A 57,124-nucleotide genomic window follows, 5' to 3' on the forward strand; every position below is an offset into this window, starting at 1 on the left:
CTGGCAAGCTCCTGCTGGTCGGATCCGAGGATGTTGACCCCGAACACCCTGTGACGCTCGATCGGGGCAAATGACGAGGCCTGCCGGTTGACGCTGACGAGCACGCGCGGCGGACTCGCACTGAGCGACGTCAGGGACGTCACGGTCATCCCCGTGATGTCGTTGTCACGGCCGGCCGTGATGATGCTGACGCCGCCGGCGAGGCGGCGCATGACGGCGCGGAACTGATGCTCGATCTCGTTGCTATCAGTGACGAGATGGATATCCGATCTTCCCATGTCCTGACCTCCCTGTGTCGGACGCGAAGGCGTTCTCCAGCCTAGAAGAAGCCCTTCGCCGGCAGCGGGGTGCCGCTGATTTCGTATTGGCCGATCGAGCGCGCCTTGTAGGTGGTGGGGTTGTGCGAGGATAGCGTCCGAGCGTTGCGCCAGTGCCGGTCGAAATTGGTGACCTTCTTGGTCGCGGATGCGCCGCCGACGTCGAACAGCAGACTGCCGCCGCGGATGGCGAAGTCGTCGGCGACGATCTTGGCCTTGGCCGAGAGCAGGGCGGCGGTGTGGGCCGCCTCCGCTGCATTGGCGGCGCCGGCGTCGAACGCGTCGGTTGCGATGTCGAGCGCCTCGGCCGCCGCCAGCACCACGGCCTCGGCCGCGAAGGCTCCGCTGGCGATCTGGCCGACGGTCTGCTGAAGCAGGGGATCGTCGGTCGGGATCTCGGTCGGCGCGTAGTAGAAGGTGCGCTTGCGCGAGTGGATCAGGGCGGTGGCGTCGCGCAGGGTCGCGCGCGCGATGCCGGCTACGATCGCGGTCAGGAACAGCTGGGCGAACGTGTTGGAGTAGGGCACGCCATAGCCGGATTCGGGCTCATCGAAGACTACCTCTTGGCGCCTGACCTTCACATTGCGGAAGTGCGTCGTGCCGGTCGCCGTGAGCCGTTGCCCGAGACCGTCCCAATCGTCGACCAGCTCGATGCCCTCGCGCTTGATCGGAACGATCGTTGCTCCGGTCGCCCCGGACGGATCGGCGGCGCGGATCAGGACATAGTCCGAGTACAGCGTGCCGGTGCTGTAATATTTGGTGCCGTTCAGCAGGTAGTCACCTTTTCCGTCGGGCGTGAAAGTGGTCCCCGGCGTGACATTGCCGACGCGCGGGCTTTCGAGCTCGGTGGTGGCGAGCCCGATGATCGCGCCTCCCGCGACGGCCTTCTGCCAATCGCGGCTCTGCTCGTCCTTGGGCGTGCGCACCAGCCGTTCCACCACGCTGAAATGATTGCGCAGGATATGCGCCACATTGGCATCGGCCTCGCCGAGACGGATGACGAAGGCGAAGAGATCGCGGATCGTGCTGCCCGCGCCGCCGGCGCTCACCGGCAGCCGCAAGGCGCCGAGACGGGCGCGGCGGATGAGATCGATGACCTCGAAGGGGAGCACGCGATCGCGTTCCCGCGCGCTCGCGCCTTCCGCGATCTGGTTGAGGAGCGCTTCCAGTTCCGGTGAGCCGGTTTTGAGCGGCTCGGATGAGTTCAGGGAGGGAGCGGATACGGTCTTGTTCATTGTCTTGGCCTGTTGAGATGGTCTCAGAGTTGCGCGAGATGGTCGGTCACCTTGACCGGCTCGGGCAAAACCTTGCGGGCGACGAGCCAGTCGGCGGCCTTTTGCAGCTCGCTGATGAAGCGCTCATCGTTGACCGCGAAGTAGCGGTACTGACGCTTCAACGCGATGAACTGATCGCGGACCTCGTCGCTGTACTTGCCAGCCTTCTGGGCGATGTACTCGGCATCCTTGCCGTTCTCCGAGATCCATTTTCCCTCCGCTCGGAATGCCTCGTTCACGGCGCGCACCAGCGCGGGATTCTCGGTCGCGAATTTGCGGGTGGTGAGGTAGGAGGTGTAGTCGATCTGGAAGTCGAGGTCGCGGCCCTCCAGGAAGATGTCGTGCGCCTTGTAGTCGAGCCGTGCGATGTCGACCCCGGGACTCCACATTGACCAGGCATCGACCTTGCCGGAGGCGAGTGCGGGTGCCGCATCGGGCGGATTGAGATAGACGAACTTGACCTTCGACCGGTCGACGTTGTGCTTCTCGAGCGCGGCCACCAGCAGGAATTCGCCGAGGCCGGAGCGGTTGACCGCGACCGACTTGCCGACGAGATCCTCGACCTTGTCGATGCCCGAGCCGTCCTTGGCGATGATCGCCGTGGTGCGGGGCTCGTAGACCACGAACTGGGTGAACACCAGCGGCGAGCCGGCGATGATCGCGGCCAGCGCGGGCGTCGTGCTGCCGCCAAAGCTGAAATCGGCGCTGCCGCCAGTGACCGCCTGCAACGTCGGCGCGTGGTTCGGGAAGGGCCCGAGCCATTCGACCTTGACGCCGTCCTTGGCCAGCACCTTCTCGAACTCGCCCCGCTCCTTGGCGATCAGATTGAGGCCGCTCAGGCCCCAGGTCAGGCGAACGGTATCCGTGGTGCGACCGGTCGCGGCCTCGGCGAAATCGCCGATGTTCATGCCAGCAAGCGCACCAATTCCGAAGGCTGCGGAGCCGAGGAAGCCGCGCCGCGATGGTTTGGCGATCCGGGAGTGAGACATGGGGACTTTCCGGTCAACTGGTTGGAGAATGGGACACCACGCCAAGCTCGCGGAGCAGGTCGGCGCGCGAAATAGTTGCCGAGCCGCCGCGGACGGCGCGGTGCTCGAAGGCAATGGCGCCGTTCCGCATCACCAGGATACGGTCGGCGAGCGCAATCGCCTCGTCGACGTCATGGGTGACGAGAAGAACGCCCGGCTGATGATTGGCGACGAGCTCGCGGACGAGCTCATGCATGCGAATGCGGGTGAGCGCATCCAATGCTGCAAACGGCTCGTCGAGGAGCAGAAGCTCGGGCTGCTGGACCAGTGCGCGGGCGAGCGCGACGCGCTGGGACTGTCCACCGGAAAGATTGCGCGGCCAGTCGTCGAGACGGTCGCCGAGGCCGACCTCGGTCAGCGCTTCGGCCGCGCGCTCCCGCGCGTCCGGCACCTGCAGGCCAAGCGAGACGTTGCGCCAGAGGTTGTCCCAGGGCAGGAGCCTGTGCTCCTGGAACACCACGGCCGGGCGACGAGGCGCGACGATGCGTCCGCCTTGAATGGCATCCAGACTCGCGAGTGCCCGCAGCAGTGTCGTCTTGCCGCAACCGCTCTCGCCGAGCAACGCGACGAACTCGCCCCGCTCGATGCGGAGGTTCAGCTTCTCGATGACCACCCGACTGCCGTAGCTGCGAAGGAGATTGCTGACCACGACAGCCGGTCCGGCTTCGAATGAGGCCGCCGGCAGCGCAGCGACATGCGCGTTCATCGTGCTGCTCCATAGTTTGGATGCCAGGCGAGCAGACGCCGTTCGAGGAAGCGCGCAATGCCGTCAGCCGCAACGCCGATCAGCGCATAGATCACGATCGTCAGCACGATCACGTCGGTGCGCAGGAATTCACGTGCGTCCATGGCCAAAAAGCCGATCCCCGATTGTGCACCGATGGTCTCAGCCACGACCAATGCGAGCCAGGCCGTTGCCAGCGCGTAGCGCACCCCTGTCAGGATCGACGGCAATGCGCCAGGAAGGATAATCCGGCGGATCAGCTGAAGGGAGCTTAGGCCCTGCACGCGGCCAAGCTCGAGCAGCTTCGGATCGACCTGGCGGATGCCGAGCACGGTGTTGATGTAGATCGGAAAGGTCACGCCAAGCGCGACAAGGAAGATCTTTTGGGTCTCGCCGACGCCGAGCCACACGATGACGAGTGGCAGGACCGCGAGGAACGGAATGGCCCGGATCATCTGTACGCTGCGATCGATCGCCGCTTCCGCAATCCTGGAGAACCCGACGAGAATGCCGAGCGTGGCGCCGACCGCGGTGCCGATCACGAAGCCAGACACCGCTCGCAGCAGGCTGACGCCGAGATCGTTCAGCAGTGTTCCGGTGGTCGCAAGCTTGAACGCGGTCCGGATCACCTTGCTCGGTGCGGGCAGCACGTGTGGCGACAGCCACCCGGCCTGGGCCAGCCATTCCCAAATGATGACCACCGCGACCGGTGCGAGCCATGACAGGAGCTGAAGCCCGCGAGCACCAAGCTTGGCTTTCGATACGGCCCGAGCGCCTGCCGTGTCGCTGCCCTGCGACGATCGCCCGCTGTTCGCGGCGATCGCGGTCCGGCCGATGCCGCTCAGTTCCATATTGCTCAAGACAACAGACCTCGTTTCTCGCGCTGCATGTGAGGCAGGCGATATGACGACAACGACTTGCCATCGTTGCAAAATGTCCCACGAAATTGGACCGACAGAAATAGAGGGGAATTTCAATTGTCATCGGGTACGGAGTGATCTGCTGTCGTCGCAGCGTCGCTGAGCGACAAAGAAAATCTTTTGATGCGCGTCTGCTTGATCTTGCGCCTGGCATTGGCGAGAACGCGCTGGGTTCAGGGAGTTACGGGAGATCAAGATGACGGTTGCACCGCTTCGCTTCGGCATCTGGGCGCTGGTGCACGGGCCACGTGCCGCGCATCAGGATCCGGAAGAGCCCTATGACGCCTCCTGGGAACGCAATCGTGATCTGATTCTTGCTGCCGAGGAACTTGGCTACGACTCCACGCTGATCGCGCAGCACACGATCAATCCGCATCAGGAGGATCTCGATCAGCTCGAAGCATGGAGTGCGGCAGCAGCGATCGCGGCGCAGACCAAGCGCATCGAGATCATCGCTGCAATCAAGCCGTATCTCTATCATCCCGTCGTGCTCGCCAAGCTGGCGCTAGGGATCGAGAATATCAGCCGTGGCCGCTTTGCGATCAATCTGGTCAATGCGTGGAACCGGCCCGAGCTGGAGAAGGCGGGGATCGGATTTCCTGAGCACGATGCGCGCTATGCTTACGGCAAGGAATGGATCTCCGTAGTATCCCGCTTGATGGAGGGTGAACGCCTCAATTTTAGTGGCGATCACTTCAACATCTCAGACTACGCGTTGCGTCCGACCAGCCTCTATCGCAAGCGGCCGGCCATCTATGTTGGCGGGGAATCCGAGCCGGCGCGCGATCTCGTCGCCGGCCATGGCGACGTCTGGTTCATAAATGGCCAGCCGCTTGACGACGTTGCCGGTCTCATTGCCGATGTCGCGTCCCGTCCGCGCGGTTCGGCGCCGCCATTGCGCTTCGGTCTCTCCGCCTTCGTCGTGGCGCGCGAAACCCGGGACGAGGCGCAAGCCGCGCATGAGCGGCTGCTCAGCCTTGCGGCCAAGGATGCGCCGATGAAGGCGATCCAGAAGCAGAACACCGATCCGAAGGTCGTGATGATGCAGACCATGCAGAAGACGCCGCGGGTCGGCAGCAATGGCGGCACGGCCGCGGGGCTGGTCGGCAGTTACGACGAGGTGGCGGCACGCATCGAGGCGTTCCATGCCGCTGGCATCGAGCTCTTCATGCTGCAATTCCAGCCTTTCGAGGCCGAGATGCGACGCTTCGCGGAAGAGATCATCCCCCGGGTTCGGGCGAGACAATCAACCGGGCCTTCCCAGAGGAACGCCCGGTCGCTGGGGTAAGTCAGGCCGACGCGACCTCCGGGGCTCGCTTTGCGAAGCGGCTGACGGGCCGCGCCAGACCGAAATGGTCGCGTAACGTCGTGCCCGTGTATTCGGTCCGGAACAGTCCCCGCTTCTGCAGGATCGGCACCACGGTATCGACGAAGGTCTCCAGCCCCGTGGGCAGAACGTCCGGCATCAGGTTGAAGCCATCTGCGGCGCCGGCCTTGAACCAGGCCTCGATATCGTCCGCGATTTGCTCTGGTGTGCCCACGATGATGCGATGACCAACGCCGCCCCCGAGCGCGCGGATCAATTGGCGGACGGTGAGATTGCCGCGGCGGGCGATGTTCACGGTGCCCTGGAACATGGTGTGATTGGCATTCGCCGGAAGCGGCAAGGGATCGGGAAGCGGTTTGTCGAGATCGAGCAAAGCAGGGTCGATCTGAAGCGTGCCGGCGAGGCGCGCCAGGCTGTATTCGATCGGGACCAGTTCCCAGAGCTCGTCCTGCCGACGCTTTGCTTCGGCTTCCGTGCTGCCGATGATGGTGGCAAGGCCCGGCAGAATGACGATGGAATCGCCGGAACGTCCGTAGGCCGCAGCCCGCGTGCGCAGATCGCGCGCATAGGCAACGCCTTCCTCGATCGACTGTGCCAGCGTGAACACCGCTTCCGCATAGGCCGCGGCGAAGTCGCGTCCGTCATTGGAGCCGCCGGCCTGCACCGTCACCGGCCGTCCCTGCGGCGAACGCGGGACGTTCAGCGGTCCGGCCACCGTATAATGCGGGCCGCGATGCGCGATCGGGTGCACCTTCGATGTGTCGACAAATCGCGCGCTCGCCTTGTCGCCGACGAAGGCGTCGTCCTCCCAGCTGTCGAACAGGGCATGGACGACGTCCGTGAACTCCTTGGCGCGCTCGTAGCGGGCCTTGTGCTCCAGAGCACCTGTGAGGCCGAAGTTGCGGCTTGAAGCGGCATCTGCGGTCGTGACTGCGTTCCATCCTGAACGTCCACCGCTGGCGTGGTCGAGCGTCACGAAGCGGCGCGCGATATTGTAGGGCTCGTTGTAGGTTGTGGACACCGTTCCGATCAGGCCGACATGCTTCGTTGCGGCGGCCACCGTCGCCAGCACGATGGTCGGCTCCAGCGACGTGAACGACCGGTAGTCGATGCGATCGTTCACCGCCGGTGAATCCGCCAGGAAGATTGCGTCAAACTTCCCGCGCTCCGCAGTTTGCGCAACACGCACATAGTGGCCGAGATCGAAGAAGGCGCGTGGATCGCTGTCCGGCAGTCTCCAGGCCGACGGATAGACGCCGGAGTGAAGCAGGTTGACGTTCAGGTGCAATTGGCGTGGCGGCATGGGGATTCCGAAAGTCAGCGGCCTAAGCCGCAAGTAGAGCGGAGATCAGGACCCCTTCGGGGACCAGATCTTGATGGCCGTGGTGTCGATCTTCACGGGGATCAGACCCTCGGCGTGGAACGCATCTGCAATGCGCTGCTGCTCGGACAGGCCAGGGCCGGTGACCGCGCCCACCTGATAGGAGCGGTGGCTATTGGCCTCTTCGACCGTCGCCGCATCGATCCCCCAGAGGCCCGCAAGCAATGTGGCGGCGTCCTTCGGCTGAGCCTTCACCCATTTTCCGGTCGCGGAGAGTTTTGCGAAGATCACGTTGAGCGCTTCGGCGTGCTTGTCCGCATAGGCGGCCGAGGCGAGATAGTAACGCTTGTAGCTGGCGAGCCCGTTACTGCCGTCGGACAGGATGTGGCCCTTGGTCTGGTGCAAGGCGCTGGTCAGGAACGGATCCCAGGCGACCCAGGCATCGACATTGTTGCTGACGAAAGCCGCGCGACCGTCGGCCGGCGTCAAATAGGCAGGCGTGATGTCCTTGAAGCTGAGCCCCGATTTCGCCAGCGCCGCGAGCAGCAGATAATGGCTGCCGGCTCCCTTGGTCACCGCGATCTTCTTGCCCTTGAGCTCGGCAATGGTCTTGATGGTCGAGGATTGCGGGACGACGATCGCCTGCGCCGCCGGCGAGGCGGCTTCCTCCGCGACATAGGCGAGCTTGGCGCCGGCGGCCTGCGCGAAGATCGGCACCGTGTCGGCGACGTCGGCGCCGAAATCGATGCTGCCGATGTTGATGGCTTCGAGCAGCGGCAGACCGCTGGTGAATTCGTGCCAGGAGATGGTGATGCCGAGTGGCGCCAGTGCCTTTTCCAACTCGCCGTTCGTCTTCAGGATCGCCGTCAGCGTCGAGGATTTTTGATAGCCGATGCGGATCTCTTCGGACGTCGCGGGCTGAATCGACGCCATGGCGAAGATGCTGAGTGCGGCCACGGCGAGGGCCCGCAGGCGGGAGGTGAAACCAGACATGAACAATGATCCTGAAGCTGAGCCGCTTTGGCGACGCGTTCGACAAACTGCAGGCCGCAATGTGCAGGCAAGCTAGGCCGTGTTGCAATTTCAGAATGCGGTGCAGTTGGAGAAGGAAGCGTCTCTGATCGGACACAATCCGAGAACGGAATTTTCCACGCGGTGCAGCTTGTTATCTGAAATCGGCCCGCCCGCTATTCGGCGGCATCGGATCGCAGCGTGTCGGCTGAGCGCCGAAAGCCCGCGCCGGGATGTGTCGTGTGCAGCCGCGGGCTGCGTCCCGGGAATAGCTTTTCGCGCAGCGTGCCATCGCGATAGGCGGTCTTGTAGACCCCGCGCGATTGCAGCTCCGGCACCACGAGATCGACGAAAGCGTTCAGCGATTCCGGAACGACGAGCCGGAACAGGTTGAAGCCGTCGACGTCGGTGTCTTCCGCCCAGGCGATCAGTTCGTCCGCGACGTCTTGGGGCGAGCCGACCACAAAGGGTGACCGGGCGCCGGCACGGCTCAATCTGGCGAGGTCACTGACGTTGACCGGCCGGTCGCTCCGGACCGTGAAATTCTCGACCATCGACTGGATCGCATTGCTCTCGACATATTCGATCGGCTGGTCGGGCCGATACGTCGAGAAGTCGATGCCGGTCCACCCCGACAGCAGGGCGAGCTGGCCGGTCTGGTCGACATGCCGCGCATAGTCCTCCAGCAGATCGTTCGCCTCGGCCCGTGTCGGCGCCACGATTACGGTCGCGCCGGCAAACAGCCGGATGTCGTAGGGGTCGCGGCCATAGGCCTTGGCGGCTTCCCGTATCTCGCGTACGGCGCGTGCAAGGATCGGCTTGGTCTGGCCGTTGAGAAAGACCGCTTCCGCGTGCCGAGCCGCGAAGGCGCGGCCGCGCTTCGAGGTGCCGGCCTGATACAGCAGCGGCGTCCGCTGTGGAGAGGGCTCGGCGAGATGGATGCCGTCGACCTTGAAGTAGGGGCCTTCATGCAGAACGCGGTGGAGCTTTGCCGGGTCCGTGAAGATGCGGCTGCCGCGGTCGCGGCGAACCGCGTCATCCTCCCAGCTTCCCTCCCATAGCTTGTAGGCCGCGGTGAGAAGGTCCTCGGCCGCGTCATAGCGGTCGTCGTGGGCGCGCCCGGCCGGAAGACCCATGCCGCGCGCGCCGCTGTCGAGATAGCCGGTGACGATGTTCCAGCCGATCCGGCCTTTGGTGAGGTGGTCGAGCGTCGAAAACGTGCGTGCGAGTTGATAGGGGTGCTCGAAGGTCAGATTCGAAGTGATGCCGAAGCCGAGATGGCGGGTGACGAGCGCCATGGCGGACACGAGCAGCGTCGGATCTGCGTTGGGCAGCTGAACAGCATGCAGGGCGGCGGCATCGGCATTGCCGCTATAGACGTCGTACACGCCGAATACGTCGGCCAGGAAGATGCCGTCGAGCAGTCCACGCTCTGCGGTCTTGGCGTAGTCGACCCAATAATCAAGCGTGTTGTAGTCGATGGATGCATCGCGCGGATGAGACCATAGGCCGGCCCAATTGTGGCTTGGTGCCGTCATGTTGAAAGCGTTGAAGCGCAGCTCGCGCGGTCCCGTCATGATCTGGCTCATCGTCTATTTGCGAAGCACATTCGCTGCGCGTGACCGTTATTAACATTTTGCGCGAGCGAGTTTGTTTCCAATTCGGCAAAGGCACGGAAACAAACGCGTTGCGAGGCGGCGATGATGCAGCACGTGCATCGCTATTTCTCTGACACGCTCGACAGAGGCGGAATCCGGCCGCATCATTTTCATCGACAAGCACGGCTTGCCGCGCTCGGCGCGTTATCGAGATTGAAAGGGAAGAGCAGATGGCCTTGGAAACTCGGAATTTCGAGACGCTGGCGTTGCACGGCGGATCGTACCGCACCGACCCCGCCACCGGCGCAGTGGCGGTTCCGATCTACCAGACCACGTCGTTCCAGTTCGAGAACACCGATCACGCCTCGCGCCTGTTCGCGCTCGAGCAGCTCGGCCCGATCTATACCCGCATCGGCAACCCGACCCAGGAAGCGTTCGAGACGCGGCTCGCGGCATTGGAGGGCGGGGCGGCCGCCCTTGCCGTTGCCTCGGGACAAACTGCTTCCGCCTTCGCGATCTTCAACATCGCGCAAGCCGGCGACAACATCGTGTCCTCGACCGATCTCTACGGCGGAACCTGGACGCTGCTCTCGCAGACCCTGAAGCAGTTCGGCATCGAGGTGCGGTTCGTCGATCCCGCCGATCCCGAAAACTTCCGCCGCGCGACCGACGCAAAGACGCGGGCGTATTTCGGCGAGACGCTCCCGAACCCCAAGCTGAACGTGTTCCCGATCAAGGAAGTCGCGGATATCGGCCGTTCGCTGGGCGTGCCGCTCATTCTCGACAACACGGCCTCGCCACTGATCGCGCGTCCTTTCGAGCACGGCGCAGCGGTGGTGGTCTATTCCACGACCAAATATATCGGCGGCCACGGCACAGCGATCGGCGGCGCCATCGTGGACGGCGGAAATTTCGACTGGGCGGCGCATGCGGACCGCTTTCCGCTGCTGAACAAGCCCGACGAGGCCTATCACGGCGCCATCTGGACCGAGGCAGCCAAGCCGCTCGGTCCGATCGCCTACATTCTGCGAGCCCGCGTCAAGCTGCTCCGTGACCTTGGCGCGTCGATCGCGCCGCAAAACGCCTTTCAGTTCATTCAGGGTCTCGAAACCTTGCCGCTGCGCATCCGCCAGCACAACGAGAATGCGGTGAAGGTCGCGAACTTCCTCGCCAAGCATCCTTCGGTGTCGAACGTGATCTTCCCAGGCCTGCAGAGCGGAGAGAACAAGCGCCGGGCCGACGCGTATCTGAAGGGTGGCTACGGCGCCCTCGTCGGCTTCGAGCTGAAGGGCGGGGTCGAAGCCGGCCGGCGCTTCATCGACGCGCTCAAACTGTTCTATCACGTCGCTAATATCGGCGACGCCCGTTCGCTCGCCATTCATCCGGCATCGACGACGCACCAGCAGCTCACCCCAGCCGAGCAGCTCGCCGCCGGCGTTACGCCCGGCTACGTCCGCCTGTCAGTGGGAATCGAGCATCCCGACGACATTTTGGCGGATCTCGGCCAGGCGCTGGCGCAGGCTGATGCCGGCGCGCGCAAGGCCGCGTGAGAGACCGCACCTGATTGCAACGGGAATTTGAGACAATGAAGATCCTTCGTCGCACCGCCCAGGCCGCAGGTCTCTGGCTCGCGTTCACCGCGGTCGCCTTCGCTGGCGAACCGCTGAAGATCGCGACCAGCGCCGGTCCCGTCGGACAGTTGGCGGCCTTTGCCGCCAAGCTCGCCAAGGACAAGGGGCAGGACGTCAAGATCGTCGAGCTGTCGGACTGGGTCGCATTGAACGAGGTCGTGAACAGCGGCGAGGTCGACGCCAACCTGTTCCAGCATGCGACTTATCTCGCGCTTCAGAACAAGCAGCGCGGATTCAATCTGGTGCAGGCCGACAAGGTCGGCGTGATCGCGCCGGTCGGGCTGTTCTCGAAGAAGATCAAGACGCTCGACGAGATCAAGTCCGGCGACAGCGTCGCCATTCCGAACGAGCCGCTCAACGGCGCCCGGGGCCTGATTCTGCTGGAGCGCGCCGGACTGATCAAGCTGACACCGGGCAAAGGCTTCTCGGTCAGCAAGTTCGACATCATCGAGAACCCCAAGAACCTCAAGATCGTCGAGCTCGATCCTGCCCAGACCTATCGATCGCTCGATGACGTCACGCTGGCACTGGTCAACATCACCTACCTCATTCCGGCCGGCGGCGATCCGAAGTCTGCCCTGATCATCGATCGCACCGTCGACGACGGGCTCGTACTGCGCTTCACGGCCCGGCCGGACAAGAAGGACGATCCGCGTCTGAAGGCTTTCATCCAGGTGTTCAACTCGCCGGAGGTGAAGCAGTTCATCGAGGAGAAGATCCCGGCGTTCATTCCGGCGGGGTTCGGAAGCTAGGAGAGCGAGCGACGCAAGGACATCGCGCCATGATCTATGTCGTCGACGTGAACCTGATGAGCTTTGCCTTCGTGGCGGGAAGTGAGAGGCACGCATCGGAGATTGCAGGCTCACCGGGATTTGTGCAGGCCCTGGACCGGTTTTTCCTGAATCGACAAGGCTTCAGGGGTTCGAACCATCGTCCGCGTGCTGCGACGGTTCAGGAGCTTGCTCTCTTCAGCGACATGTCCTCCGAATTCGCGGATGCCACGGCGGACGTTCTGGTGGCCCGCGTTGGGTAGCTTTGCAGCAGATTGCGCGTGATGGCCGAAGGGCCGCGGAAATGAGGCCGGAGACGAGTGATGACAAACCTACCTGGTCGTGCCGAAAAGCTGTCGAGTTCGGCAGGATCCGTCGTGTTCGACGCCGATGTGCTGGTGCTCGGTGGCGGCCCCGCGGGCACATGGGCCGCGATCAGCGCCGCCGAGCACGGGGCGCGCGTCGTGCTGGCGGACAAGGGATTTTGCGGCACCTCGGGTGCGACTGCGGCTGCCGGCACCGGCGTCTGGTATGTCGACCCCGCTCCGGAACGCCGCGAGGCCGCCATGGCCAGCCGCGAGAAGCTCGGCGGCCATCTCCAGGACCGTCGCTGGATGGCGCGCGTGCTGGACCGGACCTACGCCCAGAGCAACCAGCTTGCCGATTGGGGCTATCCTTATCCCGCCGACGACGACGGCAGGCCGCAGCGGAATTCGCTTCAGGGCCCGGAATATATGCGGCTGATGCGGAAGCGGACCAAGCAGGCCGGCGTGACCATCCTCGATCATTCGCCGGCGCTCGAGCTGCTGGTCGATGGCAACGGCGTGGTTGCGGGAGCTGCTGGCTTGCGCCGCCAGAAGGGGGATCGCTGGGCCGTGAACGCCAAAGCCGTGGTGATCGCCACTGGCGGATGCGCCTTTCTCAGCAAGACGCTCGGTTCGAACGTGCTGACGGGCGACGGCTATCTTCTCGCTGCGGAAGCGGGTGCGGAATTCACCAGCATGGAGTTCTCCAACGCCTACGCGATTTCGCCGGCCTTCGGATCGGTGACCAAGACCTTGTTCTACAGCTGGGCGAGTTTCACCGATGAGCAGGGTAGCGTCATTCCCGGAGCGTCCTCGAAAGGCGGACGCTCGGTGATTGCGCGCGCGCTCGGTAAAGGCCCTGTGTACGCGCAGCTTGATCAGGCCGATGCCGAGACCCAGCGGCACATGCGCGTGTCACAGCCGAACTTCTTTCTCCCATTCGACCGCACCGGTATAGATCCCTTCACACAACGTTTTCCCGTCACGTTGCGCCTCGAGGGGACCGTTCGCGGGACGGGTGGCCTGCGGATCATCGACGACAGTTGCGCGACCACCGTGCCGGGTCTCTACGCGGCAGGCGATGCCGCGACGCGCGAATTGATCTGCGGCGGCTTCACCGGCGGCGGCAGCCATAATGCGGCCTGGGCGATGTCGTCGGGCTATTGGGCTGGCCATGGCGCCGCCGAGTTTGCGCGCCAGCTAGGCACCACGGTCGGGCGAGAGGCTTTCCGGCGCGGCACCGTCGGTCTGCGCTCCAGCAATGGGCGGGCGTTGCAGGGCGGTGCGCTCGTCCGAAGCGTTCAGGACGAAGTGTTTCCTTATGAGCTGAACTATTTCCGCGAGGCCGGGCGATTGGGCGGGTCGCTCGGTCGGCTCGATGCATTGTGGACGGATGCGTCGAATGCGGATGTTCCTGACGAGCAGGAGTTGCTCCGTGGACGCGAAGCGGCCGCCATGCTCGCGACCGCGCGCTGGATGTATCGCAGCGCGCTGGCGCGCCAGGAAAGCCGGGGAATGCATCGCCGTGACGATTACCCCGAGCAGGACGACCGCCACCTCCATTTGGTGACGAGCGGCGGGCTCGACGACGTCTGGACATCGGCGCGTCCGCTGGCGTCTGCACAATATTCGGAGGCTGCGGAATGATCGAGGTCATCGATGCCGAGCGTTGCACGGCCTGCGACATCTGCGTGAGCGTGTGCCCGACCAACGTCTTCGACAAGACCGACGGCATCCCCATTATCGCCCGTCAAGGCGACTGCCAGACCTGCTTCCTGTGCGAACTCTATTGTCCGGAGGATGCGCTGTTCGTCTCGCCGTTCGCCGATGCGCCGCAAGCGGTCGATGTGGCAGCGTTGAAGGAAGCAACCCTGCTGGGCAGCTATCGGCGAGCGGTGGGCTGGGTCGAGGAGAGCCGGCACCTGCGGGCGGCTGATCGGAGCTACCGGCTGTTCGGTCACTAGAAGATCATGTCGGCTCCGGAGAACGACCATGAGTGGAGATCGCCTGTTCCTGCTCAGGCCGGGATTTGAAGATCCGGAGCAGCCGGGCCGCTTCTTCGTCTGCCCGCACTGCAATGCGATCGAGGGATTGCTGGCGTCGTTTCCCGGGCTGGCAACGCAGATCGAAGTGCACCGCCTGCCATTCGCGCGGCCGCGAACGGCGCTGGTCGACATCCTGGGCGAGCAGCATCAATCGCTTCCGGTTCTGGTCTTCGATGAAAGCCGGCCGGTGCCTGAGGACGCAGGCGTTGCCAACGGCCGGCGCTTCATCGATTCCTCGGAACGAATACTCCGCTATCTGGCCGACCGCTACGCATTCCCGCATGTTCACCAATAGGCTGATCGGGATCGCCGGCATTCCTCCTAGGTTTGCACCTGCCCCCAGCGCTGGACCGTAATGCGCGTCAAGCTCCGGAAGATCACGCCCTCCACGAGGAGCCCGATCAGAATCACGGTGAGCAGTCCCGCAAAGACGCTCGCCGTCTCCAGCTGTGCGCGGCTGGTGTAAATGAACCAGCCGATCCCGCCGGACCGTGCGCTGACGCCGAACACAAGCTCTGCCGCGATCAGCGTACGCCAGGCGAACGCCCAGCCGATCCGTAAGCCCGACAGGATCTGGGGAAAGGCCGCGGGCACCAGGATCTCCGCAACGAACCGGCCGCCCGAGAGGCCGAGGTTGCGGCCGGCCATTCGCAGGGTCGGAGGCACCGCGAGGAAGCCGCCATAGCAGGCGAGCGCCACCGGCCACAGAACGGAGTGCACGATGACGAAGATGAGGCTCGGCGTTCCCACACCGAACCACAGCAATGCGATGGGCAGCAGCGCGATGGCCGGAAGCGGGTTGAACATCGACGTCAACAGACCAAGAGCCTCATTGCCCCAGCGCGACAGGGCGGCGAGGGTGGTCAGTACCGCCGCGACGGCAACGCCCAGCGCATAGCCGGTGATGAGAACCCGCAACGAGGTCAACGCGCGGTTCGGCAGCTCGCCCGACAGGACGGCCGACCATAGCGCCGACAGCGTCGCGCCCAGGGTCGGCAGCAGGAGCGCGTTGTCGAGCCAGCGTGCATAGAGCTCCCAGGCGAGAGCAAAGCCGCCGAGGATGACGAAGCGCCGCCATGGTGTGCCCTCGAGCGCACGCCGCAGCGCTGGTGCACGAACGAGTTTCGGAGCCGCGACGTCAGACATGGTCGATTTCCGGAGCAGAGAACACGGTCTCCTGGATGCGCCGCTCCAGCTCGCCGAAACCCGAGCTGCCGCGGGCGCGGGTGTCCGGCGGGACATCGAAGGTGGCGGCCAGCCGTCCCGGGTGCGGCGTCAGCGCCAGGATGCGGGTTCCGACCCGGATCGCCTCGTCGATGCCATGGGTCACGAACAGGGCGGTATTTCCGGTCTCCTCGCACAGCTTGAGCAGTTCGTCCTGCATCTGCCGCCGCGTCAGCGCGTCAAGCGCTGCGAAAGGTTCGTCCATCAGCAGCAGCGCCGGCTCCAGCGCAAAGGCCCGCGCGATTGCGACGCGCTGTTTCATACCGCCGGACAAGGTGTGCGGAAAGGCGTCGACGAAGTTCTTCAATCCGACGCGCTCGAGCCAGCGCCGTGCAATGGCCTCTGCATCTCGGCGCGGCATTGATTTTCCCCGCTCCAGGGCGTAGCGGACGTTGCCGAGCACAGTGCGCCACGGCAGCAGCTGATCGAACTCCTGAAACACGGTCATGCGGTCTGGTCCCGGCGCCCCGATCCGCCGGCCGTTCATGCGGATCTCGCCGGCGCTTGGCTTGAGGAAACCGCCGACGGCGCGCAGCAGCGTGGACTTGCCGCAGCCTGACGGGCCGAGCAGGACCAGCCGTTCGCCGGCCGCGATGCTGAAGCTGACGTCTTCGACCGCAGTGAGGATGCCGTCCGGCGTCGGATAGCTGATGCTGACGTGATCGAGCTCTAGTAGCGACGGCAACGCCGTATCGCCGACGAGTCCAGTCAGTCGCGGAGCGACGTTCATGTCAGCTTCCCGGTTTCTCTCCGAGGCCGGACCAGAACAGGTCCCGCCATGACGCCGGCGCCTGCTTGATCAGGCCGACCTTGGCCTCGAAATCCGCGAACTTCTGGGCGCCCTCGGGAGCCGTCGTGAAGTTGACGTCCTTGTCGCGAATGATGCTCTCGACGAAGTCGGGCGCAAGCTTCGATCCCTCCGCCTTGATGTAAAGCGCGGCGGCTTCCGTCGGATTGGCCTTGATCCATTCGTTGGCGCGGTCGAGACCGCGGACGAACGCCAAAATCGTCTTCGGATTGTCGTTGACGAACTTCGTCGTGGAATAGACCACGTTGAAGGTGTGTGGGCCGCCGAGCACGTCGTAGCTGTTGAGGACCTGGTGCACCTTGCCGCTCGCCAGCTGTTGCTGCGAGAACGGCGGCGAGGTGAAATGCGCCGTGATTTCCGAATGGCCCGACAGAATCTGGGCCGTCGCGTCCGGATGCGGCATGCTGACGGTGAGCTCGTCGAGCTTGTCGTATTTGCCGAACGCCTTGTCCGCCGCCATCTGGAGGACGATCGGCTGGAAGCCGACCTTGACCGACGGAAGCGCGATCCGGTCTTTCTCAGTAAAATCGGCCAGCGTCTTGATGTTGGGATTGTTGGTGGTCAGGATATTGGCCATCGAGCCCAGTGCGGCGACGCCGATGATCTTGGCGGTGGTCCGCGTCTTGTCCCAGGTCAGGATCATGGGAGTGATGCCGGCCGTTGCGAAATCGAGGCCGCCCGAAATCAGCGCCTCGTTCATGGCCGCCGCGCCGGACAGCCGGAGCCATTCGACCTTTGGCGACGCAAGGCCGAGTGCCTTGGCTTCTTCCTCGATCAGCCCTTTCTCGCTGGCGACGATGAGCGGAAGATAGGCGATGCCGAATTGTTGGGCGATACGAAGCTGCGTTGTTTCGGCGCCCACGCCATTCGCGCCACCCAGCGTAATGATCAGCGCGAGCGCAGCCTGTAAAAGCCTCGGTCCATTCATGTTGACGTCTCTTGAATTCCAATTCGTCCGACGGCTCACCACGAGCCATTGCGGCACACTTCAGGAAATCAATCAGCCGGTCCAGTGAACTGATGTCGCTGCGCCATTTTCGAAAGAAACGCACCTGCTCGCCGCGTTTGACGAGAAATCCGTTCTCCCATGGTGCTTCGATGAAGGAAGTCTGTTCTTGTGCCTTGAGGAGCTTCGATCCGCTTTTCGGGCGTCCGACGTGACCTGACAATAGAAGAACGTTACGTTTCAGTCGCCGTCCTCTCCGGAGAAGTCTGTTCTACGGTGAAATAGACGTCTTCCCGACATCGAAGACGGCAGGGCGTCTCGTTCGCCGCAAGCCGCCAAAAGAGTTTCGCCTTTCATTGACGCGGCCGTGGTCCGGCTCAAACATCGCGTCGATGGGCATGGCCTGGCATCTTCCGGTTCCGGCCAGCCGCCGTTTTGTCAGAGACAGAGATCATGGTGCTGTCCACGCTCGAAGAGCTGTCGCTGGCGACCGACGTGCTGGTCGTCGGCGGCGGGATGGCGGGCGCATGGGCCGCGACGTCTGCCGCCGAGGCGGGGGCGAAAGTCGTTCTGGTCGACAAGGGCTATTGCGGCACCAGCGGCGTGACGGCCGCGGCAGGACCGGGGCATTGGTGGGTCCCGCCGGATCCTCCGTCGGCCCGCGATACGGCTGTCGCCAATCGTATCGCGAGCGGCCTTGGTCTTGGTGAAGCGGACTGGATGTATCGCATCCTCGACCAGACCTGGCGCACGCTGCCGACGTTGGCGCGCCACTACACGTTCGGCGTCGATGACGAGGGGCGGGTAAACTATCGCGCGGTGCGCGGGCCCGAATATATGCGCGCGTTGCGGCAACAGGTGCTGAGCCGCGGCGTTACCATCCTTGATCATTCGCCCGTCCTCGAACTTCTGGCGCGATCCGACGGCTCGATCGGCGGTGCTCGCGGCCGGCGCCGGCAGGACGGCGGGAGAGCGTATCAGATCGAAGCGGGGGCGGTGATCCTTGCTGCCGGGGGGACCAGCTTCCTGTCCCATCTGCTGGGATCGCGCACCAATACGGGCGACGGATATCTCATGGCGGCCGAGGCCGGCGCGGAGATGTCGGGCATGGAGTTCACCGCGGCCTACACCATTGCACCCGCGCATTCGACGATGACGCGAAGCATGGCCTATTCGTTCGCGACCTATTACGATGCCGACGGGCACGAGCTCGATATTCCTTTCGGCCCCGACCAGACCATTCGCCTGGCGCGCGCGCTCCAGCGTGGTCCGGTCTACTGCTCGCTGCGCCGTCTGCCCGACGACATCAAGGCGCGGATGCACACGATTTCGCCGAACGTTCCATTGGTGTTCGATCGCTGGGGCATCGATCCCTATCGCGACCGCTTCGAGGTGACGTTGCACAACGACGGCACCATTAGGGGCATCGGCGGGGTGCGGGTGCGCGATGTGGATGGCACGACTTCGGTACCGGGACTGTTCGTGGCCGGCGACAACGCCTCGCGCGAGAAGGTTGCGGGCGCGATCTCTGGCGGCGGCAATGTCAACTCAGCCTGGGCTCTGTCGTCTGGTGTGTTCGCCGGACGTGCCGCTGCGGGTCTGGCGCGAGGCGCGAAGAGGAGTGCGGGTCGATTGCGGCCACTTGGCCGCGCCGGGCGCGAGCCCCGCAGGGGCGCCAGGGCCGTCGATCTTGCCGCGCTTCGTAACGGCGTGCGCGCCGAAATGCACCCGTTCGACAAGAATCTATTCCGCACCGGGCAAGGACTTGCAGCATCTGCACACGTGCTCGAGGGCTTGTGGTCCGAGTTGGCCGATCACGCAGACACAGGCACAATCGCCTCGCGCGAGACGGCGGCTCTATTGGCAACAGCGCGCTGGTCCGTCGCCACGGCGGCAACACGTAAGGAGAGCAGGGGCCTTCATCGCCGCGAGGATTTCCCTTCACGGGATTCCGGGCTTGCAGTCCGTCTGCTGAGTGGCGGCCTGGACCGGGTCTGGGTCGCCGTCGATGGTGCTCCTGCGGACGCCAAGACCGGTCAACTCGAGGCGGCATCATGATCGAGCTCATCGTCGCGGACCGCTGTACGGATTGCGGGACATGCATCGAGGTTTGTCCAGCTAATGTGCTCGACGTCGGGCAAAGCGGCCTGCCGATCCTCGCGCGTGTCGAGGATTGCCAGACCTGCTTCATGTGCGAGCTCTATTGTCAGGCCGACGCCATCTACGTCGCACCCGATTGCGACCGCCGTGTCACCGTGGACGAGACCGAGGTGGTGGCCTCCGGTCGCCTAGGTCAATACCGCAAGCATTCCGGCTGGGACGAATGGTCCGATCGCTTTCCTAACGAGCAATGGCTGATGGAAACCGTATTCCGTCGCGCCGGCGAGGCCGCGCCGAAGGCGACGTCGACTGACGTTGTCCGCACGAAGTGAGTCCAGAGAGACAAACTATTATGTCGTGTCGAGATGCGTCGTCCTGTTGTTGCATGATAGCGGCGATCTTTGAAAAGACTATCTTGGGCTGAGCGCCTAGCATGTCCTCGTTATCGTCATCGTAAAGCTGCAGGACATGAACACCCCCCGAATTGAAGGCCAGCGCGCATCCGCCAGCGTGCGATCGCCGATCATCGTCAATCAGCTTGGCCCGGAGGTTCGGGCCGCGCTTGCCGATCACTGGTCGCGTCCGCTGATCATTGATCATCCCGCCGATCGCGCGCTATGGGAGATCGCTCCGGAGGCGGACGTGCTGCTGACGCGGCCGCTCGCCGGGTGGCACGGTGCGCCCGCGGAGAAGCCGGCCGGCTGGCCGTTCGGCCTGCGCTGGATCCAGACCGCATCGACGGGCGTCGATTTCTTTCCGGCGTGGTTGCTCGATGGCCCCGTGGTCACGGTCGGCCGCGGTATCTCGGCCGATCCGATCGCGGAATATGTGCTTGCGGCGATCCTCGGCTTCGAAAAGCGTATCCATGACATCCGGCCGCGCAATCGTGAGCAATGGAGGATCACCCCGCTGGGCTCGCTCAGCGGCAAGACGATCGGCATTGCGGGCTTCGGCGCCATCGGCCGCGCCGTCGTCGAACGGGTCAAACCGTTCGGCGTCAGCATCAGGGTTCTGCGACGCTCGGCCTGGCCATATGTCCTTCCGGGCATCCAGCCTGTCGACAGTATCGAGCAGCTGGTCGAGGTCTCCGATCATCTCGTTCTCGCTTTGCCGGCAACGACGAAGACGGCGCGTCTGATCAACGCCGACGTGCTGGCACGCGCCAAGCCATCGCTTCACCTGATCAATGTCGCGCGTGGAAGGATCGTCGATCAGGGCGCCCTGTTGCAGGCGCTCGACGAGGGACGGATTGCCGGCGCGACGCTCGATGTCACCGACCCCGAGCCGCCGCCGGAAGGCGATCCAATCTATGACCATCCCAAGGTCGTCCTGACCCCGCACGTGTCATGGACGGGTGGCGAGGATGCGAAGCGGCTGGCCGACAAGACGCTGGTCAACCTCGACGCCTACGCGCATGGCGCGGCGCTGGCCGACGTCTTCGACAGGAATCTCGAATACTAAAAAGGAGCCGCAACAATGAACAAGGTCGTCGAGAAGCCCAAAAAGTATTCCCTGGTCGAGCGCACACCGGCCGCGACGTTCGAGGAGGAGCGGCTGCACCGCAAGCAGCGGCTTGCTGCGACGTTCCGGCTGTTTTCGCGCTACGGCTTCGATCAGGGTCTCGCGGGCCATGTCACCGTGCGCGACCCGGAGTTTTCCGAACGGTTCTGGATCAACCCGCTGTCGAAGCATTTCAGCCAGATCAAGGTCTCAGATCTTCAGCTCGTCGATCACGACGGCAACATCCTCATTGGCGACAAGCCGATCAACCAGGCCGGCTTCGTCATTCACTCGGCGATCCACGCGGCGCATCCGGAGGTGATTGCGGCCGCACATACCCATTCGACTTATGGCAAGGCCTGGTCCGCGCTGGGACGCCTGCTCGATCCGCTGACGCAGGATTCCTGCGCTTTCTACGAGGATCACGTGCTGTTCGATCCCTTCTCCGGTGTCGTGCTGGAGGCGGAGGAGGGCCGCAAGATCGCGCAGGCGCTGGGATCGAAGAAGGCCGCCATCTTGCAGAACCACGGCCTGCTCACGGTCGGACCGACCATCGAGGCGGCGGCGTGGTGGTACATCGCGATGGACAATGCCGCGCGCGCCCAGTTGCTTGCTGAAGCCGCCGGTACGCCAAAGCCGATTCCGCATGAGGTCGCCAGCCTGACTTCGCGGCAAGTCGGCACGCACAAGGGCGGCTATTTCAGCTTCCAGCCGCTGTGGGACTGGATCACCGCAGCCGAGCCGGATTTGTTTAACTAGGAATCACGGCCCCGGAGGCGCGTAGCCAGCTCCGCACATTGCTGCCGGATGTCCGGAACGGCGATGATCTCCCAGAACGCCGCCCGCGTGAGCGGTCCGACCGCGTACAGGCGGCGAGAGGGAGATCCATTGCGATTGACGATCGCGCAGTCGGGCGTGACGTCGATGCCGATCCGCAGCGGATCGATGCGGGCACGGCCCTCGTCGAGCAGGCTGCGCACGGCCGGGTTGGTGCTGGCGCCGGGATCGCGGACGATACCGGTGCAGTCGATGATGGCTCCGACCTGCAGTTCGGACGTCTCGGCTTGGCCGCGCCGCCGATAGCGAACGAGAGCACCGCCAGCGTCCGGCGTGACGGTGGCGAGCTTGCCGGCGATGACCGTCAGCCGCCCCACCGCAAGGGCCTCTCCGATGCGGGCCTCGACCTCCGGCGCGGTGCGGTGGCGATGGACATCCCACCAGGCGCGGGCGTGTTCCAGGAAACGGCGCCTGGAGCTCAACGGCAGCTCCTGCCAGAGCCGCTGGGTGAAAGGCCTGATCGCATCGATGGCGCCGCGCCAATCGCCGCCCGCGGCGACGTGCAACTCGATGCGGCGGCGAAACCAGCGCAGCAGGGGCCCGATCTCGGCGCCGAACGGAATCTCGCTCTCGGCAAAGCGCATCGGATCGACGCGCCGATGCGCTCTCGGCAGCAGGCCGCGCCGCGACATCGCGACGATCCGCCCCTGATGTCCGTAGCGGAGCAGCGACAGCACATAGTCCACCATCGAGAGACCGGTGCCGAGGATGAGCACGGTGGCGTTCGTGTCGATACCGGCATCGGCCGGTGAGGCCCAGGGCTCGGCATGGCCAGCCAGCAGCGGGGCCGCGGCGTCATGGCCGGTCGCGAGAATGGCCGTGCTCCCGGTGATGCATGTTCCGTCTGCAAGGGTGACTGCGACGTCGGACGGATTTTCGCGGATGGCCGCGCATTCGCCGCGCACGACGGTCAGGCCTTGTGTCCCATCGCGCGATCTCAGCGGCGCGATCAGATCGGCGAGATAGTCCCCGTAGGCATGCCGTGGAACGAAGCAATAGGGATCCGGACACAACGGTCCGGCGGGCTGCGCGCACAGCCAGTTCCAGAAATGCTCGGGATCGTCGGGCAGCGCGCTCATATTCGTCACGCGCACATTGAGGAGATGTTCGGGATTGCCTGCATGATAGGCAAGTCCGCGTCCGATCTCGGGCCTCTTCTCGATCAAGGTCACGCGGAGATCGGATGGATTGGTCTTCAGCAGCTGAAAGGCGAGAAGAACGCCGCTAGCGCCTCCGCCGATGACGATCGCGTGCCGCCCCTCCGGACCCATCGTGCCGCCCCCGTTCTGATCGCTCAGCCAACGTCGCAGGATAGGGGAAGTTCTAGCGCTCAAATGCGTTGATAGTCAGACAAGTGCAATATTCTATTCTTCATCAGATCAAGAGTGATGACGCTCCGTCGAATCGACATCTGCTGGAACGATCTTGTCAAAATTCCTTGCAAATACGACTGACCAATTCGATGAACCAGCGCAGCGCCGGATCGGCCATGGCGCGGCGGGTATGGAGCAGGTCGATATTGAACGCTTCGACATCGTAGGGAACCGGAATGACGGATACGCCGGCGGCGGTCGCGAAGCGGCGCGCGATGCGCTCCGCCATGGTCGCAATCAGATCGGTTCCAGCGACTGCAAACGGCACCGCGACGACATGGGCGAGCGTGATCGCGGTTCTGCGTTTGCGTCCATGCCGGCTCAGCATCGTGTCGATTGCGCCGGGCAGCCCGTCACCGCCGGCGGATGAGAACAGCACATGCGGAAGACGCGCGTAGTCGTCCTTCGTGAGCTGTTTCCCTTTGGCGCGCCTGGCGTCGCGAATGCAGACGAACTTCTCCGAAAACAGCGTGTATCGGGTGATGCGCTGGGAAGCGGGAAGGTGGCCGCCGATCAATACGTCGACATCGCCGCGCTCGAGGCTCACGACACTCGCGGTCGGATCAATGATGGGACGCACCAGGAGATCGATCCCCGGAGCCTCCCGTCGTAGCGCCTCGACCAGTAGCGGCACCACGACGAGGTCGCCATAATCGGTCGCGGCAATCGACAGGCGGCGGCTGACTGTCGCCGGATTGAATGCTGATGTGGGCGCGAGCACACCCCTGATCTGTGCCAGTGCGTCGCTGATCGGCTGGGCCAGCGCCAGCGCCTTGGCCGTCGGTTGCATGCCGGAGGCCGAGCGCACGAAAAGCTCATCGCCAAACAGCGCGCGCAGCCGCGTCAACACGCTGCTCATCGATGGTTGCGCCAGGCCGATGCGCTCTCCGGCGCGGGTCACATGGCGTTCCTCCATCAGGGCCTCGAAGGCCACCAGGAGGTTGAGGTCGATGGAAGCTAAATTCATTTGAGCAATGATAGATATGATAATAATCGATTTCAAGAATGGTGCCAGGTGTGGTCCTTTGGCGAGGACGACATGACTGGATCGGGCGTATGCGACCCTCACTTCTGCGCCTCATCCCGCGCGGACCGACATTGTTGGCGCTCGGAGTCCTGATGGGGCTCGCGTTTCCCGTTCTCGCGGATCTGGCGCGACCTCTGATGCCGGCCACGATCTTCTTGATCGTTCTCGGAACGCTGTTGCGGATCGATAGCCAGGCTATCATTGCCACGCTGCGGCGGCCGTCGCTGTCCGTGCTGCTTCCCGCGATCGTCATGGTGGCCTGTCCGCTGCTGATCGGTGTTGCCGGACGCGCCTTGAACCTCGGTCCGGAGATTGCACTTGCGGCTGTGCTTGCCGTCTCGGCGCCGCCGTCGAGCGGAACGGCGGCGGTGGCACGCATGCTCGGGCTCGACGGCGCGGTGCCGCTCGTGGTGACGGTGTTGTCGATGGTGCTGGCGCCGGTCACCGTGCCGCTGCTTGCGGGCTGGTTCGGAGGACTGGAGATCAGCGCGCTCGAGCTTGCGCTGCGTCTGACGCTGCTGATCGGCAGCGCCGAGGGCGTGGCGTTCCTGGTCCGGCGGCATGCGGCCTCGATGCTGGCGGCCCATGGCGAGGTGGTCGACGGGATCGTTGTCACGGCGCTCCTCGTCTTTGCCGTTGCGACCATGGCCGGTATCCGCGCGCAGATCGCCGCCGATCTGCAAGCCGCTACGCTGTGCCTCGGGCTCGCCTTTGCCTGCAATATCGCCCTTCAAGCGGCGGGTGCCGCGCTGCTGCCGGGCAATTTGGGCCAGCGCCTGACCGTCGGCCTTATCCTCGGCAATCGCAATGTGGGCCTGGTCTGGTCGGCGCTGGGCGCTGCCGCCTCGCCGCGCATGGCCCTATACTTCGCCGCGACGCAATTTCCGATCTACCTCTGCCGCGCCTGATCGAGACCTTGATCAGCCGTAACACTAAAGAGGCCAAGCCGTGACCACTTCCCATCTCACCCTCGACTATGCCCAGCATTTCGCACGCATCGCGCTCGGCCATGTCGGGCGTGAATATCCCAACAACGTGGACCACGCGCTGGCTCAGCCGGCGGATGCCCGCACGCCGAGCGAGCTGCACCCGATTTTCTACGGCAGCTATGATTGGCACTCCTGCGTCCACAGCTACTGGATGCTGGCGCGACTGCTGCGCCGCTATCCGAATTTTGCGGCGGCCTCCGACATCCGCACGCTGTTCGACACGCAGTTCGTTGCCGACAAGGTCGATGCCGAACGTGCTTATTTCGCTCATCCGACTGCACGTGGCTTCAAACGGCCCTATGGCTGGGCCTGGCTGTTGAAGCTCGCGACCGAGTTGGCGTTGCAATCCGACGACCGTTGGGGCCGCAATCTCACGCCGCTGACTGAGGTCATCGTGCAACGCTTTCGCGACTTCCTGCCGCGTGCGACATATCCCGTACGCGTCGGCACGCATTTCAATACGGCATTCGGTTTGCGAATGGCGGCGGACTACGCCGGCCTCACAGGGGATGAAGAGCTTGGCAGGCTGCTTCGCGAGACTGGTCAGCGTTGGTATGGCGAGGACAGCGACTGCCCGGCCTGGGGTGAGCCCAGCGGCGATGATTTCCAGTCGTCGGCCCTGATCGAGGCCGAGTGCATGCGGCGGCTGTTGCCTCAGGACGCGTTCCTGCCCTGGTTCGATCGGTTCCTGCCGCGGCTCGTCGAAGAGCAGCCGGCAACGCTGTTCAAGCCCGCGACGGTCACGGATCGCACGGACGGCAAGATCGCCCATCTCGACGGGCTTAATCTCAGCCGGGCCTGGTGCTGGCGCTCGCTCGGTGACGCCTTGCCGGCGAACGACGAACGGCGCGCCATTGCTCACGAAGCCGCGCGCGAGCACCTGGCCGCGGGCCTTCCGCATATCGCCGAGCATTATATGGGCGAGCACTGGCTTGCGAGTTTTGCCGTGCTTGCCCTTGATAACGACAACTGAGCAGGCGAGCGCCGTTTGCGGTTATTCCGCAGCGGCCATCAGCCGGGGACGCGCGTGCGGCGGGTTTGCAGGGTCGGCGACTCCTGATGGGATCGAGGCCAGCAGCGACTTCGTATAGGGCTGCTGCGGATTGTCGAAGATGTCGGCGGCGGTCCCATGCTCGACGATGCGTCCACGGTGCATCACCGAGACGGTGTGGGCGAGCTGGCGCACCAGCGCGAGGTCGTGCGAGACGAACACATAGGTCAGGCCCAGACTGGCCTGTAGCGTGAGCAATACTTCGACGATGCCGGCCTGGACGCTGACGTCTAGTGCGGAGGTGGGCTCGTCGAGCACGATCACATCAGGCTTGAGGACCAACGACCGTGCGATGGCGACGCGTTGGCGCTGGCCGCCTGACAAGGCCGCCGGCTTGCGGGAGAGCAGGTGCTCGCCGAGCCCGACATCGGCTAGAGCCTCGCGAACCCGCGCGTCGCGCTCCCTACGTGTTCCGATCTTGAACCGGTCGAGCGGCTCGCGCACCAGCTGCTCGACTGTCCAGGTCGGATCGAGCGAGGTGAACGGGTTCTGGTAGACCAGCTGAAGATGACGCCACGCCGAGCGCAGTGCCTCGGGCGAGCGCCCGGTGATCTGCTCGCCTGCGACCGAGATGGTCCCGATGTCGGGTTGCTCGAGCCCAAGCAGCAGCCGGACCGCCGTCGTCTTGCCCGAGCCGGACTCGCCGACCAGCGCGTGCGTGGTGCCGGCAGGAACGGTGAACGACAAATCGCTGGTAGCCGTCAGCGTCGTGCCGTCGACGGTGAAGGTCTTCGTGACGGCGCTGACCTCGATCTTTGGTGTCGCAGCGTCGCCGGTCTTGAGGGTTCGGAAGCCCACGTCGCGCAGCGCGGCGTAGCGGTCAGGATTGAGGGCCGGAACGTCGGCGCGCAGCTTTCTCGCGTAGGCCGACGCCGGCGAGGAGAAGACGGCAGCGGTTCGGCCGGCCTCCTGGATGACGCCGTCCTTGAGCACCACGAGCGAGTTCGCGCGTTCGGCCGCGATCGCAAGATCGTGCGTAATGAGCAGCAGACTGATCTTGAGATCGTGCTGCAGCCGCGTGAGCAGGTCGAGGATGCGTTTCTGAATCGTGACGTCGAGCGCGGAGGTCGGCTCGTCGGCAACCAGCAGTGCCGGCCGCGGCAGGATCGCGAGGCCGATCAGCACACGTTGGAGCATGCCCCCAGACAGCTGGTGCGGATAGGAGTCGTAGACTCTCTGAGGATTGTCGAGCCCGACCTCGGCGAACGTCTCCAGGATGAGCCGCTTGCGGATCGCCCTGCCGGGCTCGTCGAGCAGTGCGGCCGCCTCCTGTGCCTGTGCTCCGATCGTTCGGACCGGGTTGAGGGAGTTGGCGGGATCCTGCGGGACGAAGCCAATGGCTCGCCCCCGCAGCGGACGGAAGCCGCGCTCGGACATCCCCAGCACGTCCTGACCCTCGAAGGCAACACGGCCGGTGGCGCGCCCGCCGCTGGGGAGCAGCCGCAGAACTGCGCGAGCGATCGTCGACTTGCCCGAGCCGGACTCCCCGATGAGGGCGAGGCTCTCTCCGCGGCCGAGTTCAAACCCGACATTGGTCACGACCTCGTGCGGCCCGTAGGAGACCGACAGACCGTCGACCCGGAGCAGCGGAAGCGGGCGCAGCGGAGTCGGGGCGTTGATCTCGGCGTGGGTGAGAGTGGCGGTCAATCTGTCTTGCGCAGCCATCGGCTGATCCTGTTCACGGAGAGGACGGTCGCGATCGTGACGAACGCGGGCGCGTATACCAGCCACGGCCATTTGAGGTAGTCCTTGCCGATCGAGATCAGCAGGCCCCAGTCGGAAGCGGGCGGCGGATCGCCATAGCCGAGAAAGGCGAGGCTCGCGATCACCAGGATCGACAGGCCGAACTGCAGCACGGCGAGCGGGAGCACCGAGCGCGATGCATTCGGCAGCACGTGCCGCAGCAGGATGTGCCAGCGCGAGCCGCCCATCAGGAATGCCGCCTCGACGAAGATTGCCTGCCGGGTCTTGATCACTTCCGAACGCATCACCCGCGCAAACACGGCCACCGCCGAGACGCCGGTCGCGATGGCGGCGTTCGTCGTGTCGAAACCGATCGCGGTGACGACGATGACTGCCAGCAGGAAGTTCGGGATCGCCAGCAGCACGTCGACCAGGCGAGCGAGCACGATATCGACCCAGCCGCCGAGGAAACCTGCGAGCAGGCCGATCAGGCCGCCGGCAACAGTGGCGATGACGACGGCGATGAGCGCGCTCGCCACCGAGGACGCGGTGCCGTAGACGACGCGGGTATAGAGGTCTCGGCCGAGGTGATCGGTGCCGAACCAGTGTGCGGCGCTGGGACTGAGCAGTTTCTCGGCGGGAACACCGGCGATCGGGCTATGATTCGTGAACAGGCCCGGCGCCAGCGACCAGGCAATCACGATCGCGATGACCGCGAAGGAAAGCGCGACGGTCGGCGGCACGCGAAAAGCTGTCAGTCGGCCGATCGCGGTGACGCGCGAGGCAGAGGAGAAGGAGGCGAGAGTCATGATGTCACCGCCGCGGTTGTTGCAGTGGCGCTATCGTCCGTGGTGGTCGGGCGGCGCCCGCGGCCGCCGATCAGCTTCACGCGCGGGTCGAGCAGCGGGTAGATGAGGTCGGCGATCAAATTGACGAGCACGAACACGACGGCCGCAAGCGAGACGACTGCTTGCAGCACCGGCAAATCCTGCGTGCTCACCGAGCGCTGCACCAGGCTGCCGATGCCGGTGCGGCCGAACACCGTCTCGGTGATCAGCGAGCCGCCGAGCAACTCGCCGATGGCGAGCGCAATGACGGTGACGACGGGAAGCGAAGACGGCTTGAGAAGATGTTTTGAAAACAGGCGCGTTTGCGTCAGTCCACGGCCGCGCGCGACCGCCGCGTATTCCTGCTCGGCCTCCTTGTCGAGGTTCGCGATCAGCACCTCGGCGATCCGGGCGGAGACGGGGATGCTCAGCGCGACCGCGGCGAAGAAGGTGGCCCAGAAGCTGTCGGGCGCGATCACGCGGAACAGGCCAAGCTGGAAGCCGAACACGTGGATCAGCACCAGGCCGATAACGAAATTGGGCACCGACAGGAACAACGACGGGAAGCCGCGCAGCAAACCCTGGCCAAATCGTTTCGGAAGAAATTGCGTACCATAGGCGATCGTTAGCGCCAGCAGCAGCGCGATGGCGAAAGCCGCGGAGGCGAGGATCAGCGTCGAGGGCAGAACCTCTGCGATCAGGGTTGTTACCGGTCGGTTGGACCGCATGGACAGGCCGAGGTCGCCTGTGACGAAGTGGGACAGCGACGTCCAGAGCTGAACCGGGATCGGCTGGTCCAGGCCCTGGGCGGCGATGATTTGCTTGATCTGGTCCTCGGTAAATCCATTCTGCGGGTCACGCAGCACGTTGGTGATAGGATCACCCGGCAGGATGCTGACGACGACAAAAGTGAAGACGTAGGCTAGCAGGATCACGATGAAGGCCTGCGCCAGGCGCTTTGCGGCATAGGCGAGGTAAGCGTTGCTCATGCCGGCTCCCTCGTCGCGCTATTCGCTCGCATGGCGCCTCACTCGCCCTTCGTGGCCGTGTAGTAGCTGGCATAAGCAATGCCGTTGTAGATCTCGCCCCTGAGCCGTGGGGACTGCACGTAGATCCGTTGGACGATCTGCGTGCGCGGGATGAAGTAACCCTGTTCGAGCACGTAGGTCTGCAACTCGTCGAGCAGCGGATTGCGAACGTCGAGAGAGGCAGCGCCGGCGATTTTGTCTCGCAGATCGTTGAGCTTCTTGTCGCTGTCGCCGAGATTGAACCAGTTCTCGCCATTGTTGGCATCGGTGAGGATGCTGGCGACCGTTCCGGCATCGATGAAGCTACGGGTCACCTCGTAGGCCGGCACAGCAGGGCCGCCGAACCTGACCTTCTCGCCGAACGTCACGACATCATAGGTGCGGATAGTGACCTTCCAGCCGATCTTGGCGAGTTGCTGGGCGATGAGTTCGTCGATCGACTTCGCCGTCGCGAGGTAGGGGTTGGAGTGAAGCGTGAGCGACAGCTGCTTGCCGTCCTTGGTGCGGATGCCATTGGCTCCCTTGACCCAGCCCGCTTCGTCGAGAAGCTTTCCGGCTTTGCCTGGGTTGTAGGTCAGGAGGTCGCTGTGGTCGGTCGCACCGGGCACGTTGCTCTGGATGAAGGACGTCGCCAGCTTCCAGTCCGGCGTATAGACGGTGTCGATGATCTCCTTCCGGTCAATCGCGGCCTGGAGCGCCTGGCGCACCCTGACATCGTTATACGGCTCCAGCTTGGTGTTGACCGCAAGCCCGTTGACGAAGCCGAGATAGCGCGGGGTTGCAGTGGTGAACCCCGCCTCCTTGAGCGATTTCAATTCCTGCGGTGAGGGGCTGTAGGCGACATCGGCCTGGCCGGACTGGACGGCGGCGACCCGCAACGATGGTTCGGACACGATCTTGTAGGTGATCGAATCGAGATAGGCCGGGCCTGTGTGCCCGACGGCGGCAGGGCCCCAATTGTAGTCCTTGCGCTTGACCAGCTTGACGAAGTCGCCCTCCTTCCAGGAGGCGACCACATACGGCCCGCTGCCTGATGTCTTGGCCAGATCAGCCTGCTGGGCGGCGGGCTGCGCGATCGTTTTCGGGGAGATGAGGATCGAGCCGTGATAGCCGAGAGTCGGGATAAACCCGAGCGTCGGCGCCTTGAAGACAACCTTCACCGTGGTTGCGTCGACCGCCTCGGCGCGATCGTAAGTTTTCGGGAAGAGGCCAATCGGATTGATGCCCTCGTTACGCCGGCCGGCGTACCAGATGTCGAGATTGGCGACCACGGCCGATGCGTCAAGCGGCGTGCCGTCGGAGAAGGTCACACCCTTCCTGAGGTGCAGGGTGAACTGTGTGGCGTCGTTGCTCTGTTCCCAGCTCTCGGCGATCCAGGGGCTGACCTTGCCGTCAGCATCGACATAGACGAGCTTGTCGGTCACATGGCCCCAGATGTGGCCCTGGAAGCTGGAGATCGCGCTGTTGTTCGGAATCCAGGTGCCGCCAAGCGAGTCGATGAGGAAGATGATGTCGCCGCCGTTCGGGGGAGCGCCTGCGCTTTGAGCGGCAGTAATGTCTGCCAAGGCCAGCAGCGCGGCGGCTCGCAGCGCAAACGTTGTGATCAACAGGCGGCGTCGGGACAGCGAGGGCAAAGAAAAGCGTTCGGCCACGAATAGCTCCTGTCGGTTCTGGACGTGCCAGTCATTTTCCATCGGCAGGAGAAGCGAAATGGAAGGGCTTTGCCATTCCAAATTTTGTTTGAGACGGGCAACAAATGCGCTGGGAAGGGCAGATGAGCGCGACTGCTATTCGCTTTCAAAGCGAGGCGTTCGGTAAGATGCTTACCCTTGCGGCCGACCGCGACCGCGATCCGAGGTGCTTGCTCCACAGAGAACCTGGAGACCAGTGGTCGATGAAGAGGCGCGGCGCCCGGTGATGCGTAAGGCGGTCTCCGTGCGGGTTTTTGTTTGGACACGGCCGGCAAGCTATGAGTTTGCTAGACGGCATTTCGGTCATTTTTTCCAAATGCCCATTGAATTCATTGAACAATCAAGCGGATTTTGATTCCGCCATTCGGAGGTTCGATCCCTCCCGCCCCAGCCAGCGCCGGCCGTCGCTATCCGTCGCATTGGCCGATTTCATCTGATCAGCAGATTCATGGAAGAGGTTGACGACAACTACCTAAGGTCGCACAATCCAGTCTTATTTCCCCTCGGAATGCATGCAGCGAGATTTCGAATGCGCCGAGTTCATATTATTTCCGATCTGCATTTGGGAGGCACGTATCCGGTTCCGCCCGACCCAGGGAAGCGCGGCTTTCGCTTGTGCACCCGTGCCGACCAGATCGTTCGCTTCGTCGAGGACTTGGCACGGGAGATTGCCGCGAAGGGCCCAAGCGAACTCGTTCTGAACGGCGATACGGTCGACTTTCTCGCTGAGCTCGATGGAGAGCAGGCCGACAGCTGGGCGCCCTTCACTGCCGATCCCGGCCAGGCGGTCAGCAAGTTCAAAGCCATTGTCGAGAGGGATCCGGGCGTCTTCGCGGCGCTCAACCGCTTTCTGGATGTGGGAGGTCGACTGACCATTCTCCTCGGCAACCACGACATCGAGCTGAGCCTTCCTCCTGTGCGCGCCGAACTGCGCAAAGCGCTGGGCGTCAAGTCCGGGCACGATTTCGAATTCATCCATGACGGCGAAGCCTATGTGATTGGCGACGCACTGATCGAACATGGCAATCGATACGATGCCTGGAATCAGGTCGACCTCGACGCCTTGCGCCGGGTCCGATCCCTGATGTCCCGCCGGCAGGAAGTGCCCAAGCAGTATCAGTTCGTTCCGCCGCCCGGCAGCCAGATGGTCACGTCGGTCATCAACAAGATCAAGCGTGACTACGCGTTCGTGGACCTGCTCAAGCCGGAAGATTCCGCCGTGGTGCCGATCCTGCTTGCCCTCGAGCCAGGCTATCGAAAGCGGTTTGGCGAGTTGGCGCGCTTTTGGTACTGGACCCGGAGTCATGGGCTCGAGGGTCCCCTTCTTCCGAAGTTCGGCGGCGACATTAAAGCGGACGTCGTCGCGAACAAGAAACCGTTCGGCCAGGACATCAGAGCCACGGTGGCTCCCGGCTCGGGCTCGGCGCAGTCGATGCTTGCGGGCGCGGACAACGACGCCGCGCTGAAGACTGCGATCGGCGAGTCGCTGGACGGCGCGGGAGCGGACTTTCTCCGCCAGCTCGATGGCGATTCCCGGGGCGCGCGGCCGGGAATGGGAACGGATGTCAGCGCCAGTGAAACTTTCGACACTGCGCTGGGATTTTTCAATCTGACCTTCGGCTCGAGTGCCGCCGATAAACGCATGCGGGCGCTGCTGACCGCGATTCGAGGACTGCAGAAGGAAGACAGCTTCGACGAAACCAGGGAGACGGCAAAGGAATATCTGGATGGTGCAAGCGAGCTCGTGAAGGGTGGCTTTCGCTATGTGGTGTTCGGCCATACCCACCAGGCGAAGCGCGTCAGCCTTGACGATGGGCGCTGGTATTTCAATTCGGGCACATGGGCCGACGTGCTGCGCTTTCCGAATGAGATCCTGACGCTGCCGGAGCCCGACGCGCTCAAGCAGCTGGATCGCTTCGTTCAGAAGTTGAAGGCTGGCGACTTCTCGGAATGGACGCTGTTCCGGCCGACCTATGTCCAACTCGACATCGACGATAACGGCAAGGTTGCCGAAGCAAAATTGTGCGCGGCGCCGACGTCATAGACGATCGGGACAGCGAGTTTTTTCAACGTGCGGGCATGTTGTGACACGTATTGCGGGAAGGCGGAATGGATGAAAGCACGCGCGCGGTGATCGCCCAAGTGACCGCGAGGAGTCCAGCGGGCCTGGTGCGTGGAACGGCTTTTCTCGTCGCGCATGACCTTGTGGCGACGGCTCTGCACAACGTCGCCGATCGCAACCAGGAAGAGGCTGTTTTCTTCCAGGACATCAAATTGACGTTTCCCGACCACGAGACCGCGGCCACGCCAGTGAAGGGGGATCGGATTGCCGACTGCATGCTGCTCCGCTGCGAGGTCGCGCCGCCCTCCGAGACACATACGCCGCTGGCGCTACGCGAGCTGCACCGTTCGGGCGGCGAGTGGGAGACCTACGGCTACGCAAACATGCAGCCGGCGGATGGACTGACGGTCAGTGGTGATGTGACCAATCATGCCGGCGAATTGTTCGGCGGGCCGGCGATTCAACTTTACAGCAAACAACTGGCTGGCGGGATCGGCGGCGACGCCCGGGGGCTGTCCGGTGGTCCGGTGCTGATGCGGGACGTCGTGGTTGGTCTGATGCGGTTCGCGTTGGGTGACGAAGATCACACCATTGGCGGTGTCGTCTATGCCTGTCCCGTGAAGTTCTTCGCAGTTCTCGATCCTGTGCTGTCGGTTCAGCAGATGCCGACGGTGCAGACGGTTCTCGACGACGATCGGGTCAAAGAGCTCATACCCATCTACGTAAAGGAGTTCTCCGCCGCGGATAACGCGCTCGGAACGATCGTAAAATACTCACTGGGTCTCGAGCTGGACCAGGTGACCAATCCGGGCCAGCCGTTCGAGACCATCGTCACATATCTTCTGACTTGGGCCAATCAGCAGGGGAGCGGTCCGATGGAAGCGCTCCTGAATGCGACCCTGAGAGCGCGCCCGGCGAATAACGACCTGCGGGAGCTGTGCAAGAGGTACGCGCCGGGCGTGCTGAATCCTCCCGATATTGGCGGAATGATCTACAAGGCCGCGCGAGCGCTTGAGGTGTTGTCGGCCTTGGTCAAGACGAACGCGCCGGCAAACGCGATCGCCTGCAGCTATCGTGGCGACGTGCTGATCATCCTGCAACAGGTTCATGTCGTCGAACAATACAAGGCGCTTCACAACATTCTGCACAATCTCCAGTTCAAGCTGGAGGCGATCGAGCTGGCGCTCAGTTCGCCCGCGACCGATCTCAGGGCCAACTCGGCGCTGGAGCGTTTCGCGGAAGAGATTCACGATTATGCCCAGGATGCCGAGGAGAAGATCCGCGGACTCGATACCGATCAGGTGGAGATGGGCTGGATCAACGCGCTCAAGGCGCGCAGCGATGAAATGCGCGAAGTCGCGGACCCCGCTGCAAGCATGAACGATCGCGGTCAAGTTTACACCACGCTGCGATCGGCGGTTACGACGGCGGCCCCGCAGATCAACCGTTCCTTGGCGGAATCGGCCGGAAAGCTCGGACTTCTCGCCCTGATGACTATGATCGACGAGGTGGTTAGCGTGTCGGACCCGGCCCCGTCGGAAGCGAAAGACCTGGCGAGCGGTGCCGCCGCGGTGGGTACGATTCGCGTTTCCGTTGCGGGCCTGATCAAGGAGCACTTCGCCTGGCAAGCTGTCAGTACCGAAGTCGATGGCGCGATGAATTCGATCCGGCATCAGCCGCAGGGGAAGATCTTTCAGTGGCCTCTTTTCGAGAAACGGCTGCGCGCGCTGTGCGCGATGTATCCGGAAGAGCTCTGGTCGAAACGGTTGCTGGAGCGCCTCGACAAGTGGATCGTGGCAACGCCAAACGCGCGGCCGGATGCGATCGAACGGGAGCAAGGTAAGATCGCGCTGCTCGCCTTTTCCGGCTCTTGCGACGATCGGTTCTATCGTCTCGATGAATCGGTCAAGCTGATGTCGGAGAAGATCGTGCAATTGGCGCCGTCGCTCAATCGCCTGCTTGGAGCATTGACGTCATGATGGCCGCCAATCAGCATCACGAACCATATCTTTCGATGGACGCGCTGCGGCATGCGCACGAGTACCTGTTCGACAATCTGCCGATCAACGAACGCACCGGATCGCTGACTGAATCGGGGGCGAAGCAGATCGAGGAGTTCATCTCTCGCGCGATCGCGACTGGCGCCGTGCTCGATACGCTGGTCGACCGGAGGGAGGCCCAGGGACTGATCGACTATTGGGTCGCCAGCGCATTCACGAAACCCCATCCAGGCAGTTTTGCGCAAGCTGAATCCAATGGTGCCGATTCAGGGGTGGTCACCTCGCAGCGGGATCCGACATACAAGGATCGGCCCGACAATCAGCTCGAACCGTTCGATCCGGCCGTGGTCGACGAGGCCGCCAAACGGGGGGATGATTTCGTTCAGCGGCTATCCACCAAGGAGACTGACCTCGTACGGCGCGTCTTGCTGGGCCTCCTCAATTTTCCGGAACACGATGAGGAGATCAGTTCGAAGCCGACGCGCCGCGAAGAGCTCAATAAGTTCGGCAAGGGAGTCCACGAGCTGCTTGATGGATTGAAGAATGCCGGCATTCTCGTCGAAAGACCTGCGGGGGAGGGCGAGGAGCTCTCGCTCGCCTATCTCGCTTTGACGCGCCGATGGCATTGGCTCGCCAAGGAAATCGACAAGCGCCAGAACCTGAGCGATCTGGCCTTGAGCTGGATCGGCAGCAACCGTTCAAGCGGAGCCCTGCTCGACTGGCGTCTGATCCGTCGGTTCCGCGAATACGGCAATCTCAAGCAATGGGAAACCGATTTCATCAATGCGAGCAGCCGGTGGAATTTCATAAAGCTGGGCGTGGCGGTCACCGCTGCCCTCGTCATCGGTGTAATTGCCCTGGCCAGCTCGTCTGCCTACGAGAAGCTATACGTCCCAATAAAATCCCAGTCGGTCGTGCAGGAAATCGACGACAAGGGAACACCGGATGCAACGAAGGCAGAAGACATACGATGGCTGACGACGTATCACCAGAAACTGGAAGTACAAGGCCTAAGGCTTGTGGAGAAGGCAAGTAAAGATCTGCACGGAATCGCGGCCGCAGGTGCTCAATTCAAGGAGTCGAAACTGAGAAATGTGGTTTTCGACGAAGCCACGCTTGCTTCTGCCTCATTCAGTGGCGCCGTCCTTGACAACATCAGTTTCAAGAAAACAAGACTTTATCAGGCGAACTTCGATGGCGTCTACCTGTGTGGACAAGCGGATTTTTCCGGCGCCGACATCACGGGCGCATCATTCAAGCGTATGAAGTTTCGCGACGACAATGTTCCAATTTTTGCCGATGCGCCATGGTGGCAAGCCAAGGGATGGGGCTTTGATCAAATCATGGCTCTTGAGAAGAAGTATCCTCGGAACGAGATCAGTCAAAACGATAGGCTCAAATCCCTTTTGGCCAAGAACGTTTTCGCCAGGGACGTCTATGAGAAGTCGGGTCTCAATAAGAGTGACAAATCGGAGCGGATGGCTTTTCTCGACAACGAGAAGGCATGGACTCTGGCGACTTACGGACAGATCGCCGATGGACAAGCCGAAGCTGCGGCCCTTGCCGCGATGAATTATTACGAGGAGACCAAAGACAGGGCTGGTCTGGCGAGGTCGGCGGCCGGCACAGCGGATACGCTGGCGTACATCCTCATGCAGAAGCCTGCAAAGGACGACGAGGAAGAGAAGGGCAACTTCACGAAAGCGGCCGCCTTGCTGGAGCGGGCGCTCGCAACTCTCGACGATGCGGAGCTGAACTTCCGTTATGCTGTTGCTTTACACGTCCTGGGGCAGGACGAAAGGGCAAAGGAACAATTGCGAATGGCCATTCCGGAGAAGCTGTACGAGCCCACACATGAGTTGCTTCTTCTCCACAAACATTTCACTGGGCCTTTCAAAGTTGAGGTCATGAATTTGACGGGAAAAACGGACCGCACGACCGAGGGGCTGGATAAACTCTGTAAGACGCTCGACTCCCGCCCCTGAATGAGATGTCGCTTGTCGATCAACCGATGGCGAAGGATATGTTCCTAGAATCGTGTAGGTCGTGGTCGATCAGCGATGCTGCGACGATCTGACCGGACGACATAAAAAATCCAGCAAACAGAGCCTCTTATGGGGAGATCTATGATCTGGGAGTCGAACGGAGGACTGACCTAAGTTTGCGGGTGCGGCGTACTTGTTGTACTGTGCTACTTTAAGACGTAGTTGGTAAGGAGCTTAAAATGACGAGAATTTTAGTCCTGCGTATCATATTGGTTGTGGTGCTTGGATTAGGCGTCGGAACAGCCTTTGTGGCCATGCCAGCCGCTGCCAATTGCGGTTCTTGCCGTTGATGGTTGGCCGTCTCTCTCGCCAGTGATGCTGGCGATTGCCTGGGCCCTTGGCGTGACCAGTCGTTGCGGGGTTGCCGGACGCGAGCGCTCTGTAAATTTGCCTATTAAGTCGGTGCCGAGCGCGGCGCCAGGCTTCGCTACCCTCGTGTTGTTCAAGTCCCATCGCCCATGACGTCTGATCGTGGCCGTACGCATAGTTGCGGTTGTCCACCGCCGGGTTGTGGTTGACCATCGGGCGCATGAACATCGGATGGATCGCCGAGCGCACCTCGTGCTCGACGGTGAAGAGAGACTTGCCGCTGTCGAGATCGACGATGTCGCAGAAGCGGTGCAGCTTGCGACCGCGCTGTCTTTCACAAACGCGACACTGATCGAGCAGGCGGTCATCAACGTCAATCGCGTGCCATCCGGCAATCTCGGCCAGACCGCCGTGCCCGCCGACATCTACCGCACGAGGGGCGACAGGGTGCTGTGCCAGGTCACGGGCCATCCGCTGTTCAAGCGCTGGTGGGATCATCTAGCGGACATGGCCGGCCGTTGATCTGACGTCGGCGCGCAGCTGAGATACGCGCGGTCCTGCGCGCGGAAATTTCCGTTGAGGACTCCGACTGTCGTCAATACCATGGCAAGGCACTGATCAAATCGTATTCAACAATGGCCGGGATGGTAGCTGGTTCAAAGAGAGCGCGCGGAGGAAGCGGCCGCGTCAAGCTCGAGGAGGTCGCCCGCAAGGCCAATGTCTCGACAGCGACCGTCTCGCGCGCGTTCAACGAGCCCGACAAGGTCTCCGAAGAGGTCAGGCAGCGGGTCAAGGACGCCGCCCGCGCGCTGAACTGGATTCCGAATGCGGCCGGTCGTGCGCTGGCCTCAAGCAGGACACATATCGCCGGCGCCATCATTCCGACCCTGGACGACGAAATCTTTGCCCACCAGATCAGCGGCATGCAGACCGTCTTCAGCGAGCGCGGCTTCACGCTGTTCCTGGGCTGCTCGAATTATGATCCGGATGAAGGCTTGAGGCAGGCCGAAGCCATGCTTGCGCGCGGTGTGGAAGCGCTTGCCGTGGTTGGTGAAAATCATCCCCCCGCGCTGTTCGACGCCCTCAACGCGCGCGGCATTCCCTACGTCGTGACCTACTCCTACAACAAGCTGTCACCGCACCCCTGCATCGGCTTTGACAATCGCGCCGCCTTCAGCCGCATCACCGAGCACCTGCTGTCGCTTCGCCATCGCCGGTTTGCGGCGATCTTTCAGCCGGACACCAACAACGATCGCGTCAAGGAAAGGCTTCGCGGCATCAGCGAAGCACTCGCAGCCGCGGGTCTGGAAATTGCGGCGCGGGATCTGATGATGGGGCCCTCGACGCTCGAATTCGGCGCGACAAGTTTTGCAAGATTGATGACGCAGCCGGTTGATGTCCGGCCGACTGCGATTGTTTGCGGCAATGACAATCTGGCCCTCGGTGCGTTGATGGCTGCACGGGAGAGTGGCCTGGATGCGCCGGGTGATTTTTCGATCACCGGCTTCGATGACCTTGCGATTTCGTCGCGCTTGTCTCCTGGGCTCACGACGATGAAGGTCGACAATCAGGAGATCGGCGTGTTGGCCGCCAACGAGCTTCTCGCCGTGATCGCGGGCCGGCAAGAGCGGGCGCAGTCCAGGGAAGTCGTGCCCGATCTGAAGATCCGCGACAGCGCCGGTGAGGCCAGGGTCAGGTGATTCCTGAGATCGCGGTCGTCATGCCCGGGCTTGTCCCGGGCATCCACGTTCTTCGTACCTTGGGCAAAAGGCGTGGATGGCCGGGACAAGCCCGGCCATGACGCCGCGGAAGCTTTAGCGCGCCCAACGCTTACCCCATGTGCGATTTGCCCCGCCAAGGTGGGCTGCTTGACTCTCATTATGTAAGCGCTTACATAAGCCCGTTTTAAAAGCCATGAGAGCAACCGGCGGGCTCCTCGCCGGGATGAAACGGAGAGGAAACGACAATGCGCGATAGAATTTTGTGGTGGGCGAGACACTGCTCGATGGCGGTTTCTCTGCTCCTGCCGGCGATGGGCACGGCGAGCCCCGCAGCCGCCGAGGAGAAGCTCGTCGTCTGGTGGAACAAGGGCTACTACAAGGCCGAGGAAGACGCGCTGCTCGACGTCATCAAGAAGTTCGAGGCCAAGACCGGCGTCAAGGTCGAGCTGTCGCAATATGCGACGCAGGACATGATGCCGAAGCTGGTGGCAGCGCTCGATGCCGGCAGTCCGCCTGACGTGACCTATGCGGACACCTATCATTTCCAGGGGGCCGGCAAATGGGCTTCCGAAGGCAAGCTGGTCGATCTCGGCCCGGTGCTCGCGCCGATCAAGGGCGAGTTCTCCCCGCAGTCGCTTGAAACGGTCATGCTGTACAACGACAAGACCAAGGCGAAGGCCTATTATGCCTTCCCGCTCAAGCAGGCGACGCTGCATCTGCACTATTGGAAGGACATGCTCGAGGAGGGCGGTCTCAAGGAGACCGACATCCCGAAAGACTGGAAGGGGTTCTGGTCGTTCTGGTGCGACAAGGCGCAGCCGGCGCTGCGCAAGGCATCCGGCAAGCGCATCTACGGCATCGGCCATCCCATGGGCGTCGACGCCACCGACAGCTTCATCTCGTTCCTGGTGTTCATGGACGCCTACAACGTCGTGTTGGTTGACGACAACGGCAAGCTCCTGGTCGACGATCCCAAGGTGAAGGCGGGCCTCGTCGCCGCCATGAAGGATTATGTCGAGATCGCCGCGAAGGGCTGCACCCCGCAATCGGCGACGAGCTGGAAGGATCCCGACAACAACGTCGCCTTCCACAACAAGACGACCATCATGACGCACAATTCGACGGTCTCGCTTCCCGGCAAATGGCTGGACGATTCCGGCAACGAGACGCTGACCGCCGAGCAGCGCGACGAGGCCAAGAAGAACTATTACGACCGCATCCGCACCATGGTCTGGCCCAACAAGCCGGATGGCGCGCCGGTCCATACCCGTGCCTCCGTGGTGGTCGGCCTGATCTTCGAGCAGGCCAAGAACAAGGAGCGCGCCAAGGAGTTCGTCTCGTTCCTGCTGCGCGACGAAAACCTGCAGCCCTACATCGAAGGCGCGCTCGGCCGCTGGTTTCCGGTCAAGACCGCGGCGCAGAAGTCCGCCTTCTGGGACGGCGACGTGCATCGCCGTGCGGTGCGCGACCAGTTCTTCGCCGGCGTCGGCGGCTACGAGATGAGCAAGAACTACAAGTTCACCACGCTCAACAACGAGAACGTCTGGATGAAGGCCGTCAACGCCATCGTCACCAATAAGGTGCCGGTCGAGAAGGCTGTCGACGACATGATCGTGCGCATCAAGGAAGTGGCCGGCAACTGACCGCCAGCCCGAGCTGTTACGCTCACGCGTCGTAAGACGCGTGAGCGGCAGGCTCTGCTTGTCACCGATTTCAAAATCCTGGGAGCCGATTTGTGACTGCAACCATCAAAGGCATCATTCCCGTGATGCTGACGCCGTTCACCGAAGCCGACGCGATTGATTATGCGAGCCTCGAAAATCTGATCGAATGGTACATTGCCAATGGCGCGGATGCGCTGTTCGCGGTCGCCCAGTCGAGCGAGATGCAGTTTTTGAGTCTCGAGGAGCGCGTCGCGCTGGCGCGTTTCGTCGTGCGGCAGGCCGCAGGCCGTGTGCCTGTCATCGCATCGGGCCACGTCAGTGAATCCCGCGACGACCAGGTGACCGAGCTGACCTCCATCGCCGCAACCGGCGTGGACGGACTGGTGCTGGTGACGAACCGGTTCGATCCGAAGGGGCAGGGCGGTCCCGTCTTCATGGACAATCTGCGCGCACTGCTCGCCGCGCTGCCGGCGGGTCTTCCACTTGGCCTCTACGAATGTCCTGCGCCGTTCCGCCGGCTCCTGTCCGATGACGAGCTCAAGTTCTGCGCCGGGAGCGGACGCTTCGCGATCCTCAAGGACGTGTCCTGCGACCTCGAGACCGTGAAGCGCCGCGTGGCGCTGACGAAAAGCTCGTCGCTTGCCATCGTCAACGCCAATGCGGCGATCGCCTTCGACGCCATGAGGGCCGGATCAGCCGGCTTCACCGGAGTCTTCACCAACTTCCACCCCGACCTCTACAAATGGCTGCTCACCGACAGCTCCAGGCATCCGGCTCTAGCGGACGATCTCTCCGTCTATCTCGCGCTCGCCGCGATGGCCGAGCCGATGGGATATCCCAAACTGGCGAAACTGTATCATCAGAGGCTCGGCACCTTCTCGTGCACCCGCAGCCGCGCCGTCGACTTCGACATTCGTGAGCGCTTCTGGGCGCTCGATGCACTGCTCGACAAGATCATGCAGGGGCAGGCGAGCTTCCGCGCCAGGATCGCGGCTGCCGGCTGAGCTCAGAGCGAGCTGCCGCCGCAGATGACGAGCTGCTGCCCGGTGATGGACGCGGCTTCCGGCGACAACAGGAACGCCACGGCGTGCGCGACTTCACCCGGGCGAATGAAGCGGCCGATCGGCGGCAGTTTTGGGGTGACACCAGCGCGCGAGGGGTCCTTCAGCATAGGTGTTTCGGTCGCGGCCGGCGCAACGACGTTGACTGTGACGCCCTTCGGCGCAAGCTCGATCGCCCAGGACCGCGCCAGCGCGACCAGCGCCGCCTTGGTTGCCGCATATTGCCCGCGGCCGGCGGCACCCGATGCGGTGCGGCTGCCAATGAAGACGATGCGGCCTCCGTTCGGCAGGCGCGGCGCCAGCGCATTGGCGAGACGTTCGGCGACATCGACATGCAGCCGCCACATCGCAGCGCCATCGTCGTGATCGAGAGATCCGAGCTCGCCAACCTTCAGCATGCCGGCCGCATGAACGAGTGCGGTCGGCGCGAGTTCAGCGACGGCGTCCGTAACGCCGTCGACGTCGTTCAGATCGAGCGACAGGTGATCGAACGCCGGATGGTCGAACGTTACAGGCCGGCGGCTGATCCCGGTGACGCGCCAGCCGTCGCGCAACAGGCGCTCGACGATCGCCGCGCCAATCCCTGAACTGGCGCCGGTGACGAGTGCGTGCGGCCTCTTGTCCATGTTCTCAGTCCCGCGTCACCCAATTCTCGTTCACCCGGACATATTTGATCGCGCGGCGATGAAAGGTGAACGCCGTGTGGATCGCGCCGTCGGCGGTCTGTTTGACGGAGGGGTAGGACAGCTCGCGATTGGTCTGGTCGCGCGAATTGTTGGTCATGCAGTAGCCGTCGCCGGTCTCGACATTGCGCTTGGCCCACGACCGCCCGCCGTCGGTGGAGACCGCCAGCGTCATCGGCGCCCGCGGCGCGCCCCAGAAGGCGGTGCGTCCGTCGGCCTTGCTGCCGTCGCCGGCGAGCACCGGCGGCAGATCATCCTCGATCTCGTCATAGAGCGAGAGACGGCGCCCGGTCGCGTCCTTGGCGCTGGAATCGTTGAACACCAGCGCAAGATGTCCATTGTCGAGCCGCGCCAGCTGGATCGAGGAATTGTTGTTGGGAAGCGCGGTGGCCTCAGGCGTGGACCAGGTGCGGCCGTGATCCTCGGACCTGCTCTGGTAGATGTTGTCGGCCCAGCGGCTGCGATACACCGCAATCAGCGAGCCATCGTCGAGCCGCGCGATGCACATATGCACGCAGCCGCGGCTGCCGGGGACGTCGATGTCGCGCCAGGTCGCGCCGGCATCGGGCGAGATCTTCACCGCGCTGGTGTCCTCGTCGCCGTTCCATTTCCGCCCCGGTGTGCTGTGGCAGTAGAACACCGGCAACAGCCAGTCGCCGTTGTCGAGCACGACGATCGGCTGCCGGATGAAGGTGCCGCGGCCGCGATGCTCGGGAAACAGCGTCTCGATCGGGCCCCAGCTCTTGCCGTGGTCGCGCGAGAGACGGCGGCGGATGATGGCGGTGTCCTGGTTGCCCGCGAGCTGCGCCGTCCACATCAGCCACAGCGTGCCGTCAGGGGCCGGGAACAGCACCGGGTTCTGCTCCGAGCGGCCTTTGTCGTCGGACAGCTTTTCGGCAGGCGACCATTGCGCCGCGCCGCGGGGCAGGCGCGAGAAATAAACCGAGATGTCCGACATGCCCTCCTGCGTGCCGCCGAACCAGACGCAGGCCAGATCGCCGTTGGCGAGCGGCATCAGATTGGCGGCATGGTTCTGCACGCAAGGCGAGGGAATGAAGGCGTCGAACCGGTCGGGATCGCCGGCAGCCTGGCGAACGATGCCATCGGCGGCGATCTCGATGTCGGTAGTCATGTCGAAGTCCTTTCCACGAATGCATTGGGCTGTGTCGCCTGCGGAGTCGCTGCGGGCGTGCGGCCGAGCACGAGGCGCTCGATCGCCATCACGACCAGCGGTGTTGCGGCCGCGGTATACATGTTGTCGATGCCGAAGGGGTTGCCGAGCATGTACCAGACCGTGGTCGAGACGGCGGCGCCGATCAGGCCGGCGGTGGCGCCGCGGTTGCTGGCAAACAGCGGCAGATAGAAGCCCATCATCGCCACGATCGTGATCGACAGCCGCAGCGCGCGGGTGAAGAACGACAGCTTGAGGATCTCCGGGATGAAGAACACGAAAACCAGCGGTGCGATGCCGATCACGATCGAGAACACCCGGGTCATCTTCAGCTCGCGCTCCGGCGTCGGCTTCCAGTAGGGCACGTAGAAGTCGCGCACCACGAGCGAGGCGATCGCGAGCGCGACGGTGCAGACGCTGACGAAGATCGAGGCGACCAGCGAGGTCGTCACGAAAGCGGAGGCCAGCGGCGGCATTTTCTCCAGAAACACCGGCAGTGCGTAAAGGCTGTTCATATCGGGATAGAGATATTTTGCGGCGACGCCGATCAGCGCGAGCAGGAAGCCGAGCGGGAGACAGAACGCCGCCGCATAGAAGGTCGCCTTGCGGGCATCGTCGGCGCTCGGCGTCGAGGAGATCGCCTGCACGATGAACTGGGTCGAGAAGATCGCGCCGACCGTGCCGAAGGTCCAGGCGAAGATGGTCGCAAAGCCGATCTTGCCGTCCCAGCTGAAATAATAGGCCGGCAGCTTGGCCTGGATCGGCGCGATGCCGCCGGTCAGCGACATCGCCACTGCGAAGATGATGACGATGCCGATCACCTTGAAGGCGCTGTGCAGGATCGTCACCCAGGCAACGCCCTTCAATCCGCCGAACACGTAGTAGAAGGTCGAGACCACCGCGATGATGCACATCGCGACGGGCATGCTGACATGCAGCGCCGTGGTGATGGCGGCCGCGCCGCTGACGTAATTGCCGACATTCACCAGCAGCAGCGCGTAGATCATGATCACGGACACCGTGAGCATGGTCGACTTGCCGTATTTCTGCGCGATCGCCGCCGAGATGGTGTATTCGCCGGAATTGTAGAGCTTCTTCACCATCAACAGCCCGAACAGCAGGAAGCCGATCGAGGCGCCGAGCACGGCCCATCCGGCTGCCATGCCGGACTGGAACGCTTCCTGCGCGGTGCCGACGGTCGACTTGGCGCCGACGAATTCGGACATCATCAGCACGCCGACGACGACGGCCGGCATCGCGCGCGCAGCGGTCATGAACTGGTCGCTGGTCCGGCTGCGCAGCTTGAGCGTGAGCCAGGATGTGAAGGCGATGTAGGCCACGATCATCGCGACGATGAGCGTGCTGTCGCCATTGAGAATGGCTTGCATCGGTGGACGTTTCCTCTGGTACGCGGATGCGGTGTTTTGAGCCCGCTTGGTCCGATGAGTGATGTTCGGAATGCGAACAATTGTTCTTAATTGCTATTAGACCTTTCCCGACGCGGTGCGTCAAGCGCGGGGGTGGAGGCGGCGCGGCAACGCACCCCGTCGGGAGTGCGTTGCCGCAGCAAGTTCAAAGGGTTGCCATGTGCAGGATTGCATCGTCTCGGGCGGACGCGCCGCCGCGCGATCCCCGCGACCTCAGGAGCGCGTGGGGCTCCGGATCGCCGCGCCGCCGGCATCGATCGTCTGCGCATTCAGGCGACGTTCGGCGGGACGGGCGACCAGAACATACAGGACCAAAGCGAGCAGCGACGACGCGGCCATCACCGCCGTCATCGAGAGCGCGGTCCGTCCGTCGAAGCGCACCGCCACCAGTCCGCTCGATATGGCACCTGCGATCAGCTGAATGCTGCCGGCAGCGGCGCTGACGGCGCCGGCGATGTCGGGGAGATGCTGCATCGTCGCGCTCATCACGTTCGGCACGCTCAGTCCGAAGCCGAGCGCCACGGCCATCAACAGTGCGACGACGACCGCCGTGGGCATCCAGCCAGCCAATGTCATCGCGAGCAGGACGACGCTGGCCGCCGCCGACAGCGTCAGCCCGATGGTGAGCATATGGCCTGAGGATATTCCGCGCCGGCCGAGCTGGCCGTCGAGGAAGGCGCCCGCCATCACCGACGCCGAGCAGGCGCTGAAGATCAGGCCGTATTGCGCAGGCGAGAGGCCGACGGCGCCGACGAAGAACAGCGAGGCGCCGGTGACGTAGGCAAACACCGTCGCGCCGCCCGCGGCGCCGACCAGGATGAAGCCGAACGACACCGGATGCGTCAGCACCCGGCGATAGCTGTCGATCACGGCTGATGGCACCAGGCGCGTGGATGGAGCGTCCACCGCAGTTTCGGCGAAGCGACACATCACCACCACAAGCAGCATGAAGCCGATCGCGGCCTGGGTCGCATAGATCGATTGCCAGCCGGCCGCCGCCAGCAGGGCGGCGCCTGCCGTCGGCGCGATCACGGTTGCGACATTGACTGCGACCATGACGTTGCCGATCTTGCCGCGCGCAGCGTCACCGTCGAAGAGGTCGCGGATGATGGCGAAAGTCGTGGCCGTCGCGGCCGCGCCGATCCCCTGGAGGAAGCGGCATACGAGCAGAAGCGGCAGCGAGGTGGCCAGCGCGCAACTGACGCTGGCGGCGATGAACAGTGCAAGGCCAAAGGCCAGCACCGGCTTGCGGCCGATGCGGTCCGAAACCGGTCCGTAGATCAGCGGCGCGGTGGCAAGGCTCAGCATGAAGGCGCTCATCGTCAGCCCGACATCCGACGCGCTCACACGAAGCGCAGCGCCGGTGGCGGCCAATGCCGGCAGATTGATGTCGATGCCGGAATACGGTACGGCCGCGAGAGCGCCGAGCAGCAGCGTGAAGGCAAAGGTGTCTGGTTCAATCCGCATGGACGAATATCCGGTGAGGTGTGATGGATCTTCACGCGGCGATGGAGCGCGATCGTGCCGCGCTCCATCGCTTTCTTCATCTGCGGATCAGGCGCGCCGGCCGGCACGCCGTCCCTGGCTCGCAGCGATCGCGCGTTGGCGCGACACTTGGGTCTCGTCGGTCACGAGCTCGCTGATGACCCGGACAATTTCTGCCCGCGTGTTGATCCCGGCGAACTCGTCCGCGATCTGCGCTGCGCGCAACTGATAGCGCGGCTGGTCGAGCACCGCCCGCACCGCGTCGCGCAAGGCCTCCGGCGTCGGCTCGTTGGTCTCGAGGTTGATGCCGACGCCGGACCATGCGACCCGCGCGTTGACGTCGGCCTTGTCCTCAGTCAGTCCTGCGGTGACCAGCGGGATGCCGTAGCTCATCGCCTGGTTGACGCTGCCATAGCCGCCATTGGTGACGAGCACGTCGACGTTCGGCAGCAGCCATTCGAACGGCAGATAGGGCGCGATGCGTGCGTTCGAGGGGATCTTGCCGGGGATGGCATCGACCGGGCGGCCGCCCGCAGTGGCGATCACCAGGATGTCGGGCTCGTCGGCAAGTGCGGCCAGCGTCGGGGCGACCAGCAGGTTGAAGTTGTGATTGGCCACCGTTCCCTGCGTCACCAGAACGACCTTGCGCGAACCGTCGAGGTCTTCGGCCCAGGCGGGCGGCGGGACCTGGTTGGGGATGATCGGAGGCGTGCCGACGAAGTGCACGGAGGACGGGATCTCGCGCGGAAATTCGAAACTGGGCACCGACAATTGCAGATAGGCGTCGCCGAGCGCGACAACGGAATGGAATAGCGGCATCGCGATCGGCCCGACGCCGAGGGTCTTCAAGGCGCGGTTCAGACGCAGCGACACGGGTTGATCGACCGCCGCATCGAAGTCCCGCGCCATGGCCGCATACCGACTGCGCTCCTCTTCGGACTTTGCCGGCGGCAGGCCGAGGAAATTGGGCCCACCGTCCTCACGCGCCCAATGCAGGAACGAGGTGCCGCAGAACGCGATGGGAGGCCGCTGCGAGCGCGGGCCCAGCAGCATTGGCAACACGCCGAACAGCATGTCGTCGCAGACGATGATATCGGCCGGGAATTGCTGCAGCACCTGCAGCAGTCCCTGGTGCTGGGCCGGAATGGCGTCGACGAAGAAGCGCTCGCAGGCAACACGGAACCACTCGAGTCCCGGTGGAATGGTCTTGAGCTCGGGAAACCGCGAGAAGACGTCGTTCGGGTCGAAGTCCGCATCCTCCGGCAGGGGAAAGAATTTGACGCCGCTGGCTTCGACGCGGGCCCGAAAGGCGGTGCCTGTCATAAACGCAATCTCATGACCTTCGGCGATCAGGATCTGCGTGATCGCCAGCATCGGATTGAGATGACCCGTCGCAGGCGTCGAAGCGATAAGAATCTTCATGGGAGATGACCTCTTGATGATCGAAGCATGGTCGCCACAGGGCGGCCGCTCGCGTGAGCAAGAGGGAATTGAGGGGATCGCCGTTACACCAAGGCTTCCGATGGCCAGCAAATGGTTACGTCGGCAACGCATCGTGGCGCGGCCAAGGCCAGTATCAAGGCCAGCGTCATGCCGGCGGCGGTGGCGTCGCCGCACGAGGATTACGATTGTAACGCGAGCGGCCTGCCGTGAAACGAGGCGGTAATGCCGCGCCCGTAATCCGGCAAAGCGCCGTTTGGCGTGCCGCGGACATTCAACGGCGATTTGGCCGAAGGCAATTATTGACGACCAGGATATCGCGCGGTTGTGACCGCGCAGAATTCTTTGAGGAGTACGCCATGCAGGATGTTGTCGCCCTGGCAGCGATCGTCGCTCTCATTGCGCTTCTGGTCTGGCTCGGCGTTCGCGCCTTGCGGGCAGATCATCTTGTCGTGAGGTGGGGCGGGGTGGTGCTGGTGGCAACGCTGGCCATCACGCTATCAGGTGTGGGCGCGTTGACCGCAGCGGGCATCGTCAAGCAGCATACCCGTTCTGCACCGGTCCCCGATCTCAAGATCGAGGCGACGCCGGAACAGATTGCTCGCGGCCGGGCGGTCGCGGATGGCTTCTGTGCCGGATGTCATTCGAAAAGCGGCGTGCTGTCCGGCGGCGGCGACGTTGGCAAGGACCTCCCGCTTCCGATTGGCTCTTTCGTGCCCGCGAATCTCACGCCCGCCGGAGCCTTGAAGCATTGGTCCGACGGCGAGATCTTTCGCGCCATTCGCAATGGCGTCGACGCGCAGGGGCGATGGCTGGCCATCATGTCCTTCACCAATGCCGGCCGGCTCAGCGACGACGACACCAGCGCGGTGATCGCCTATATCCGCAGCTTGCCCGCGACGGGGGAGCCGACCCGGGATCCGCCCGACCATTTCAGCCTGCTGGGCCTGGCGATGCTGGGCGCCGGACTGCTGCCGGACGCCAAGCCGGTGTTCACCGGGGTGATCGTCGCGCCGCCGAAGGCGCCGACGGCCCGCTATGGCAGGTACCTCCTGTCCTATCAGGACTGCCGTGAATGCCACGGCAAGGATCTCGCCGGCGGCGTGCCCGGCCAATTGCCGCCGCTCGGACCCGACCTCACCATCGTCAAGGACTGGAGCCAGGCACAGTTCATCGCCACCATGCGCACGGGTGTCGATCCGAACGGACATCACCTCGCAGAGCAAATGCCCTGGCGGCCGATCGGGCGGATGGACGACGACGAACTGGCTGCGATCTACCAGTATCTGGCGGCTCTCCCGCGCACCTGACATATCCAGTCGAAGTGCGGCCGGTCTCGCCCGGCCGCACTGTCGCCATTCACGCCTCGCGCAATAGCAAGCGCAACGGCGGAAGCACGCGCGTAGCGGACGTCGACGTCGCGCGCGCAGGAAAGCTTTCACAGTCTCTAAAACTTTCACAGTCTTTCGCTGACAGTCACGCAGGGCGTCGTCACCGCCGAACAGTCCCTTCGTCTCCGACGAACAATGACGCAGGCGGGCACATTGGAATCGCTCAAAAGTAGCATTAGCTCGGATCACAATGCTTCACGTCTGCGATATCCGATGGAATTGGCCGCAGAAATACCGGGTTACGGCGTCATCAGAGCGTTATGGACGGTGTCGCGCATGGCGAGGTTTTGGCTGTCCCCTATATTATTTTGAGTGATTGCGGATATTAGATCGCGCCTCTGTTGGTGACGGCAGATTTTGAGAGAGAAGTATGCTTGCAGATGTTGGCCACATCGTCGTTGTCGACGACGATCCCACCTTGCGACAGATGGTGATCAGATATCTGGAGGAGCACAACGTCCCGACCAGGGCGGCCTCCAACAGGACTGAGTTGAACCACTATCTCGAAGCCAGTCAGCCCAGTCTGATCATTCTCGACCTTCGGCTTGGTCAAGAAGACGGTCTGGATCTGCTGCGGGAGATCCGTTCGCATTCCGACGTGCCCGTCATCATCACGACCGGCCACCGCCCCGATGAGATCGATCGTATCGTTGGCCTCGAGCTCGGCGCCGACGACTACATCATCAAGCCGTTCTCCTTGCGAGAGCTGCTCGCACGTGTCCGGGCGGTGTTGCGCCGACAGGAGATGGGCCGTGCCGCGCGCGCCCGCGATCCCGAGCGCGGCGGCTATCGCTTCAGCGGATGGAAGCTGGAGCGCCGCGGTCGCAAGCTGATCGATCCCAACGAAGCGCCGGTGCCGCTCAGCAAGGGCGAGTATGCGCTGTTGCTGGCCTTCCTCGAAGCGCCGCAGCGGCCCCTGACCCGCGAGCACCTGCTGCAGGCGACCCGCATCCACGAGGACATTTTCGATCGCAGCATCGACGTCCAGGTGCTGCGGCTGCGGCGCAAGCTGGAGACCGACCCGAGCGCGCCGCGCGTCATTCAGACCGAGCGCGGAGTCGGCTATGTCTTCGCGGTTCCCGTGGATCCGTTCTAAACGCGGCCGCCGCATTGCAACTGTAACCCCTTTGTCGATGGCGGTGATCTCGGTGTAACGGCCTGTATGCAGATTGCCTCCCACCAACAGCGTGTGGGAGATTTACGATGAAACCGCAGTCTCGCAGTGTAGCCCGTGTTGTCCGACTGAGTGTCGCCGAGCCCGATGGAGCGGGCCGGCTCGTGCGGTTCGATGACGGTGGCCTTGTCCGTCCCGGTTCCGGGCGCAGCACGATGCCGGGCGTTGCCGACATCGGTTCGCATCCTGATGCGGGGCCGGAGCGCGACACCGGCACATTCTGGTGGGCGCTGGCCTTTTCCCTGATGGAGGGCTTTGCCCTCTATGGCGCGGCGTTGCATCCGACGGCGGCCATGCCGGTTCACGCCATCCTGGCGGCCACGCGGGATCGCCAGCCCGCTGACGCCGGCGAGCCACCGCAGCGGGCGCGGAGCAGCTCCGGTGCGGAGGCCGAAAGCACCGGCAACGTGGTCGAGTTCGATCGCGTCCGGCCGCGCGACGCCCAACCGGAGCGCCACTGGACCTGGCTGCGCGCGGCGGGTGAGACGGTGTCGGCCTTGACGGCGCAGCTGCGCCGCGAGCGCGAGATCAGACGGGCGATTGCGGCTCTCAAGGATCTCGACGACCGGACGCTGCGCGATCTCGGAATCCGCGGCCGGTCGGAGATCGAGTGGACCGTGAGGTACTGCCATGATTGCTGATGCGTTCTATCTCGCCTTCACCGGGCTGGAGCTCTGCCACGCCGCGTGCCGCCTGATGATGTCGAGCGGCCTCAGCTCCGGCCTGTTCGGCCCCCGTCTGCGGATCTGGTGGTGGCCGCGTTCACGAAATCATCGCGCTTCGATCAAAAGCCCTTGAAGAGATGCAATTGGTTTCGCTTCCACCCCCATATGATTGACAGTGCGACTCTTGACTGGATTTCGCGGAGCCGGGCCAGGCGCCGGCTATCGGGGCGGCGTCATCGCCATTTGCGCGGTGCTGTTGTGCTGCGTGGAAGTCACGCCTGCGCCGTCGCAATCGCCGCCGCCGGTTGTACTGGACCGCGGCGAGCCGATCACGCCAATTCCCTCGGCTCCCGCCCTCGACCCGCTCAAGGTCGCGCTCGGCGAGAAGCTGTTCAGCGACCGTCGGATATCGCACGACAATTCCCGCAGCTGCCAATATTGCCATGACGTCGCGACCAACGGCGCGAGCCAGAAGCGGCACGATGTCGGTCTCGACGGGTCGGACCTTGCGCTCAACTCGCTCACCGTCTTCAACTCCACGCTCAGCTTTCGTTTCAGCTGGGAAGGAAAATTCCGCACCATCGAGGCCGATATCAACGCATCGCTGGAAAGCCCGCACACCATGGGCAGCAGTGCGGTGGAAATTGCGGCAAAGCTTGATGCCGATCTCGATATGCGCGGCCGCTTCATGGCGGCTTATGGCCGCCGTCCGGAGGGCGACGATGTCGTCGACGCGCTCGCAAGCTTCCAGCGCACGCTGCTCACGCCGGGCAGCAGGTTCGACCGCTGGCTCCAGGGTGACGACGCAGCGCTGTCGCCCGACGAACGGGACGGATACCGCCTGTTCAAGTCGCTGGGGTGCTCGGCCTGCCACCAGGGCGTCAACGTCGGTGGCAATCTATTCGAGCGGCACGGCATATTCCATCCGCTCGCCTCGCCCGAGCCGAAGATCCTGCGCGTGCCGAGCCTGCGCAACGTCGCGACCACGGCGCCGTATTTTCACGACGGCAGCGCACCGACGCTCGATGACGCGGTTCGCAAGATGGCAATGGCCCAGTTGAACGCGACGCTGACAGATCAGCAGGCCAGGTCGCTCGTCGCCTTTCTGGGCAGCCTGACCGGAACCTATCGCGGCGCGCCCGTGGGAGGCTCGCCGTGAGATCTACTCCGCTCGTTGCCAGCTTTGCATTCGTGCTCGCGCTTCTCACCTGGCTCCTGCTCAATGGGCTGAACATCAATTCGGCGCGTTACGACAGCCAGTTGCAGGCGCTCGGGGATTTCAACAGGTTCGAGCGCGGGATGACCAGGGAAGTCCTCACCGCGCGCGCCGGCTTGTCGCGCAATTACGACGGGCTGGTGCAGATGGTGAATGCCTATGACGATGCCTTGACGCGGTTGCGCGACACGGTAGGCCTCGACCCCGAGCAGACCGGCGCGATCGATGTGCTGTCGGCGCGTGCCGGCCGGCAGGAAAGCTTGATCGAACGGTTCAAGAGCAGGAACGCGTTGCTCCAGAACTCCTTTGCCTATTTCGGCCTGTTCAGCGACAAGCTGGCTGAATCGGGGTCCCGGCCGGTGGTGACGGCCGCCTCCGCATTGGCGGCCGCCATGCTGCGCCTGACCCTCGATACTTCGGACGCGGCGGCGCGCCAGGTCGAGGACCGGCTGGAAGAACTGGCGCAGCTGCAAACGCCGCCGGCCGAGCAGGACTCGGTCCACGCGCTGCTGACGCACGGACAGATGCTGCACGACCTGCTGCCTGATATCGACACCATCCTGAAGACGCTCGTCGCCGATTCCAACAACCGCGAGCAGGATGCCATGCTGGCCGTCATCCTCAAACGCCAGCTCGCCGCCCGCGCCTCGGCGCGCAAGACGCGGTTGCTCCAGTATATCACCTCGCTGCTGCTGCTTACCGGTATCATCTATTTCGGCATGCTGTTGCGCAAACGGGCTGTGACGCTGCGCCGGCGCGCGACGTTCGAGCACGCGATCGCCAATATCTCGATGCTGTTCATCAACTCGAGCAACGAGCGGATCGCCACCGATGTCGAGATGGCGTTGCACCAGCTTGCCGGATATATCGGCGCGGACCGAGCCTATTTTGCCTGCGTGGCCGGGACCACGGTGCACACCTATCGGTGGTCTCGCGATGGCATCGCGTTCGAGCCGGGCTGGCCGGAGCGGGTGCTGAGCCTTGCGCCGCGATTTGACGCCGGCGAGGACGGCATCGTCTATATCCCCAAGGTCAACGGTTCACATCCCCATGACATGATGAGCCTGCTCGCCGAAGCCGGTGTGAGCGGCTGGCTGTGCATCACGGCGCCGTACGGCAGCCGCGACGGCATTCTCGGCTTCGATGCCGTGCGCGGAGACGCGCTCACATACTGGTCCGAGGTCTCGCTGTTTCGCATGGCCTTCGACGCCATCGGCAACGCGATCGGGCGCGCCCGGCTCGAAGGCGAGAAGGAGCGTCTCCAGGCGAGCCTGCAACAGGCCCGACGCATGGAGACCATTGGAACGTTCGCCAGCGGCATCGCCCACAACTTCAACAATATCGTCGGCGCGATTCTCGGCTATGCCGAAATGGCCGATGCGCGGGTCCCGTCGGGGAGCCGGCCGGCCGCGAGTCTCGCGGAGATCCGCCGGGCTGGTGAGCGGGCGCGTCAGCTGGTCGAGCAGATTCTCAGCTTCGGTCGCCGAGGCGAGGGAAGGCGGGAGCGCGTTTGCGTCAAGACCCTGGTCGACGAAACCAGATCGCTGTTGGCGGCATCGCTGCCCTCGCACGTCAAGTTCGAGGTCAGCGAGACGGCCGAAATGGCGGTCGTGACGGGCGAGCCGGCCCAGTTGCAGCAGGTCATCCTGAATCTGTGCAACAATGCGGCGCAGGCGATGAAGGAACCGGGTCGCATCGAGCTCAATATCGAAACGTATGAACTTGCGAAGCCGTTGCCGGTCGGGCGCAGCGAAGTCGGTCCTGGCCACTTCACTGTCATTTCGGTCGCCGATCCCGGGCCCGGCATGGATGAGGCGACGCTGGAGCGGATCTTCGAGCCCTTCTTCACCACCCGCCCGGATGGCAACGGCCTCGGCCTCGCGACGGTTCGCGAGATCGTCGAGCAACATGGCGGTGCCGTCGCCGTTCAGAGCAAGCCCGATGCCGGAACGCGCTTCGACATCTGGTTGCCATCGGGCGAGCCTGACGTGCCGGCTCAATGCGGCCACGATCCGGTGTTGCGGGGCGCCGGCGAAACCGTGCTGGTGATCGACACCGACCGCCGCCGCCTGTTGCGCCACGAGGAAATTCTCGCGGCACTGGGTTATGAACCCGTCGGCTTCACCCGGCTGGCGGAGGCGACCGCCGCCTGCCGGGCCGCGCACGCTCGTTTCGACGTGGCACTGGTGTGTCACCTGCCCGGAGGCTCCTCGCTCGATCTCGCGGCGGCCTTGCATGATGCCGCCCCGGCTCTGCCGATCATCCTGGCGGCGCCCTCGGCACGCGATCTTGCGATGCCCTCGCTCAAGACATCCGGCATCACCGAGCTCGTTCACCACCCGCTGGTATCGGTGGAGCTCGCCGGCGCGCTGGCGCGGAGCCTTGTCGCATCAGTCAGGAGCGGAAGGCTGAGGCGGGCGGCCGGGGCGTTCTGAGCCGCGACGGCATTGCATGCGATTTCAGCCGTAACGCGATATCACGCGGGCGAAATCGCGGGGTAGCCGGCATCTCCTATTCCTGACGAGCGCGTGTTCGCAATGTCACCGCAATAGGAGAAAGATGATGTCGAACAGACTTGGTGTGACCACCGTCGCAGCTGCGTTGTTGTTCTTGCCGCTTTCAAGCCTGAGAGCGGGCGAAAGTACGGGCGCCGGCGCCCGCAAGATGACTATCTCGCCCGATAATCCCGCCGTGACAAGGTTCGCGGACTTGTACCGGCAAGCTCCCATTGGACACCGGCAACCGCGGCAGAGCGATATGGCCGCGCCCGTGCAGGCCACGCGCGTCGACACCGAGCTGCAGCGGCTCGATGTGGAGATCGATCGCAAGCTGATCATTTGCCGCGGCTGCTGATCATCCCTGAAGGCGGCGGGCTCGCGTGGCAGGCCCGCCGCCCTCGCTCGCGCGACAAACGTCCACTTACGCCGCGTTCGACGCCTTGGCGTTGACGCCCTTGCGCAAAGCGACCGTGTTCAGCTTGGTATTTGCAGCCTTTTCTTCGTTCAGGTTGGTCGTCAGAAAGCGGACGATCTCGTCGTGCCCGAGCTCCTCGGCCCAGGCAATCAGCGTCCCGTAGCGACACATCTCGTAATGCTCGACGGCCTGCGCGTTCGCGACGATGGCGGCGTCCAGCACGGCCTTGTCCTCGATCTCGCCAGCAGTCTCGTCGGCCTCCTTGATGATGCCGTCGATGGCCGGGCACTGCGTCCCACTGGGTTCCTTGCCGAGCTTCGCAAATACCTTCTGAAGCCGCTCCACCTGCTTGTTGGTCTCCTCGAGATGGTTCGTGAGGCCGGTCACGAGGTCCCGGTTGGTGGCCTTGTCGATCATCTTCGGCAGCGCTTTAAGGATCTGCTGTTCCGCATAATAGATGTCCTGCAACCCGTGGATCAGCAGGTCGTCCATCGATTTGATGTCCTTGGTGAACAGTCCCATCTGCAATCTCTCCCTTTCGCAATGGCTGGTCTTGGTGACTGTTCTGGAACGTCGGCGCGTGCTCGCAGTTCCTATTCACGGAACGGACAGGAGCATCGATATGCCCGACGAACGCTTTGCCACATTGCTGGGCCAGGCCGCGATGGACGTGTGGGGCGATATGCCGCGCGACGTCCAGGAAGCGCTGTTCGAGACGGCGATGAAAGGCCATGCCGGAGACCGGGAAGCGCTCGCGCGGCTGTTGCATGATCGCCATCCGCGCACGGCTCATCCCGTCAAACCCGATTGAAGCAAGGGATGGGGACGGCCCGGACGATCGAAGTTTATCGCGAGTTCTGATCATGGAGCCGATGGAGGCCGAATCTGTTGCCGAACTGCCCCGCGGAGCGCAATGGCAATACGAGCCGAAATGGGACGGTTTCCGTTGCCTGCTCATCCGCAACGGACAGCGGGTCAGGATGCAGTCGAAAGGCGGGCGCGATCTCGATCGCTATTTCCCGGAGGTCGCCTCCGCCGCGCTGGCTCTCTCTGCCGGCTCATTCATCCTCGATGGAGAGCTGATCATCCAGCTCGACGAGGGATACTCGTTCGACGCCCTGCTTCAGCGCATCCATCCGGCGGCCAGCCGGGTCAAGCGCCTCGCCGGCGAGACGCCGGCCCGCTTCATGGCCTTCGACCTGCTGCGATCGGGTGAGACGGATCTCGCGGCACTGCCGCTTGCGAAGCGCCGGCCCGCGCTTGAAAAATTCGCGCGGAGGTCCTTCAAGGATACGAGCGTATTCGCGCTTTCGCCGGAGACACACAATTTTGCCGAGGCGAA

Annotated in this window: 51 protein-coding genes and 1 pseudogene (2 of these 52 cut by a window edge); 29 read left to right on the plus strand and 23 right to left on the minus strand. The window is 63.6% G+C overall.

What is annotated here, in order from left to right; translation table 11 throughout:
- The 5 genes in view from B5V03_RS18500 to B5V03_RS18520 are tightly spaced (at most 41 nt apart) and all read right to left on the minus strand, a layout consistent with a single transcriptional unit that may run on beyond the window.
- Positions 1-278 carry the start of a flavin reductase family protein gene (locus B5V03_RS18500; RefSeq protein WP_129271840.1) on the minus strand. It extends 295 nt beyond the left edge of the window, so the window shows 278 of its 573 coding nt (coding positions 1-278); it begins with the start codon at positions 276-278; its stop codon lies beyond the left edge, outside the window.
- A gap of 41 nt (positions 279-319) precedes the next feature.
- Positions 320-1,552 carry an acyl-CoA dehydrogenase gene (locus B5V03_RS18505; protein ID WP_129271841.1) on the minus strand — a complete coding sequence of 411 codons (1,233 nt, stop codon included), beginning with the start codon at positions 1,550-1,552 and terminating at the stop codon, positions 320-322.
- Positions 1,553-1,575: 23 nt separating this feature from the next.
- On the minus strand, positions 1,576-2,580 hold the full coding sequence (locus B5V03_RS18510; protein ID WP_129271842.1) for an NrtA/SsuA/CpmA family ABC transporter substrate-binding protein: 1,005 nt from the start codon (positions 2,578-2,580) through the stop codon (positions 1,576-1,578).
- A gap of 13 nt (positions 2,581-2,593) precedes the next feature.
- Positions 2,594-3,325, minus strand: coding sequence for an ABC transporter ATP-binding protein (locus B5V03_RS18515; RefSeq protein ID WP_129271843.1), 732 nt, complete (start codon positions 3,323-3,325; stop codon positions 2,594-2,596).
- A complete protein-coding gene (locus B5V03_RS18520; protein ID WP_206736167.1) occupies positions 3,322-4,194 on the minus strand; it encodes an ABC transporter permease subunit in 873 nt (290 codons plus the stop codon). Before B5V03_RS18520 ends, B5V03_RS18515 begins: the two co-directional genes overlap by 4 nt.
- 265 nt (positions 4,195-4,459) lie before the next feature.
- On the opposite strand from B5V03_RS18520, the gene B5V03_RS18525 reads away from it, so the two are divergent.
- Entirely contained in the window at positions 4,460-5,551 is a 1,092-nt protein-coding gene (locus B5V03_RS18525) for an LLM class flavin-dependent oxidoreductase (protein ID WP_129271844.1), read from the plus strand.
- Position 5,552: 1 nt separating this feature from the next.
- On the opposite strand, the gene B5V03_RS18530 is transcribed toward B5V03_RS18525, so the two are convergent.
- The 3 genes from B5V03_RS18530 to B5V03_RS18540 all read right to left on the minus strand — a co-directional run bounded on the left by B5V03_RS18530 (position 5,553) and on the right by B5V03_RS18540 (position 9,499).
- Entirely contained in the window at positions 5,553-6,893 is a 1,341-nt protein-coding gene (locus B5V03_RS18530; protein WP_129271845.1) for an LLM class flavin-dependent oxidoreductase, read from the minus strand.
- 45 nt (positions 6,894-6,938) lie between these two features.
- On the minus strand, positions 6,939-7,904 hold the full coding sequence (locus tag B5V03_RS18535; RefSeq protein ID WP_129271846.1) for an aliphatic sulfonate ABC transporter substrate-binding protein: 966 nt from the start codon (positions 7,902-7,904) through the stop codon (positions 6,939-6,941).
- A gap of 194 nt (positions 7,905-8,098) precedes the next feature.
- Positions 8,099-9,499, minus strand: a complete 1,401-nt coding sequence (locus B5V03_RS18540; RefSeq protein WP_129271847.1) for an LLM class flavin-dependent oxidoreductase — start codon at positions 9,497-9,499, stop codon at positions 8,099-8,101.
- Between the two features lie 251 nt (positions 9,500-9,750).
- Here B5V03_RS18540 and B5V03_RS18545 point away from each other — a divergent pair, with 251 nt between their 5' ends.
- From B5V03_RS18545 to B5V03_RS18570, 6 genes are read left to right on the plus strand one after another with little or no spacing between them, the layout of a single operon-like run.
- Positions 9,751-11,070: an O-acetylhomoserine aminocarboxypropyltransferase/cysteine synthase family protein gene (locus tag B5V03_RS18545; RefSeq protein ID WP_129271848.1), complete on the plus strand. Its 1,320-nt coding sequence runs from the start codon at positions 9,751-9,753 to the stop codon at positions 11,068-11,070.
- Between the two features lie 35 nt (positions 11,071-11,105).
- Positions 11,106-11,903 (plus strand): MetQ/NlpA family ABC transporter substrate-binding protein, encoded by a 798-nt coding sequence (locus B5V03_RS18550; protein ID WP_129271849.1) that lies wholly within the window; start codon positions 11,106-11,108, stop codon positions 11,901-11,903.
- A gap of 29 nt (positions 11,904-11,932) precedes the next feature.
- The gene (locus B5V03_RS18555; RefSeq protein ID WP_129271850.1) at positions 11,933-12,184 is read left to right on the plus strand and encodes a hypothetical protein; all 252 of its coding nucleotides are present in this window, start codon (positions 11,933-11,935) and stop codon (positions 12,182-12,184) included.
- 60 nt (positions 12,185-12,244) lie between these two features.
- On the plus strand, positions 12,245-13,873 hold the full coding sequence (locus B5V03_RS18560) for an FAD-dependent oxidoreductase (protein ID WP_206736164.1): 1,629 nt from the start codon (positions 12,245-12,247) through the stop codon (positions 13,871-13,873).
- Positions 13,870-14,190 carry a 4Fe-4S dicluster domain-containing protein gene (locus B5V03_RS18565; RefSeq protein ID WP_129271851.1) on the plus strand — a complete coding sequence of 107 codons (321 nt, stop codon included), beginning with the start codon at positions 13,870-13,872 and terminating at the stop codon, positions 14,188-14,190. The genes B5V03_RS18560 and B5V03_RS18565 overlap by 4 nt, the downstream gene beginning before the upstream one ends.
- Before the next feature lie 28 nt (positions 14,191-14,218).
- Entirely contained in the window at positions 14,219-14,566 is a 348-nt protein-coding gene (locus B5V03_RS18570) for a DUF3088 domain-containing protein (protein WP_129271852.1), read from the plus strand.
- A gap of 26 nt (positions 14,567-14,592) precedes the next feature.
- Here B5V03_RS18570 and B5V03_RS18575 read toward each other — a convergent pair whose 3' ends face one another.
- From B5V03_RS18575 to B5V03_RS18585, 3 genes are read right to left on the minus strand one after another with little or no spacing between them, the layout of a single operon-like run.
- Entirely contained in the window at positions 14,593-15,417 is an 825-nt protein-coding gene (locus B5V03_RS18575; protein WP_129271853.1) for an ABC transporter permease, read from the minus strand.
- On the minus strand, positions 15,410-16,225 hold the full coding sequence (locus B5V03_RS18580) for an ABC transporter ATP-binding protein (protein ID WP_129271854.1): 816 nt from the start codon (positions 16,223-16,225) through the stop codon (positions 15,410-15,412). Before B5V03_RS18580 ends, B5V03_RS18575 begins: the two co-directional genes overlap by 8 nt.
- A 1-nt stretch (position 16,226) precedes the next feature.
- Positions 16,227-17,231, minus strand: coding sequence for an ABC transporter substrate-binding protein (locus B5V03_RS18585; protein WP_129271855.1), 1,005 nt, complete (start codon positions 17,229-17,231; stop codon positions 16,227-16,229).
- 471 nt (positions 17,232-17,702) lie between these two features.
- On the opposite strand from B5V03_RS18585, the gene B5V03_RS18590 reads away from it, so the two are divergent.
- The 4 genes from B5V03_RS18590 to B5V03_RS18605 all read left to right on the plus strand — a co-directional run bounded on the left by B5V03_RS18590 (position 17,703) and on the right by B5V03_RS18605 (position 21,608).
- Positions 17,703-19,307 (plus strand): FAD-dependent oxidoreductase, encoded by a 1,605-nt coding sequence (locus tag B5V03_RS18590; protein WP_129271856.1) that lies wholly within the window; start codon positions 17,703-17,705, stop codon positions 19,305-19,307.
- A complete protein-coding gene (locus B5V03_RS18595; RefSeq protein WP_129271857.1) occupies positions 19,304-19,681 on the plus strand; it encodes a 4Fe-4S dicluster domain-containing protein in 378 nt (125 codons plus the stop codon). Before B5V03_RS18590 ends, B5V03_RS18595 begins: the two co-directional genes overlap by 4 nt.
- Positions 19,682-19,817: 136 nt before the next feature.
- Positions 19,818-20,810 (plus strand): NAD(P)-dependent oxidoreductase, encoded by a 993-nt coding sequence (locus B5V03_RS18600; RefSeq protein ID WP_129271858.1) that lies wholly within the window; start codon positions 19,818-19,820, stop codon positions 20,808-20,810.
- 15 nt (positions 20,811-20,825) lie between these two features.
- A complete protein-coding gene (locus B5V03_RS18605; protein ID WP_129271859.1) occupies positions 20,826-21,608 on the plus strand; it encodes a class II aldolase/adducin family protein in 783 nt (260 codons plus the stop codon).
- On the opposite strand, the gene B5V03_RS18610 is transcribed toward B5V03_RS18605, so the two are convergent.
- Both B5V03_RS18610 and B5V03_RS18615 read right to left on the minus strand, forming a co-directional pair.
- Complete coding sequence (locus tag B5V03_RS18610) at positions 21,605-22,957, minus strand: FAD/NAD(P)-binding protein (RefSeq protein ID WP_129271860.1); 1,353 nt, start codon at positions 22,955-22,957, stop codon at positions 21,605-21,607. The genes B5V03_RS18605 and B5V03_RS18610 overlap by 4 nt on opposite strands.
- Positions 22,958-23,114: 157 nt before the next feature.
- Positions 23,115-24,128: a LysR family transcriptional regulator gene (locus tag B5V03_RS18615; protein WP_245502263.1), complete on the minus strand. Its 1,014-nt coding sequence runs from the start codon at positions 24,126-24,128 to the stop codon at positions 23,115-23,117.
- Between B5V03_RS18615 and B5V03_RS18620 the strand changes: the two genes are divergently transcribed.
- Both B5V03_RS18620 and B5V03_RS18625 read left to right on the plus strand, forming a co-directional pair.
- A complete protein-coding gene (locus tag B5V03_RS18620; protein WP_245502264.1) occupies positions 24,116-24,994 on the plus strand; it encodes a hypothetical protein in 879 nt (292 codons plus the stop codon). The two genes, B5V03_RS18615 and B5V03_RS18620, sit on opposite strands and share 13 nt — an antisense overlap.
- Before the next feature lie 40 nt (positions 24,995-25,034).
- The gene (locus B5V03_RS18625; protein ID WP_129271861.1) at positions 25,035-26,048 is read left to right on the plus strand and encodes a DUF2891 domain-containing protein; all 1,014 of its coding nucleotides are present in this window, start codon (positions 25,035-25,037) and stop codon (positions 26,046-26,048) included.
- 21 nt (positions 26,049-26,069) lie between these two features.
- Here the strand turns inward: B5V03_RS18625 and B5V03_RS18630 are convergent, their stop codons facing one another.
- The 4 genes from B5V03_RS18630 to B5V03_RS18645 are packed head-to-tail and all read right to left on the minus strand — an operon-like array spanning position 26,070 to position 31,316.
- Complete coding sequence (locus B5V03_RS18630) at positions 26,070-27,791, minus strand: ABC transporter ATP-binding protein (protein WP_129271862.1); 1,722 nt, start codon at positions 27,789-27,791, stop codon at positions 26,070-26,072.
- Positions 27,770-28,618 carry an ABC transporter permease gene (locus B5V03_RS18635; protein ID WP_129271863.1) on the minus strand — a complete coding sequence of 283 codons (849 nt, stop codon included), beginning with the start codon at positions 28,616-28,618 and terminating at the stop codon, positions 27,770-27,772. Before B5V03_RS18635 ends, B5V03_RS18630 begins: the two co-directional genes overlap by 22 nt.
- A complete protein-coding gene (locus B5V03_RS18640) occupies positions 28,615-29,625 on the minus strand; it encodes an ABC transporter permease (RefSeq protein WP_129271864.1) in 1,011 nt (336 codons plus the stop codon). The genes B5V03_RS18635 and B5V03_RS18640 overlap by 4 nt, the downstream gene beginning before the upstream one ends.
- 38 nt (positions 29,626-29,663) lie before the next feature.
- Positions 29,664-31,316 carry an ABC transporter substrate-binding protein gene (locus B5V03_RS18645; protein ID WP_129271865.1) on the minus strand — a complete coding sequence of 551 codons (1,653 nt, stop codon included), beginning with the start codon at positions 31,314-31,316 and terminating at the stop codon, positions 29,664-29,666.
- Between the two features lie 568 nt (positions 31,317-31,884).
- On the opposite strand from B5V03_RS18645, the gene B5V03_RS18650 reads away from it, so the two are divergent.
- From B5V03_RS18650 to B5V03_RS18685, 7 genes and pseudogenes are all read left to right on the plus strand, one after another.
- The gene (locus tag B5V03_RS18650) at positions 31,885-33,399 is read left to right on the plus strand and encodes a metallophosphoesterase (protein ID WP_164988113.1); all 1,515 of its coding nucleotides are present in this window, start codon (positions 31,885-31,887) and stop codon (positions 33,397-33,399) included.
- 65 nt (positions 33,400-33,464) lie between these two features.
- Positions 33,465-35,396, plus strand: a complete 1,932-nt coding sequence (locus B5V03_RS18655; RefSeq protein ID WP_129271867.1) for an effector-associated domain EAD1-containing protein — start codon at positions 33,465-33,467, stop codon at positions 35,394-35,396.
- Positions 35,393-37,402, plus strand: coding sequence for a pentapeptide repeat-containing protein (locus B5V03_RS18660; protein WP_129271868.1), 2,010 nt, complete (start codon positions 35,393-35,395; stop codon positions 37,400-37,402). The genes B5V03_RS18655 and B5V03_RS18660 overlap by 4 nt, the downstream gene beginning before the upstream one ends.
- Positions 37,403-38,080: 678 nt before the next feature.
- Positions 38,081-38,260: pseudogene (locus B5V03_RS42915) on the plus strand (CoA transferase); the annotation flags it as partial.
- Between the two features lie 155 nt (positions 38,261-38,415).
- Positions 38,416-39,471, plus strand: a complete 1,056-nt coding sequence (locus B5V03_RS18675) for a LacI family DNA-binding transcriptional regulator (RefSeq protein WP_245502266.1) — start codon at positions 38,416-38,418, stop codon at positions 39,469-39,471.
- A 305-nt stretch (positions 39,472-39,776) separates the two neighbouring features.
- Complete coding sequence (locus B5V03_RS18680; RefSeq protein WP_129271870.1) at positions 39,777-41,135, plus strand: ABC transporter substrate-binding protein; 1,359 nt, start codon at positions 39,777-39,779, stop codon at positions 41,133-41,135.
- Between the two features lie 92 nt (positions 41,136-41,227).
- A complete protein-coding gene (locus tag B5V03_RS18685) occupies positions 41,228-42,160 on the plus strand; it encodes a dihydrodipicolinate synthase family protein (RefSeq protein WP_129271871.1) in 933 nt (310 codons plus the stop codon).
- A gap of 2 nt (positions 42,161-42,162) precedes the next feature.
- On the opposite strand, the gene B5V03_RS18690 is transcribed toward B5V03_RS18685, so the two are convergent.
- The 5 genes from B5V03_RS18690 to B5V03_RS18710 all read right to left on the minus strand — a co-directional run bounded on the left by B5V03_RS18690 (position 42,163) and on the right by B5V03_RS18710 (position 48,405).
- A complete protein-coding gene (locus B5V03_RS18690) occupies positions 42,163-42,843 on the minus strand; it encodes an SDR family NAD(P)-dependent oxidoreductase (RefSeq protein ID WP_129271872.1) in 681 nt (226 codons plus the stop codon).
- Positions 42,844-42,847: 4 nt separating this feature from the next.
- Positions 42,848-44,032 (minus strand): sialidase family protein, encoded by a 1,185-nt coding sequence (locus B5V03_RS18695; RefSeq protein WP_129271873.1) that lies wholly within the window; start codon positions 44,030-44,032, stop codon positions 42,848-42,850.
- Positions 44,029-45,459, minus strand: coding sequence for a sodium:solute symporter family protein (locus tag B5V03_RS18700; RefSeq protein ID WP_129271874.1), 1,431 nt, complete (start codon positions 45,457-45,459; stop codon positions 44,029-44,031). Before B5V03_RS18700 ends, B5V03_RS18695 begins: the two co-directional genes overlap by 4 nt.
- A gap of 252 nt (positions 45,460-45,711) precedes the next feature.
- Positions 45,712-46,965 carry a multidrug effflux MFS transporter gene (locus tag B5V03_RS18705; protein WP_129271875.1) on the minus strand — a complete coding sequence of 418 codons (1,254 nt, stop codon included), beginning with the start codon at positions 46,963-46,965 and terminating at the stop codon, positions 45,712-45,714.
- A gap of 87 nt (positions 46,966-47,052) precedes the next feature.
- A complete protein-coding gene (locus B5V03_RS18710) occupies positions 47,053-48,405 on the minus strand; it encodes a glycosyltransferase (protein WP_129271876.1) in 1,353 nt (450 codons plus the stop codon).
- A 377-nt stretch (positions 48,406-48,782) separates the two neighbouring features.
- Between B5V03_RS18710 and B5V03_RS18715 the strand changes: the two genes are divergently transcribed.
- From B5V03_RS18715 to B5V03_RS18740, 7 genes are all read left to right on the plus strand, one after another.
- Entirely contained in the window at positions 48,783-49,733 is a 951-nt protein-coding gene (locus B5V03_RS18715; RefSeq protein WP_164988114.1) for a c-type cytochrome, read from the plus strand.
- 451 nt (positions 49,734-50,184) lie between these two features.
- The gene (locus B5V03_RS18720; protein WP_129271878.1) at positions 50,185-50,910 is read left to right on the plus strand and encodes a response regulator; all 726 of its coding nucleotides are present in this window, start codon (positions 50,185-50,187) and stop codon (positions 50,908-50,910) included.
- A 107-nt stretch (positions 50,911-51,017) separates the two neighbouring features.
- Complete coding sequence (locus B5V03_RS18725) at positions 51,018-51,629, plus strand: DUF1127 domain-containing protein (RefSeq protein WP_129271879.1); 612 nt, start codon at positions 51,018-51,020, stop codon at positions 51,627-51,629.
- Complete coding sequence (locus B5V03_RS41520) at positions 51,619-51,786, plus strand: hypothetical protein (RefSeq protein ID WP_164988115.1); 168 nt, start codon at positions 51,619-51,621, stop codon at positions 51,784-51,786. The genes B5V03_RS18725 and B5V03_RS41520 overlap by 11 nt, the downstream gene beginning before the upstream one ends.
- 42 nt (positions 51,787-51,828) lie before the next feature.
- A complete protein-coding gene (locus B5V03_RS18730) occupies positions 51,829-52,812 on the plus strand; it encodes a cytochrome-c peroxidase (RefSeq protein WP_129271880.1) in 984 nt (327 codons plus the stop codon).
- On the plus strand, positions 52,809-55,304 hold the full coding sequence (locus B5V03_RS18735) for a two-component system VirA-like sensor kinase (protein ID WP_129271881.1): 2,496 nt from the start codon (positions 52,809-52,811) through the stop codon (positions 55,302-55,304). The genes B5V03_RS18730 and B5V03_RS18735 overlap by 4 nt, the downstream gene beginning before the upstream one ends.
- A 124-nt stretch (positions 55,305-55,428) precedes the next feature.
- Positions 55,429-55,722, plus strand: a complete 294-nt coding sequence (locus B5V03_RS18740; RefSeq protein ID WP_129271882.1) for a hypothetical protein — start codon at positions 55,429-55,431, stop codon at positions 55,720-55,722.
- A gap of 66 nt (positions 55,723-55,788) precedes the next feature.
- Here the strand turns inward: B5V03_RS18740 and B5V03_RS18745 are convergent, their stop codons facing one another.
- Positions 55,789-56,304 (minus strand): ferritin-like domain-containing protein, encoded by a 516-nt coding sequence (locus B5V03_RS18745; protein WP_129271883.1) that lies wholly within the window; start codon positions 56,302-56,304, stop codon positions 55,789-55,791.
- A gap of 100 nt (positions 56,305-56,404) precedes the next feature.
- On the opposite strand from B5V03_RS18745, the gene B5V03_RS18750 reads away from it, so the two are divergent.
- Both B5V03_RS18750 and B5V03_RS18755 read left to right on the plus strand, forming a co-directional pair.
- Entirely contained in the window at positions 56,405-56,593 is a 189-nt protein-coding gene (locus B5V03_RS18750) for a hypothetical protein (RefSeq protein WP_129271884.1), read from the plus strand.
- A 61-nt stretch (positions 56,594-56,654) separates the two neighbouring features.
- On the plus strand, positions 56,655-57,124 hold the start of the coding sequence (locus B5V03_RS18755) for an ATP-dependent DNA ligase (protein ID WP_164988134.1). It continues 583 nt past the right edge of the window; 470 of the gene's 1,053 nt are visible here — the first part of the coding sequence; its start codon is at positions 56,655-56,657; its stop codon lies off the right edge, out of view.

This window comes from Bradyrhizobium betae, assembly GCF_004123905.1.
In the GTDB taxonomy this organism is placed as follows: Bacteria; Pseudomonadota; Alphaproteobacteria; order Rhizobiales; family Xanthobacteraceae; genus Bradyrhizobium; species Bradyrhizobium betae_A.

Coding starts and splice junctions, on each gene's coding strand:
- B5V03_RS18505 (WP_129271841.1), bottom strand. CDS start 1,552: ATGAACAAGACCGTATCCGCTCCCTCCCTGAACTCATCCGAGCCGCTC.
- B5V03_RS18510 (WP_129271842.1), bottom strand. CDS start 2,580: ATGTCTCACTCCCGGATCGCCAAACCATCGCGGCGCGGCTTCCTCGGC.
- B5V03_RS18515 (WP_129271843.1), bottom strand. CDS start 3,325: ATGAACGCGCATGTCGCTGCGCTGCCGGCGGCCTCATTCGAAGCCGGA.
- B5V03_RS18520 (WP_206736167.1), bottom strand. CDS start 4,194: ATGGAACTGAGCGGCATCGGCCGGACCGCGATCGCCGCGAACAGCGGG.
- B5V03_RS18525 (WP_129271844.1), top strand. CDS start 4,460: ATGACGGTTGCACCGCTTCGCTTCGGCATCTGGGCGCTGGTGCACGGG.
- B5V03_RS18530 (WP_129271845.1), bottom strand. CDS start 6,893: ATGCCGCCACGCCAATTGCACCTGAACGTCAACCTGCTTCACTCCGGC.
- B5V03_RS18535 (WP_129271846.1), bottom strand. CDS start 7,904: ATGTCTGGTTTCACCTCCCGCCTGCGGGCCCTCGCCGTGGCCGCACTC.
- B5V03_RS18540 (WP_129271847.1), bottom strand. CDS start 9,499: ATGACGGGACCGCGCGAGCTGCGCTTCAACGCTTTCAACATGACGGCA.
- B5V03_RS18545 (WP_129271848.1), top strand. CDS start 9,751: ATGGCCTTGGAAACTCGGAATTTCGAGACGCTGGCGTTGCACGGCGGA.
- B5V03_RS18550 (WP_129271849.1), top strand. CDS start 11,106: ATGAAGATCCTTCGTCGCACCGCCCAGGCCGCAGGTCTCTGGCTCGCG.
- B5V03_RS18555 (WP_129271850.1), top strand. CDS start 11,933: ATGATCTATGTCGTCGACGTGAACCTGATGAGCTTTGCCTTCGTGGCG.
- B5V03_RS18560 (WP_206736164.1), top strand. CDS start 12,245: ATGACAAACCTACCTGGTCGTGCCGAAAAGCTGTCGAGTTCGGCAGGA.
- B5V03_RS18565 (WP_129271851.1), top strand. CDS start 13,870: ATGATCGAGGTCATCGATGCCGAGCGTTGCACGGCCTGCGACATCTGC.
- B5V03_RS18570 (WP_129271852.1), top strand. CDS start 14,219: ATGAGTGGAGATCGCCTGTTCCTGCTCAGGCCGGGATTTGAAGATCCG.
- B5V03_RS18575 (WP_129271853.1), bottom strand. CDS start 15,417: ATGTCTGACGTCGCGGCTCCGAAACTCGTTCGTGCACCAGCGCTGCGG.
- B5V03_RS18580 (WP_129271854.1), bottom strand. CDS start 16,225: ATGAACGTCGCTCCGCGACTGACTGGACTCGTCGGCGATACGGCGTTG.
- B5V03_RS18585 (WP_129271855.1), bottom strand. CDS start 17,231: ATGAATGGACCGAGGCTTTTACAGGCTGCGCTCGCGCTGATCATTACG.
- B5V03_RS18590 (WP_129271856.1), top strand. CDS start 17,703: ATGGTGCTGTCCACGCTCGAAGAGCTGTCGCTGGCGACCGACGTGCTG.
- B5V03_RS18595 (WP_129271857.1), top strand. CDS start 19,304: ATGATCGAGCTCATCGTCGCGGACCGCTGTACGGATTGCGGGACATGC.
- B5V03_RS18600 (WP_129271858.1), top strand. CDS start 19,818: ATGAACACCCCCCGAATTGAAGGCCAGCGCGCATCCGCCAGCGTGCGA.
- B5V03_RS18605 (WP_129271859.1), top strand. CDS start 20,826: ATGAACAAGGTCGTCGAGAAGCCCAAAAAGTATTCCCTGGTCGAGCGC.
- B5V03_RS18610 (WP_129271860.1), bottom strand. CDS start 22,957: ATGGGTCCGGAGGGGCGGCACGCGATCGTCATCGGCGGAGGCGCTAGC.
- B5V03_RS18620 (WP_245502264.1), top strand. CDS start 24,116: ATGCGACCCTCACTTCTGCGCCTCATCCCGCGCGGACCGACATTGTTG.
- B5V03_RS18630 (WP_129271862.1), bottom strand. CDS start 27,791: ATGGCTGCGCAAGACAGATTGACCGCCACTCTCACCCACGCCGAGATC.
- B5V03_RS18635 (WP_129271863.1), bottom strand. CDS start 28,618: ATGACTCTCGCCTCCTTCTCCTCTGCCTCGCGCGTCACCGCGATCGGC.
- B5V03_RS18640 (WP_129271864.1), bottom strand. CDS start 29,625: ATGAGCAACGCTTACCTCGCCTATGCCGCAAAGCGCCTGGCGCAGGCC.
- B5V03_RS18650 (WP_164988113.1), top strand. CDS start 31,885: ATGCGCCGAGTTCATATTATTTCCGATCTGCATTTGGGAGGCACGTAT.
- B5V03_RS18655 (WP_129271867.1), top strand. CDS start 33,465: ATGGATGAAAGCACGCGCGCGGTGATCGCCCAAGTGACCGCGAGGAGT.
- B5V03_RS18660 (WP_129271868.1), top strand. CDS start 35,393: ATGATGGCCGCCAATCAGCATCACGAACCATATCTTTCGATGGACGCG.
- B5V03_RS18675 (WP_245502266.1), top strand. CDS start 38,416: ATGGTAGCTGGTTCAAAGAGAGCGCGCGGAGGAAGCGGCCGCGTCAAG.
- B5V03_RS18680 (WP_129271870.1), top strand. CDS start 39,777: ATGGCGGTTTCTCTGCTCCTGCCGGCGATGGGCACGGCGAGCCCCGCA.
- B5V03_RS18690 (WP_129271872.1), bottom strand. CDS start 42,843: ATGGACAAGAGGCCGCACGCACTCGTCACCGGCGCCAGTTCAGGGATT.
- B5V03_RS18695 (WP_129271873.1), bottom strand. CDS start 44,032: ATGACTACCGACATCGAGATCGCCGCCGATGGCATCGTTCGCCAGGCT.
- B5V03_RS18700 (WP_129271874.1), bottom strand. CDS start 45,459: ATGCAAGCCATTCTCAATGGCGACAGCACGCTCATCGTCGCGATGATC.
- B5V03_RS18705 (WP_129271875.1), bottom strand. CDS start 46,965: ATGCGGATTGAACCAGACACCTTTGCCTTCACGCTGCTGCTCGGCGCT.
- B5V03_RS18710 (WP_129271876.1), bottom strand. CDS start 48,405: ATGAAGATTCTTATCGCTTCGACGCCTGCGACGGGTCATCTCAATCCG.
- B5V03_RS18715 (WP_164988114.1), top strand. CDS start 48,783: ATGCAGGATGTTGTCGCCCTGGCAGCGATCGTCGCTCTCATTGCGCTT.
- B5V03_RS18720 (WP_129271878.1), top strand. CDS start 50,185: ATGCTTGCAGATGTTGGCCACATCGTCGTTGTCGACGACGATCCCACC.
- B5V03_RS18725 (WP_129271879.1), top strand. CDS start 51,018: ATGAAACCGCAGTCTCGCAGTGTAGCCCGTGTTGTCCGACTGAGTGTC.
- B5V03_RS41520 (WP_164988115.1), top strand. CDS start 51,619: ATGATTGCTGATGCGTTCTATCTCGCCTTCACCGGGCTGGAGCTCTGC.
- B5V03_RS18740 (WP_129271882.1), top strand. CDS start 55,429: ATGATGTCGAACAGACTTGGTGTGACCACCGTCGCAGCTGCGTTGTTG.
- B5V03_RS18745 (WP_129271883.1), bottom strand. CDS start 56,304: ATGGGACTGTTCACCAAGGACATCAAATCGATGGACGACCTGCTGATC.
- B5V03_RS18750 (WP_129271884.1), top strand. CDS start 56,405: ATGCCCGACGAACGCTTTGCCACATTGCTGGGCCAGGCCGCGATGGAC.